Origin of the sequence: Microtetraspora niveoalba (assembly GCF_001570405.1) — a bacterium.
GTDB lineage: Bacteria > Actinomycetota > Actinomycetes > Streptosporangiales > Streptosporangiaceae > Microtetraspora > Microtetraspora niveoalba.
Genome location: NZ_BBYM01000029.1, coordinates 1 through 56,785, shown reverse-complemented (window position 1 = coordinate 56,785; position 56,785 = coordinate 1). Strand labels below are relative to the sequence as shown.

Sequence of the window (56,785 nt, the reverse complement as noted above, 5' to 3'; positions counted from 1 at the left end):
GCGTACGAGGACGTCGGCTGCCTTCCCGCCCGTCCGCGGACCTGGGTTGCTTCGTCTTTTGCCGGAAATAACAGGATTTGTCGGAGTTGAGCGATCGCTCAAAAGTGCTTATCGTCGGGCATCGCCTCATGAAGGAGGGGATCGATGTCCGGACTCGATGTGGTCGTCGTGGGCGGCGGGATCGGCGGCCTGGCCACGGCGGTGGCCCTGCACCGGAGCGGCCTGCGGGTCGCCGTACTGGAGCGGGCGGCGGAGTTCACCGAGGTCGGCGCGGGCCTCTCCCTGTGGCCGAACGCGATGCGCGCGCTCGCGGCGATCGGCCTGGCCGATCGGGTGGTCGCGCTCGGCGAGGTGGAGACGGCGGGCGGCCTGCGGGATCGCGCCGGCCGCTGGTTGTCCCGGGTGGACAACGCCGAGATCGCCCGCCGGTACGGCCACCCCCTGGTGGTGGTGCGGCGGGCGGATCTGGTGCGGACGTTGGTCGCGGCGCTGCCTCCGCGCGCATTGCTGCCCGGCCGCGAGATGCGCGCGGTACGCGAGGACGGCGAGGGCGTGGTGGTCGAGCATCCGGGCGGGAGCCTGCGCGCGGATCTGGTCGTCGGCGCGGACGGCCTGCGCAGTGACCTGAGGAGGCAGCGGTGGCCGGGCTCCGGGGCTCCCCGCTACTCCGGATGCACGGCCTGGCGGATGATCACCGATCCCCTCGCCGCGGCGGAGCCACCGAACGCGCTGCGATCCGGGGGCGGCGTGTTCTGGGGGCGCGGCGAGCGCATCGGGTTCACGGCGCTGAGCGGTGGGCGGTTCTACTGTTTCGCGGCGGCGACGGCGCCCGAAGGGGGCCGCGCGACCGGCGAGGAGATCGACGAGGTACGGCGGCGCTTCGGTGGCTGGCCGGACCCGATCCCCATGCTGCTGGCGGCGGCGCCCGCCGGCGGGGTGCTGCGTCATGACGTGTACGAGCTTCCGCCGCCGCCGTCGTACGCGCGGGGCCGCGCGGCTCTGGTGGGAGACGCGGCGCACGCGATGGATCCGATGCTGGGCCAGGGGGCGTGCCAGGCGCTCGAGGACGCGGTGACGCTCGCCGCCTGCCTCGGCGGGGGCTCCGGCGTCGAGGCGGCACTGGCGCGCTACGACCGGCTGCGGCGTCCGAGGGCGCGGGCCGTGGCGCGTCGTTCCGCGCGGCTCGCCGCGCTCTCCCGGTGGACGTCACCCGGGGCGGTGACGGTCCGGGACCTGGCCGCGCGGCTGATTCCGGCCGCGGTGACGTTGCGGTCGATGGCGCCGATCCTGGACTGGCGTCCGCCGGTGGAAAGAGCGGAGGCATAGTGCCCGACTGGACGTACCAGCCGTTGCGCGGGATCGCGGCGGCGCTGCTCGGGGCGGACCGGTCGCGGCGATGGGCGCTGCGGGCGCTGGCCACGGTGGGGTCGCTGCCCGGCGGCGGGTTCGTGGTCGCGCGGGCGTTCGGGCATCGCCATCCGCCGTCGCTGCTGGCGGGGACGGTGGCCGGCGTGCCGGTGCGGAGCCGCCTGGGTGCGGTGGTCCCGCCGCGGGTGGCGCGGGACGCGGTACGGGCGCTGCCTCCGCTGGGCGCGGGTCTCGTCGAGGTGGCTCCTGTGGGGGAGGCGGACGTCCCCCTGGTCGTGAAGGCGGCGGAGGGGCGGCGTGTGCCGGTGGTGGCGCGGGCCGAGGGACCGGACGTGGCGAGGATGCTGGCACCTTACGTGGACGGGTTCACGACGGGGGCGGATCCGGGCGTGGTGCGCCTGACGTCTCCCAGCGTGGGGCCCGCGGTCGAGGCGCTGGCCGATCCGACGGCGGTGGTGCTGGCCGCGCCTCCGGTGCTGGTCGGCTCGGGGCCGGGCTGGTTCGCGCGGGTGGCCGAGGCGGTGACGCCGACCTCCGCCCCGCCGCCCGTACGGAAGGTGGGCGGCGATCTCCGGCGCTGGCCCGCGTGGTGGTGGGCGTTCCTGGTGGGGGCCGGGCTGGTCGTCGCGGGTGTGGGCGCCGCGCTGATCACGATGGGACCGGTGCTGCTGTGGTACGACCGTGCCTTCCTCGGCATGGGGACGGAACGGTTGCAGGCGATCAACCGTCGCCTGGTGGGGTTCCTGCAGCACGACCGGATCACGATGGCCGGGACGATGGTCGCGGTCGGGGTGCTGTACGCCGGTCTGGCGATGGGGGGAATGCGGCGTGGGTGGCCGTGGGCGCGCGAGGCGTTGACCGTGTCCGGGTGGATCCTGTTTCCGGCGTCGCTGTCCTCGCTGCGCTGGGGATTCGTGGAGCCGTTGCACGCGGCGGTCGTCGTGGTCCTGTTCCCGATGTTCGTCATGGCGGTGCGGCGCCGTACGGCCGGGCCGGGGTGGACGGCGCGGCCGGAGGGGCCGCGGCGCGAGTGGCGTGCGGCGCTGCTCGGCCAGCTTCTGATGGTGGGCACGGGCGCGGGGCTGCTCGTCGGCGGTGTGGCGGTGTCGGCGGTAGGTGTGACCGACGTGTTCGTACGGAGTGATCTGGAGTACCTGGGGACGGGACCGGAGGCGTTGCACGCGGCCGGACCGGGGTTGCTGCCGTTCGTCGCGCACGATCGGGCGGGGTTCGGAGGAGCGCTGACGGCGGCCGCCGTGGCCATCACATTGGTGAGCGCGTGGGGGTGGCGGCGGGGCGAGTCGTGGGTGTGGTGGTCGCTGGCGCTGGCGGCGGCGGCCGGGTTCGTGCCCGCCGTCGTGGTGCACGGGGTGATCGAGTACTCTGACTTCGGTCATCTGGCCCCGGTGTTCGCCGGTGTGGGCCTCACCGTGACCGCCCTGATCCTGTCCCGCCCCTACTTGTGCGCGCGTCCTCGGAAGGTCCGCCGACCTCCGGACCCGCCGTGATGGATGACATGGCCGACACCCGACAACGACTGATCGACGGCGCGATCGACACGATCCGCCGGCAGGGCGTCGCGGGGGCGTCGGCGCGGGTCATCGCGGGGAACGCCGGGGTGAACCAGGCGCTGATCTTCTATCACTTCGGCAGCGTGCAGGAGTTGCTGAGGGCGGCCACCCTGGCGGCGACGGAGGCCAGGGTCGCGCCGTTCGCGGCGCGGCTCGACGAGGTGTCGTCGCTTCGCGAGCTGCTGGATCTGGGCCGCGGTGTGCACGCGGAGGAGCGTTCCCTCGGGAACGTGACGGTGCTGGCGCAGATGCTGGCGGGCGCGCAGGCGGATCCTGAGCTGGCGGAGGTGACGTCGACGGCGCTGAGCCTGTGGATCGGGCCGATCGAGCGGACCCTGGAACGGGTGCTCGCCGGGTCTCCCGTGGCCGAGTTCGTCGACGTCTCCGGGCTGGCGCGCGCGGTGTTCGCCGGGTTCGTCGGGCTGGAGCTGTTCGAGGGAGCGGATCCGGCCGGCGCGGCGGCGGCGTTGGAGGCGCTGGACCGGCTCGGCGTGCTGCTCGAGGTGGTGGACGATCTGGGCCCCGTGGCGCGGCGCGCGTTGCGCCGGAGGCTGCGCGCGGCCGAGGCCTGATGCCGCGCGCGTGATGCCGCGCGCGTGAGGAGAGAGACCCTCGCGGGCCGGAGACCCTACGGCGCCGAACTCGCCCTTGTTCCTGGCCTCGGCCAGCCGGTCCAGGGTGTCGTTCGCGCCCTTGACGTAGGCGGCGTGGTGCTTGGCGTGATGCAGTTCGAGGATCTCGCCGGTGATCGCGGGCTCCAGTGCCACGTAGTCGTAGGGCATGTCCGGAAGCCTGTACCGACCCATCGCTGTCTTCCGCAGTTGAGTACTAGTTGCAAATAATACGCAACAACGATACTTATGCGACAAGCCGCGAGGGAAGCGCCCGCGCCACTTCCGATCACGCCGTCGGCGCCGAGGACGCGTACCGGCGCCGCCGCGACGACGGCCTCCACGCCGGCCTCGGTCGCCGGTGTGCTCGCCACGGAGCCTGGGGTGCCGTCGCGTGGAGGCGCGGCCGGGCGGATCAGCCGAACAGGAGCGGGCGGACGGTGTTCCAGCAGGTCTGATCCGCGGCGTTCAGCAGGCCGGGGCGCGGGTCGGCGGGCCGGTAGGGGCTCCCATCCGGGCGGCGTGCGACGCCGCCCGCCTCGGTCAGCAGCAGGACGCCGGGGGCGTGGTCCCAGGGCAGGGTCCGCTGGAACAGGATGAAGTCCTGGTCGCCGTCCAGCAGCCGTGGATAGTCCACGCCCGCGCAGGTGGTGCCCGGCCCCAGGGCGGCGAATCGGGGCGCCGCCGCCTCGACCCGTTCCCTCGCCCTCGCGTCGAGGAACCTGGTCAGCGCCGCCCCGCGCAGTCGTGCCGGATCGGCGGGAGCCGGTCCACGGCGCACCCGGATCCCGTCGCGCCAGGTCCCCGCCCCTTTCTCGGCGACATATACGCGGCCATCGGCGGGGCGCACGATCCACGCCGCGACGGTCTCCCCGCCCCGCACCAGCGCCACCATCACCGCGTACTCGGGGCGGCCCGCGACGAAGTTCGAGGTCCCGTCCAACGGATCGACCAGCCAGGCCGCCGGCGCCTCCCGCAGCGCCGTGACGAGTCCCGGGTTCTCTGCGGCGGCCTCCTCGCCGACGACCGGGGCATCCACCACCCCGCGCAGCCGGCGGCCGATCAGTTCCTCGGCCTCGCGGTCCGCCACGGTGACCACCTCGCCGGGCGACTTCTCCGCGACCTCTCCCGCGGCCAGCGCCCGGAACCGGGGAAGGATCGCGACCTCCGCTGCCTCGAGAAGGATTCCTGTCACCTCGTCGATCCACATGGACCACGACGTTAGTCCAGGCCCCGCCCCGCCTGATCGGGCAGCGCGTCGTCCTGCGCCGTCGCGGAGCGCGACGCGCACCTGGGGTGCCGCTCCCGGAAGCGCCGGAGCGCGACGGGTACGCCGATCGCGGTCACGGTCGGAATCACCCCGATCGTCAGCCGCACGGTGACGGTGGCGCCATCTATCGCGTTCGCAGATTGATGTGATGACAAGCATGTCTTGGACTCATCGATCGGGTTCCGTGCAAAGTGATGACATGACCGTGAATCTCTCAGCCGCCGCCGTCCCGGTGACGACGTCGCCGCGGGTGGGCGCGACCTTCGCGACCGCCGTCGCCCCCGCGGTGTGGGGCACGACCTATCTCGTCACCACGGAACTGCTCCCCGCCGGGCATCCGATGTTCGCCGGCCTCATGCGGGCGCTGCCGGCGGGTGTGCTCGCGCTCGTCCTGACCAGGACGCTGCCTCGCGGAGCGTGGTGGTGGAAGGCCGCGGTGCTCGGGGTGCTGAACATCGGCGCCTTCTTCCCGCTGCTGTTCCTGGCCGCCGAACGCCTGCCGGGCGGGGTCGCGGCGACGTTCGGGGCGGCGCAGCCGATCATCGTGGCCGTGCTCGCGGCGCTCGTCCTGGGCGAACGTCTCTCACGGTGGCGGCTGGCCTGGGGTGTGGTCGGCGTGATCGGTGTCGGGCTCGTCGTCATCGGCCCGGCCGCCGCGATCGACGGCGTCGGCGTGGTCGCCGGCCTCGCCGGAGCGGGCGTGATGGCGCTGGGAGTCACGCTCACCAAACGCTGGGGACGACCGGAGGGCGTGGGGCCGATGGCGCTCGCGGGATGGCAGCTCACCGCCGGAGGTCTCGCGCTGCTCGCCGTCGTGACCCTCTTCGAGGGTGTCCCCGCCACGATCGACGCGCCGGCGGCCGGCGGGTACCTCTGGCTGGGGCTGGTCGGCGGGCTGCTCGCCTACACGCTCTGGTTCCGGGGCATCGGCGTCCTGAACGTCACCGCCACCGCACTGCTCGGCCTGCTCTCCCCGCTCGTCGCGGCGATCCTCGGCGCGCTCGTCCTCGCGGAACGGTTCACCGTGCCGCAGCTCATCGGGTTCGGCCTCGCCCTGGCCGCGCTCGTGGCGGGGCAGCTCTCGCCCTTCCGATTCCGGAAGGGCGGGCTGCCGTCATGAGGGCCGCGGCCGCCGGGTCGACCGGCGTGTCCGGCACACGCGCCGCCGCCGGAGCCGCCGGACGAGGGTCCGCCCGTCGACGCCGGCGGAGTGCCGGGGCCGCCCGCCGCGGCCGCGGTCAGCGGCGCTCGGCCGACCGCGCCCGCAGCAGCTCGCGGGCCTGGAGGAACGGCGCGCGCAGGAAGGCCATGTGGTCCTCCTGCCCGTGCCTGTGGCAGGCCCGGCCGGGCCACACGCTGCGGCTGCGCTCGTCGATGTAGGCCAGGGAGCCGTCGATGAGGTTGAGCATGTGCCGGACCGTGCCCTCGTCGAACCTGCCGTAGCCCTCTCCCGTGCGCACGTAGACCGGCGACGTGTGCGCCATGATCGGCCGGGCCCACACGTCGTGGTGCCGGGCGACGTCCGCGCCGGGCCCGTAGCAGCGCGCCGCGATCCACGAGTCCTCCGTGACCGGCAGATCGGCGACCAGTTCGAGCGCCCGCGCCGGACGCTCCGAGCGGTGCTCGGCGACGACGCGGCCGTTCATCACGATCTCGATCCGCTCCAGGTCGAAGATCGACTCGACCCGGGCCTCCACCCGTACCGGGCCGCCGCCGGGCGCGCTGACGTCCTGTCCGGGGCGGTGGCCGTTCACGTCCATGTGCAGGAGCGGCCCGCTGGTCACGAACGTCGCCCCGCCTTGTACGGCCCGGCACCAGGCCCAGTAGTCCAGCTCCTCCTCCGGCGGCACCTGGGCGTAGGTGCGGATGAGGCCGATCGGCACCTCGCTGCTCATCTTGTCCGTGCCGCCCACGAGCGGGATCCGATATCCGGCGTTGAGATAGCGGTAGTACTCCTGGATGTTGTACGGGTCGTAGGCGATCATCTCGACGGCGTCGAGCCTGCCGGTGGCGAGCAGGGCGGCCGCCTCGCCGTTCGGCACCGGGAAGTGGGCGAGCACGACCGTGCCGCCCTGCTCGTGGCACTCGTCGGCCCAGTGCGACAACGTCGTCTCCAGGCCGCCTCCGAGCTCCGACTCCTCGGCGCCGCCGGTGCACCACGGCATGATCGGACGGCGCAGCCCGAGCAGGTTGATGTGCCCGAGCATGCCGCTGCGGTTCTCCTGCCCGGCGAAGACGTGGGTGTGGCCGTCGGCCGAGGTGTGGGGCCGTCCGGTGAACTCCTCGGTGTTGGTGAACAGGTGGCCCCACTGGCTGAGCAGGAGGTTGGTGATGCGCACGTCCTCGCCGCGCGCCTCCAGCTCGGCGCCGAGGGTGGACACGAAGTGGACATGGGTGTCGCCGCTGTACCAGCCGGTCGCCGTCATGTCGGTCATCCGGGTCAGGGTCAGTTCGAGCTCGGACTGACCCGGCCGGATGGTGACGGTCGTGCTGATCGGCCGGTACTCGAACCCCCGGGCCGCCTCGACCGTGACCTCGCCCAGCGGCAGCCAGCCCTCGCAGGTGCCGTCGATGTAGGAGTACGTGGTCGCCCCGAGGCGCACGTCGCCGCCGATGTCGAGGTTCCAGGTGTTGCCGTCCGAGTTGATGTGCCCGTGGTGACCGTGCGGCGGGTACGGGACGCCGTCGGCGGACCGGAAGTGGATCCGGCAGGGGACCGGCTCGCCGGTGGCGGCGTCCCTGACCACGGTGCGCACCCACGCGCGACCGGCGTCGGGCACCCGCCAGGTGACGCCGCCGTCGCTCCGCCGACCGGCGTCGAGCAGCTCGTCCCAGCCGCACGCGCCGACGACGGACCCGCCCCGCGAGAGGGTCAGCCGCGCCGACGGGGTGGCGGCGACGCGCACGTACGCGCGGTGCTCCTCCTCGACGGGCGCCCCCCACGCGGGCGTGCCGGACCCGTCGTCCGGGACGTCCGCGACGCGGCGGTAGAGATAGGTGGCGGAGCCGCGGTCGACGGTGACGGACAGGTCCTCCGTGACCGGGCCGAGCGACGGGTCGAGGTCGATCAGGACGTCCCGCCACACCGTGCGCCCGAACGGGTCCTCGTCCAGGTCGCTGGTGGTCACCGCGCCGACGAGGACGCTCGGCCCCAGCGAGCGGATCTCCAGGCCGCTGACCTTCACGCCCGGCCGGGGGTTCTTGAAGGGCCACAGATAGAACCGGTACGGCAGCACGTACGGCGACCTGGCCTGCGGGTCGTCGATGTCGACGAACCGCGCGCCCGCCGCGTCGAAGCGGCCGTGGGTGCGCGGCATCAGCCGGTGCTGCGCGTCGGGCACCGCCAGGAACGGGGTCTGCCCCCAGTCGAGGGGGATCGCCCGGTCGCTCCACAGCCGGGGGGTCGGCCCGATCTCGAACCGCTGGCGCACCGGCAGCCGCTCGGAGCCGCCGTCCTCGTACAGGAGGGTGTAGTGCGCGCAGACGTCGCCGACCGTCTGGCCGTCGAACAGGTCGGGCGACTCCAGCGCGTGCGCGATCACCATCCACTCGAAGGAGCGCTCCACCGGGATGGTGACGGCGTCTCCCTCGACCCGCAGCAGCGCCGCGTCGGCGGCCCGCTCGTCGCCGAACCGGAACGGGATGCCGTACAACGTCCGGGCGCCGAGGGGGTAGGAGTCGCCGTCGTCGAGGATCGAACGGGGCGCGTTGAGCACGCCGGCCAGGTCCACCGGCCGGTAGCCGCGTTCGGCGTGGGAGTGCCGCTCAGCCATGGTGGATCACCTGTTCCTCCCGCCCCGCGGGCGGCTCGTCGACGGACGTCTGGGCCAGCGCGGCGTAGAGCTGGGGAGCGCGTGCGCGCAGCCGCAGCGCGCGGGCGACGCCGAGGACCAGGGCGGCCACGCCGACGCCGATGATGACGACGTTGGTGGCGGTGCCCGCGCCGGTCAGCAGCGGCAGGTTGGTCAGGACCAGGACGAGCACCACGGCCAGCCCCAGGAAGCTGAGACCGGGGGCGATCGTGGTCCGGAACAGCCCGGCCTCGGGCGCCTCGCGGCGCAGGAAGCGGATGATCGCCAGGCAGCACAGCGCCCACAGGCCGATGATCCCGAGGAACCCGAGCGCGCTGCCCCACAGGAGCAGGCCCAGGTACGGGTCGAGCCCGAAGGAGGCGAACGCCGCGACGGCCACCGCCGCCAGGCCGCTCTGCAGGAGGCCCGCCACCCACGGCGCCTTGGTCCTGGGGTGGACCCGGCCGAGGGCGCGCGGCAGGAGACCCTCGCGGCCCATCGCGAAGAAGTAGCGGTTGGCGGCGTTGTGCAGCGCGAGCAGCGCGGCGAACGCGCTGGTCAGCAGCAGGACGTGCATCACCTCGGTGATCGGGGCGGGCACGTACGAGTCGAACACGGCGACGACGAGGTTGACCGGGTCCGCCTCGGCCGCCCCCGCGATCTTGTCCGCGCCGTACGCCATGACGATGACCCACGTGATGAAGGCGTAGAAGACGGCGATGAACCCGACCGCGATGTAGGTGGCCCTCCGGACCGTCCGGATGCCGCCGCGCGCCTCCTCGCTGAAGATCGCGGTGGCCTCGAAGCCCATGAAGGCTCCGGCGACGAGGGCGAACATGGCGCCGTTGCGCGGGTCGAAGACCTTGCCCGGCGCGAACGACTCGGCGGACCAGTGACCGGATCCCCCCTTCGCCAGGACGTACACCGCGAGGACGACCAGGACGGCCGTCTCCAGCACGAGCAGCACACCGAGGATCCGGGAGCTGGTGTGGATGCCGCGGTACCCGAGCCAGGCGACGAGCGCCACGCAGACCAGCGCGAACACGTACCACGGCACGTCGAGGTCGAAGTAGTTCTTGAAGGTCTCGGTGGCGTAGACGCCGAGCGCGCCGTACGTGCTGATCTGCAGCGCGTTGTAGGCCGCGATCGCGAGCATCGCCGCGCCCGAGCCGACCGGCTTGCCGAGGCCCCGGGAGATGGTGGCGTAGAAGGCGCCCGCGTTCCGCACGTAGCGGCTCATCGTCATGAACCCGACAGCGAAGAGCGCCATGACCACGCCGGCGACCAGGTAACCGCCCGGAACGGACGCACCGCCCTTGAGGAAGTGCAGGGGCGCGACGGCGACGATGAGCGTCAGCGGGGCGAGCGCGGCCAGGACCGTGAAGACGAGGTCCTTGGTCCCCATCGCGTCCCCGGCCAGGGCGTTGGGCGCGTTCGGCGCGCTCTCGGTGACGTGACCTGGCATTGGCTCGCTCCTTAACTGCGGGGGGCACACCGGTGTGCGGGAAGAAAGGAAGGAAGGGAAGGGAAGGGCCTGCGGGCGGCTGCGCGCCGGGGCCGACGTAACGCAGGAGCATAGGACGGGCACGTCGGCGCGGACGAGCGACGATCCGTCCAGCTCTCGCGGCCGACGGTGTACGTTCCGCACATTCCGTCGAGGGACGCCGCGAAGAACCCGGGCGGGGGAGCGGCCTCAGAGCTCCTCGAGCGCCCGGAGGGCGAGATGGAGCTCCACTCTCGTGTCCGCGTCGCCGAGCCGGCAGTCGAGGCTCGCCTCCACCTGCCCGATCCGGTGGCGCACGGTGTTGCGGTGGACCCCGAGCTCCTCGGCGGTGCGGTCCCAGTGGCCGTTGTGGCGCAGCCAGACCCGCAGCGTGGCGAGCAGGTCGGCGGCGTCCTGCTGGCGGCGCTCGTGCAGCGGCCGGAACCGGCGGTCGGCGTACCGGCGCAGCCGGTTCATGTCCAGCGCCCCGGCGAGCCCGTCGATCTCCGTGCCGCTCACCACGCAGTCACCCCGGAACAACGCCGTGCGCAGCGCCCCCAGGGCTTCCTCGTGCGCCGCGCGCAGCCCCGTCACGGGATGGGCCGAGCTGATGCCGGCCAGCCAGCCGGCCTGGGCGAGATCATCGGTGATCTTGGAGAGCGGGGCGGACTCGGGCAGCAGCGCGACGCAGACCGCGCCGTCCTGGTCGACGAACGGGGACGCCAGCAGGGAGGCGAGCTCGGCCAGCCGGGTGCCGGCCCGCCGGTCGCCCGCCCGGTCCGTCGCGCGTACGCAGGCGACCCGCCAGAGGGACACCGAGCCCTGCACCCCGAAGACGGCGGCGGCGTGCTGGATCCAGCGGGGCGAGTGCGGGTCGAGCGCCAGCGCCAGCGCCGCCTGGCCCACCTGGTGGGAGGGCCAGTTGTCCGTCGTATCCGGGATGATCAGGCCGAGCAGGGCGGCCGCCGTCAGCACGAGGGTGCGGTCGGTCACCCCGGCCACCATCGGGGCGCCCACCGCCAGCGCGTAGCCGGAGGGCAGCGGCCCGGTCACCGACTGCACCATGACACGCTGGTCGACCGAACTCATCGTGGCGCTCGCCGGGCCCGTGCTCGCGCAGACCCGGTCGATGGCGGCCCGCACGTCGGCGTCGACGCGCGGCACCCCGCCGGACCACTCCCGATCCCGGTCCCGGTCGTACAGCACCGCCCACCCGCCGGTGTGCGCGGCCAGCAGCTCCAGCGTCCTGGTGAGCGGGGACGGGCCGGCGGCGGCCCTGATCAGCGCGCGCTGCGCCTCCGTCAGCCGCCGGATCTCCGACAACTCCGACGAGAGGAGCTGCCCGTAGAGCAGCTCGGCACAGGACTCGAACGCGACCGAGGCGGGGACCTCCAGCAGCGGGAGATCCTGCTCGCGGCAGGCGGCCACGAGCTCGCCGGGCACCCGGTCGAAGACCGGCGTGACGCCGAAACCCAGCGCCGTGATCCCGGCCTCCTTCACCAGGCGCACGTACTCCGCGCTCTGCTCGGGCCGCAGGTTGGTACCCGCGAGGAGCAGCAACTCGTTGCCCTGCAGATACTGCGAGGGGTCGGTCAGCTCGCTGACGTGAACCCAGCGGATCGGCGCGTCGAGCCGGTCCGCGCCCGACAGCACCGTCAAGCCCAACTGGGCGACGAACACGCGAAGCGGGACCATTGGGTAACTTTAGTGTCACCGTCGCGATGCCCTCGCCGCCCGTCCGCTCCCGCGCTCAGCGGCTGACCGCGACGAAGATCTTCTCGCTCGGCTCCACCGTGATCCAGTCGCCGCGGAAACCCTGCGGGATGTGGAACGACTCGCCGGGGCCGAACTCCTTGCGCCGCCCCTCGGCGTCCTGCACGGCGACCCGCCCCTTGAGGATGAAGCAGATCTCGTCGTACGGCCAGGAGTCGAAGCGCACCGCCCCGGGCTCGCCCCGCCAGAAACCGCCGGTGTACGAGGTGGTCGCGCCGCCGAAGACGCGGAACTCCTCCTCGCTCCACTCCGGGGACAGCAGGTGGTAGTCGCTCAGCGGCGGCACGAAACGCTCGCCGTTCCGGGCGTCGATGCTCCGGACCTGGTCGATGCCGGCCTCGGCGGCCGGTACGGGGTTCGTCGGGGTGGTCACGAGGCGGCTCCGAATCGGCGAAGGACGTTGTGGGTGATGCGTTCGACGAACGGGTCGCCGAGGCTGAGCACGTGGGACCACTCCGTGGTGCCGCCGTTGAAGACCTCGCCGTCGCCGCGGGTGAAGGCGGCGATCATGCCGGCGCCGCGCATCTCGCCCTCGTGCACGTAGTCGGGCAGATCGTCGCCGAGGTCCGCGTTGTAGTTGTAGACCTCCTCCTCGGGCCCGCCGATCGGCACGCGGCCGCCGAAACGGTCCTCCTCGCCGCGTACGGCGGGGGCGAGAGCGAGGATCTCCAGGGTCTCCGGTGCGCCGTCCTCGAACGTCGGGTACGGCAGGCCGCGCCGGAACGTGTACTCGACCGAGTCCAGCTCGAAGGCGGCCAGGAACGACGGGGGACCGCCGAGCAGGTCGCCGTAGTAGAGGTCGGTCCCCTCGAACGCCCAATGGTGCGGCCGGTAGACGGTGAAGCCTCCCGACGAGCGGGGCGTGGCGACGCCGTAGCGGTTGTAGATCCCGCCGAGACCGTTGAGGCCGATGGTGGTCGCGCCGGGCCGGTTGACCGACTTCGCCTCCCACACGGTGCTGGCGAGGTGGGGCGTCTCGGCCGCGGCGGGGTCCAGGGACGGCAGCCGGTAGCAGTACTGCGTGTTCCCGTCGTCGCTGAGCCGCACCTGCCACTGGTAGTTGCCGCCGAACCTGGCGAGGTGGCCGCCGCCGTCCACGTAGGCGTCCACGGTGTCACGCATCCGCCAGGACCAGTACTCGTCGTGGCCGACCACGACGACGCAGGAGTATCCGTCCAGCGCCCGCGGGTCGAAGTGGAGGTCGTGCTGGGTCAGGTAGTCCAGCTCGTATCCGTTCCGCTCGGCCCACACCACGAAGTGCCGCTCGTACGTCGCCCAGAAGGCGTCGGCGTGATGGCGGCTGTAGCCGAAGAGGCGCGCCCACTCGTAGGAGGGGTAGCGCGGGGCCCCGCCGATCGGCAGCACACCCGGGTTGGCCTCGCGCGGCGCGCCGGCCGGCTTGCGGATCATGCCGCGCGCGATGGGACGCTGCGTCGAGGCGAGCGGCGACCCGGCGTCGTTGCGCGGGTCGTCTCCCAGGCCGCGGTAGTGGTTGGCGCCGCCCCAGTCGTTGTAGGCCAGCATCGTGCTGGTGGTCAGCACGAGCGCGGTGCGCGCCCGCCGGTGCGCCGGCGCCTTGACGACGAAGAAGTGGTCGCGTTCCCACAACTCGCCCGAGGGAGCGACGGCGCGGACCGTGACGATGTAGAAGCCGCTCCGCCAGTCGTCCGGGATCTCCAGCTCCAGCCCAACCGGCCAGTCGCAGCCGGTGGCGTGCGCGTCGGCCGGCGCCTCGAAGCGGCCCGCCGACAGGCCCTGCCGGGACCACACGCGTTCCGGCTCCAGCCCGTCGCGGACCACCTCCAGGTCGAACGACGGGACGCTCGCGCTGAGGTGGAACCGCACGGTCTCACCCGGAAGGTAGGAGAACCGGTCGGTGTAGCACCACACCTCGGCCGCGTCCGGTGTACTGAACGCGCGTTCTGACGGCCACCCCTTCGGTGACCAGGCGAAAGCGGCCGGGAGCCCGGCCGCTGTGATCTCGTCGCTCACATTTCTCCTCGGCTCGTACGTGACCCACCGAGTTTATGAACGGGCGGGTGCCGAGGAATGGACGAGTCGCACAACGCCCGCCTCGCCCCATGGACGGTCCGCCCAGAGGCGGCGCGGCCGGATCCCGCTAGAGTCGGCCCGCGTCCGCCGACTCTCCGTGAAAGGACCGACCAGCATGACCGAGCCCCGGGGGCCAGTCGACTCCTCCCGCGTCCCGCGCTTCGCCGGCCCGGCGACCTTCGCCCGGTTGCCCCGCCTGGACGAGGTGGGACGCGCGGACGTGGCCGTCGTCGGCGTGCCGTTCGACACCGGTGTCTCCTACCGGCCCGGCGCGCGGTTCGGTCCCTCGGCGGTCCGCGAGGCCAGCCGCCTGCTGCGGCCGTACCACCCGGGTCTGGACGTCTCGCCGTTCGCCGCCCAGCAGGTCGCCGACGCCGGGGACATCGCCTGCAACCCCTTCGACATCAACGAGGCCGTCGAGACCATCGAGGAGGCGGCCTCCGCGCTGGCGGCCGACGGCACCCGGCTGGTCACGATCGGCGGCGACCACACCATCGCGCTGCCGCTGCTGCGCGCCGCCGCCCGCCTCCACGGCCCGGTCGCGCTGCTGCACTTCGACGCCCACCTGGACACCTGGGACACCTACTTCGGCGCCGAGTACACCCACGGCACGCCGTTCCGCCGCGCGGTCGAGGAGGGCATCCTCGACACCGAGGCGGTCAGCCACGTCGGCACCCGCGGCCCGCTGTACGGCAAGAAGGACCTCGAGGACGACCGGCGGATGGGCTTCGGCGTCGTCACCTCCGCCGACGTGATGCGGCGCGGCGTGGACGAGGTCGTGGACGCGCTGCGGCAGCGGATCGGGGAGCGGCCGCTGTACGTGTCGATCGACATCGACGTGCTCGACCCGGCGCACGCGCCCGGCACCGGTACGCCGGAGGCGGGCGGCCTGACCAGCCGGGAGCTGCTGGAGATCCTGCGCGGCCTGGCCGGGGCGAACCTGGTCGGCGCGGACGTCGTGGAGGTCGCCCCGGCCTACGACCACGCCGAGATCACGTCGGTCGCGGCCTCGCACGTCGCGTACGACCTGGTCAGCCTCCTCTCCCTCACCGAGAAGTAGGGCCCGGCCCGCGGCGACGGGTGACGCGGGCCCGCGGAGCGCCGCACGGAACCGGGCGAGGTCCGTCCGATCAGGGCCCGCCCCCGCCGACGGGTCGCGCAGAACTGTGGATACTGCTGACCATGACATCGGACGGCACCGGATCGAGGAGCGGTGGGAGACTCCTCGCCCTCGGCATCATCTGGTTCGTGGGCACGCCCCTCCTGGCCGTGCTGGCGTTCATGTTCGGCTTCGCGCTGGGGGACAACGAGCCCGCGAACGAGAAAGCCGCCACGGTCCTGGTCGTCGCCGCCCTGATCCTCGGCCTGGGGGCGCCGGTCGTCGGCCTGCTCCTCTCCCTGGCCGCCCGCAACAAGATCGGCCTGGTGGGCTACGGCCTGATCACGGCCGCGATCGGCGTCCTTCTCTACACCCAGGTCGCCGCGCCCATGCTGGCGAAACGCACGATCCGCGTCGAGGAACCCCTGGTCTGCACGGCACCGCCGGACAGAGCCTCCGGAGTGCCCGGCTGCTAGCCCGTGCCGTCCTCCCGATCGTGACGGCGGGCGGGCCCGCCACCCTGGGTAGATTGGTGCCCGCGGATAACGATCTTCAGGGAGGAGTCCGCGGAAGCATGAGCAGCGATCAGGTCGGTCTCGACCAGGGGGCCTCGGCGGGCGGCCGGGGACGCGGGACGCGCCGGTGGGTAGGGGCGGCCCTGGCCGTAGCCGCGGCCGTGGCCGTCGCGTCCGGAGTCGCCGCCGTCACGCGCGACGAGCGCCGTACCGACGACCCCGGAGCGGGCGCGGCGTCCGCGACCCCGGAGCCCAAGTGGGACGGCGAGGGCGCGCGCACGGTGTGGCCGGAGGCGGTCGCGTCGCTGCCCAAGAAGTCCGCGGACGGACTCCTCTACCGCGCGGTCACCGCGCTCGGCCCCACCGAGATCCTGCTCACCGCGGAGTCGTCGTCCGAGAAGCGCGAGCGGTTCGAGGTCTACGACATGAAGACGGGCCGCAGCCGCGTCCTCGCCCGGATCCCGTCAGGAGGCGAGGGGTACGTCGAGCAGAACGCGGAGGTGGGCGAGGACTACATCGTCTGGTACGGCCGCAGGCCGAGCAGACCGGAGAGATGGGCCGACTTCTGGGTGGCGCCCCGGCAGGGCGGGGACCCGATCCGGGTCGGCGAGGTGACCGGCGACCTCGCCGGGATCGATCGCTTCGGGGTGACCGGGGACCACGTCGTCTGGTCGGCCGGGAACGGCGGCGTCTACCGCATGCCGATCGGCGGCGGCGAGCCCGAGAAGATCCCGGGAACGGACGGGCTGTGGCTGGCGTCCTGGCCCTGGGCCCGCAACGTGCCCGCGGAGAGCGACATCGAGACCGGGGAGATGTACGCCAACCAGAACGTTCTGGTCGACCTGCGCACCGGCGTGCGGCGGACCATCACCCCGCCGCCGGGCACCATCGGGCTGCGCTGCTCGGCGCAGTGGTGCGTCGGCCGCGAGGGCGGGGAGCCCCTCGTGATGCGCGTCGACGGTTCGGGCCGCACGCGCCTGCCGTGGAACGTGGCCGAGCTGGAGATCCACGGCGACCGCTTCGTCGAGGCGAACCGCGACAACACCACCCTGATGTACGACCTCGTCACCGGTAAGGCGGGCGCGGTCACGGCGGTCAGCCCGGACGGGAGCCTGGGCTCGTACCGGCAGGGCGCCTCGTCGTCGCCCACCCAGGTCTACCTCTGGAACGCGGGTGGCCTCGAGATCGAGGAGACCTGCACGCCGGCGGCGGGAGCCGGCGGGAAGGGAACACCCGGCCCGTCTCCGACGTGTACGACGAAGACGGTCGAGCCGGGCGACACGTACGACGCTCTCAACCTGGCCGCGATCCCCGGGAAGGGATGAGCGCGCCGCCGGCCGGATGACCGTCCCGTGCGAAAGGCCGGCCGCGCGCTTGCGGGCTCCGGCGGTCCGTTGAGTCACGCATGGGGCGATCCAGGTAGGCGCCACGGGCCCACTGGCATCCGGCTCCCGAGCCTTCCTCACGACCGGTCGTTGCGCACCGACCGCCGTCGTCGCCGTGGCCGGAGGCTGAGGCTCAGCGGTCCGCGACTTCGCGTACGGCGCCCTTGTCGGCGGACTGGGCCGAGGCGGCGTAGGCGCGCAGCGCAGTGGAGAGAGGGCGGTCGCGGTGGCGTGGCCGGTAGCCGATGCCCTGTTCCAGGTCGGCGCGCCGGGCTGCGAGAGCCTGCTCTCCTACCTCGAGGCGGAGCAGCCGGGCGGCGATGTCGACGGTGATGGTGTCGCCGTCCTGGACGAGAGCCAGAGGGCCGCCGGCGGCCGCCTCGGGCGAGACGTGGCCGATCGACAGGCCGGAACTGCCGCCGGAGAAACGGCCGTCGGTGACCACCGCGCACGAGGTGGCCAGGCCCCGCCCTTTGAGGTAGGCGGTCGGATACAGCAACTCCTGCATGCCGGGGCCTCCGCGTGGCCCCTCGTAGCGGATGACCAGGACAGTGCCCGGCGTGACGCGTCCGGACAGGATCGCTTCGGCGGCCTCCTCCTGCGACTCGGTCACCACCGCCCGGCCGGTGAAGACCCGCATGCCTTCCGGGACCCCGGCGGACTTGACCACAGCGCCGTCGGGGGCGAGGTTGCCGCGCAGGACGGCCAGGCCCGCATCCCGCGAGTAGGCGTGGACGGCGTCGCGGATGCAGCCGGCCGCGGCGTCCCGGTCGAGGGACTCCCAGCGGGCCGACTGGGAGAACGCGGTCGACGAGCGGGTGCCGCCCGGGGCGGCGTGGAACAGGTCGATCGCCTCACGGGAGGGGGAAGGGCCGCGGACGTCCCAGGTGGCCAGCCACTCATCGAGGGAGTCGGCGTGGACGGCGTGCACGTCTTTGTGGAGAAGTCCGGCGCGGTCCAGTTCGCCGAGGATGGCGGGGACGCCGCCGGCGCGGTGGACGTCCTCCATCAGGAGCGGGCCGTTGGGGGCGACCTTGCACAGGTACGGCACCTGGCGGGAGCGGGCCTCGATGTCGGCCAGGGTGTAGTCGAGGTCGGCCTCGCGGGCGGCGGCGAGCAGGTGCAGCACGGTGTTGGTGGAGCCGCCCATGGCCAGGTCCAGGGCCATGGCGTTGTCGAACGCGGCACGGGAGGCGATGGATCTCGGCAGGACGCGGACGTCGTCCTCGCCGTAGTAGCGGGCGGCCAGTTCCATCACGGCGCGGCCGGCCCGCTCGTACAGGCCACGGCGGGCGGTGTGGGTGGCCAGAGTGGAGCCGTTGCCCGGCAGGGCCAGGCCGAGCGCTTCCAGCAGGCAGTTCATGGAGTTGGCGGTGAACATGCCCGCGCAGGATCCGCAGGTGGGGCAGGCCGCCTCCTCGATCCGGGCCAGGTCGTCGTCCGGCACGAAGGGGTTGACGGCCTCGGAGACCGCGGTGATCAGTTCCAGGCGGGTGCGGACCGTACCGTCGGTCAACACCGCCCGTCCCCCTTCCATGGGGCCGCCGGAGACGAACACCGTGGGGATGTCGAGCCGCAGCGCGGCCATCAGCATCCCGGGTGTGATCTTGTCGCAGTTGGAGACGCACACCAGGGCGTCGGCGCAGTGCGCCTGGACCATGTACTCGATGGAGTCGGCGATCAGGTCCCGCGACGGCAGCGAGTACAGCATCCCGGCGTGGCCCATGGCGATGCCGTCGTCGATGGCGATGGTGTTGAACTCCCGCGCGATCCCGCCCGCCGCCGTGACGGCCTCGCAGACGATGCGGCCGACCGGTTGCAGGTGGGTGTGGCCCGGGACGAACTCGGTGAAGCTGTTGGCCACCGCGACGACCGGCTTGGCGCCGATGTCGGATGCCGGGATACCGGAGGCGCGCATCAGGGCGCGGGCGCCGGCCATGTTCCGCCCATGGGTGACCGTACGCCGCCGAACCGGTCGACCAGGTGGCGCCCGGCCACGTGCGGCGACTGCTGGACGCGCTCGCCGGCTTCCCCGCCTACGCCATCGCCCCCGACTGGACGATCACCGGCTGGAATGCCGCCTACGCCGCGCTGTACCCGAACGTGGACACCGTCGCCCCGCCCGAGCGCAACCTGTTGTGGCTGGTGTTCACCGATCCCTACGTCCGCGACCTGCTGCCCGACTGGGAGACCACCAGTCGCCGCTTCCTCGCCGAATTCCGCGCCGAGGCCGGACCCCGCCTCGGCGACCTGGCCCGCTCCCCGATCATCCAGCGCCTCCTCGGGGCGAGCAAGCCGTTCCGTGACGCCTGGCAAGACCACCGCATCGAGGGCTTCGCGTCCCGCCTGCGCGTCTTCCATCACCCCGCTCAAGGCGTCCTGCGCTACGAACACCACCGCCTGGCCCCCGCCGACCACCCCGACCTGCATGTGGTGATCTACACCCCCGCCGCGCCCACCGGCACCGAGATCCCGCCCGGGTGAGTCCTCGGCGCGTACGCCGCCGCGCTGGAACACGCGCGGCCCCACCCCGGGCCGCCGGGCATGGCGCGGTGTGCGGGGCCGGGACGCCAAGATCCGGAGTATTGACGGGTTCGTCGCGGCCGTGTGAGTCTCTCGCCAGTTCCCGTGCACGCAAACGCGGCACCCGCGGCCGTCGCCTGCGCGGCCTCGTGACCGGATGAGGAGCCTCGCCGCGGAGGAGTCCGTTTCGCCCGGAAGGGCGAGGTTGGCGGTTCCGTGGCTGTCTATCCTGTGTGTCAGGGGGTGACCGGGTGGCGATAACCGAGAACGCGCTGAGCGGCGGCGACGAGAGCGGCGGCGATGTGCCGGCGTCCATCGCGCAGCCGTCCGAACGGCAGGCGGCCGAGCAGGGGAGCTGGCTCGATCGGGTACGCGCCCGCCCCGGCGGCCGCCTCACCTTGAAGATCATCGTCGGCGTGCTCGGCGCGGCGCTCGTCGTCACCGGTCTGATCATGGTGCCGTTCCCGGGGCCCGGCTGGCTCGTCGTCTTCGCCGGGCTCGCCGTACTGGCCACGGAGTTCGCGTGGGCGCACCGGCTGCTCGGCTTCGCCAAGCGCACGGTCACCGTCGCGACCGACTGGCTCGGGCGTCAGAACTGGTTCGTCCGCGTCGTGGCCGCCCTGCTCACCGCCGCGCTCGCGGCCGCGATCGTCTGGCTCTCCCTCAAGCTCACCCTGGGCATCGACCTGGTGGAGCAGGCGAGGCTCTTCCTCGGCTGATCGGCGTGGGCCGCCGCCCGCGTGCACACACCGCACGCGGGCGACGGCGGGCGGGCATCCCGTACGGCGCCGGGCGCGTCAGGACAGGACGACCGGGCCGGCGTCCAGCGAGGGGCCGTCCACCGCGAACGGCCGGTGGGCCGGCTCCAGCACGATGTTCCGGCTCGGCGCGGGCACGTGCCGCAGATCATGCGTGATCAGGATGGTCGTCCGCCCGTCCATGAGCCGCCGGAGGAGCTCCATGATCCGCGCCGCCGTCTCCGGGTCCAGCCCGGTCATCGGTTCGTCGAGGATCAGCACGGGGGCGTCGCGCAGCACGGCGCGGGCGATCGCGATCCGCTGGCGCTGCCCTCCCGAGAGAAGCCGCCCCCGCTGGCCGATCGGGGTGTCGTACCCCTCGGGCAGCGTCCGGATGAAGTCGTCCGCCTCGGCGGTGACGGCGGCCCGGACGATCTCGTCCAGGGTGGCGTCCGGACGCCCGTACGCGATGTTGTCCCGTACGGTCCCCGAGAACAGCAGGTTCTCCTGCTGGAGGATGGTGATGTTCTCGCGCAGGGATCTGCGCGGCATGTCGCGGATGTCCGCGCCGTCGAGGAGGACGCGTCCCTCGGTGGGGTCGTAGAACCGGAGCAGCAGTTTGGCGATGGTCGTCTTGCCCGCGCCGCTCGGTCCCGTGCACACGAGGAGCTCGCCCGGGGCGGCGGTGAAGGTGAGACCGGTCAGCGTCGGCGTGGTCCGGCCCGGATAGGTGAACGCGACGTCGTCGAACTCGATCCGGGCGCGCCCGTGCGGGCCGAGGACGACGACGTCACCGGTCGCCGTACCGGCTCCGGCCGTCATCCGGGACGTCCCCGCCGGTGCGGGGCCGTCGTTCGCCTCTTCGCCGGGAGCGGGGCCGGAGGTGCCGGGATCCGGGTCGGTCACCGCGGGCCTCGCGCGCAGCACCTCGATCACCCGGTCCGACCCCGCCGCCGCCGAGGACACGTTGAGCGCCAGCTCCCCGAGCCCCTGGAACGTCGGATACAGATAGGCCAGGTACGCGGCGAAGGCGAGCAGGCCGCCGATGGTGAGCCGGCCGGAGGCGATCTCCCACGCGCCCACACCGATGATCACAAGCAGGCAGAGCGTCTCCACGATCTGGGCGGCCGGGCCGTAAAGGGCGGACAGCCGGGCCTGCGCCACGTTGGCGAGGAGCCACCTGCGGCCCTCCTCGTGCAGTCGCGCCGCCTCGGCCTCCTGGCGGTTGTACGCCTGGACCAGGGACTGGTTGGCCAGGCTCTCCTCGATGACGCTGTTCATCGCGCCGTTGCTCGACCGCTCGCGGGCGGAGGCGTTGCGCAGCCTCGCCGTGAACCCCTTGGAGACCAGCAGGAACAGCGGGACCATCGCGAAGGTCACCAGCGCGAGATCCCAGCGGATGAAGAACGCCGCTCCGGAGAAGAGCACCGCCCCCGCGGCGGTGGTGATGATCCGCACCAGGCCGGAGCCGACGAGCTCCTCGATCGCCTCGATGTCGTCGGTGAGGCGGGCCATCAGGTCGCCCAGGCGGCGGTTCTCGAAGTAGTCGGGGGTGAGCGTCTGGAGGTGGGAGAACACCCTGTCGCGCAGCCGCAGCAGGAACCGTTCCCCCGCGAGCGCCGTCGCGTACGCGCTGGAGAAGGACAGCAGACCGGCCAGCGCGGCGACGCCGATCCACGCGCCCGCCGGGGCCCAGAAGGAGCCGAGTTTCCCGCTGGCCAGGACCTCGTCGGTGATGAGCCCGAACAGGCCGATCACCCCGACCTCGCAGACGGAGGCGAGGACGGCGGCCACCACGCCCGCGGCGAACAACCAGCGGACGCCGCGGGTCTGCGGCCAGAACTCCCGCAGCGTGGTGCGGATCGAGACGATCGGCGCGGTGATCGTGGGTGCGTCCTCCACGGCGTCCGTTGACGCGGCGTCCGGCGGTGTGGCGTCGGCCGTTCCGGTCGTGTCCCTGTCAGGTGTGGTGATCGCCGCACGCCGTCCCGTCGCCGCCCGGGATCGTGAGGCCGGCGCCGGTGTGGGGGAGGCCGAAGGCTCGGAGTCGGCGTGCGGCGCGTATTCCTCGTCGGAGGATGGGTTCGGTTCCACGTGAGATACCTGCCTCTGCGATGGCCGAGAGCCGGCGGGAAAAACCCGCCGGCTCTCTTTCTTCAGATCAGCCAGGGCCTACCAGCAGCATCTGCGCCAGCAGCACCTGCGGCGGCAGCAGCAGCGGCGGCGACGACGGCAACCACCGCCTCCGCAGCCCCCGCCCCAACCCCAGGAGCTGAACTGCCCTGTCGGAAAGACTTTGGTAAGGCTCATTTGGTGCCTCCCTCAGACGGCTTCCGTGATCTTTCAAAAGCGACACTATCACCCCTAGCGCCGCAAATCATTTAAAATGCGCTCGAATTGAACAGCTTTTAATTGGCGGCCGAAAGCGAATTCTTCCGATTTAGGGTGAGCAAAGAGTCCTGCCGGGCCGGTTTGGGATCACGGGTGCGTTGCCGCTGCTTGACGTGCCTGACGGCCCTGTTGCCCGGCGTGTCACGACGAATGCGGAACCCGCCCCCGGGATCCACGGCGGGGAAAGGGGGGAGGGGATGATGTGCGGGAGTGGCCGCGACCGTTCGCCGACCTTTCGATGGCGAGTGGAATAGCCTGTCACGCGCGTTAACTCGGAAAGTCAGTCATCGCCCGGTAAAGGCGGTGATCGATCTCTAAAGGGGACGGGCTTTCGGAGGCTTCACGGCGATGCCTGTACCACCCCCACTGCCGTCACTAAGATCACGAATGGCCTGATATAGGGGCATTCGCGGAGGCGGAGATGTCGGAGCTGGAGCGTGTTCCGGATGGGATCGACACCTCCGCGCCGAGTTCGGCGCGGGTGTACGACTACCTCCTCGGCGGCAAGGACAACTACGCCCTCGGCCGGATGGTCACGGAGAAGCTGCTCCCGGTCGCCCCGGACGCGCGTGCCGTCGCCCGGGCGAACCGCGCGGGGGCTACGTCAGAGCGTCGCCGGACCCCACGTCCGCGGTCACGGGTGAGCGTCGCCGGACACCGCGTCAGCGGTCGCGGGTGAGCGTCGCGTGCATGAAGAACGGCTGGTCCTTCGTGTACTCGTTCTCGCCGTGCCCTGAGTATTCGAAGCCGAGCGTGCCGTCCTCGTTGAGCGTGAGATAGATCTCGCCGTTGCGTACGCAGTTGCCGCGCATGCTCACCCGCTTGAGGCGGACGGAGGCGTCGGTGATCTCGGCGAGCCGGGACGTCCCCGTGCAGCGGTAGTCCAGGAACTGCTCGGTGACCGTCCTTCCGCCCTTCTCGATGGTGACCACCAGCCGGTCGTGCGCGCCGGGGTCGTAGTCGACGCGACCGCGCCACACTCCCGCGTACCCCGCCGGGAATCGGGTCGCGGAACCGGACCCGGGCGTGGGGGAGGCCACCGGGGACGGGGACGCCGCGGTGGACGCGGACGGCTCCGCCGAGGTGGTCGCGACGAGTACCTCCGGCCCGGTGGTCCCGAGTGCGGCCGTTCCCCGCGCGCCGCCCGTGGGATCGCCGGACTCCCCACTCCCGGAGCCCTGCCACAGCAGCACGCCCGCCGCCACCGCGACGGCCAGGGTCGCCGCTCCCGTTCCGGCGAGCAGGGCGCTCCGGTGGCGTGAGCCGTACCGGCCGGGCTGGGTCGGCGCCCCGACGCGCGCCGCGGTGTCGCGGACGCCGGGGGGAGGGGCGGTGGCACTGCCCTCACCGCGTTCCCCGTGACCCGCGCCGGGCTCCGGCGGGGCATCGGCCCGTGCGGCGGGCGGCCCCGCCGGCGGCACCGGTGATCGCGGGGACGGCGGCGCCGGGGCGGGTTCGCCGGCGGCGGCCGATCGGCCGAGCAACCGCATCTGGACGTCGAGGATCGACGGCCGTAGCGCGGGGTCCTTGCACAGCGCGTCCGCGACGACCGACCGGAGCGGCTCGGCGAGGTCACCGAGGTCGGGCTCGCGGCTCATGACGCGGTTGATCACCGCGGGCACGCTGTCGTCGCCGAACGGCGGCCGCCCGGTGGCGGCGAACACGATCACGCAGCCCCACGCGAACACGTCGCTCGCCGGCGTGGCCCGCGCTCCGGAGATCTGCTCCGGGGACATGTACGCGGGGGTGCCCACCAGGCCGCCGCTCTTCGTGGTCGCGTCCATGTGCCGGGCGATCCCGAAGTCGATGACCCGGGGGCCGTCCGACCCGAGCAGGACGTTGGCGGGCTTGAAATCACGATGCACGACCCCGGCCTCGTGGACGGCCGCCAGGGCGGTCGCGGTCGCGACCGCCAGCCTGTGCAGCGCCGACCCCGACCGGGGCCCGGCCTGCTGGAGCGAGGGCCCCTCGACGTACTCGCTGACGATGTAGGGAAGGTCGGCGTCCACGTCGGCGTCGAGGACCTGCGCGACGCAGAAGGGCGCCACCCGTCGCGCGGCGCTGATCTCGCGGACGAGTCGTCCGCGGGTCTCGCCGTCGGCCCACTCCCGGTGCAGGACCTTGACCGCGACCTCCGTGCCGTCGGACGCCCGGCCCAGGTAGACGACTCCCTGGCCCCCCGCGCCGAGTCGTGCCTCCAGTACGTATCCGCCTATCTCGCGCGGATCGTCCGGAAGTAGCGGCTTCTCCACCGGTCCCCTCCCCTTTTTGCCCCGGCTTTACCTTAGATCGGCCCTGCCGCACGGGCGAAGGGCGCGCGGGACGAGCACCCGAGGCCGGGCGGGGTGTGCGCGCCACGGCAGCCGGGGGTTCGGGTCCCGGGAGATGGCCCGGGGGCGAAGGGGGCCCGGGAACGCGGGGGCCGGGAGATGGCGCGGGGGCGTAGGGGTGCCGGTGCCGGGAGATGGGGCCGGGGGCACGCATCGGGACACCGGCGCCGGGAACGCGGAAGGCGGGGCGGCAGGCGCCCCGCCTTCCGGTGAACGTCACGTCCGCCGACGGTGGACGGGCCGGTGCGAGAAAGATCCGGGGGATGCCCGGAGGGGGAGGGAGCCGGGCGACGCCCGGACGAGGTCAGAGGTAGAGACCGGTGCCGTGGTCGGTCTGCGGGGTCGCCACGGCGTGCAGGTCCCGCTCGCGCATCACCAGATAGATCTGTCCCTGGACGTCGACCTCGGACTGCTCCTCGGGGTTGAACAGCACCTTGTCGCCGACCTTGACCGCCCGGGCGTTGGCTCCGACACCGCACACCTCGCCCCAGACGAGCCGGTTGGCCATCTTGACGGTGGCCGGGATGACGATGCCCGCGCTGCTCCTCCGCTCCTCGGCATCGGGATCAGCCTTGACCATGACGCGGTCGTGGAGCATCTGAATCTCGAATTTGGGGTCAGCCACTCTCGCAGTTTACGCGGGCCCGAGCATCCGGGGTGAAGTGCGGCTATCGGCCCATCGCCAGGTTGTAGCCGGTGCCGGAGGTGCGGTACACCCGCCCGGTGCCCCACTTCAGTACTTCGAAGTCGACGTGGACGCTGTTGGAACGCACGCCGGTCAGGTCGGCCATCATCTTCTCGGACAGGTCGATGATCGCGGGGAGGTCGTGCTGCGCGACGGCCCACTCGGCGGGGCCGAAGTCCTCCACCACGCCGATGGCGCTCTTGCCCTTGTAGGTGACCTTGACCTTCGTGCCGAGAGGCCAGTACGGGCTGGCGATGGTCTGGTAGCGCATCGGCTTGCCCGAGGCGGTCTGGGCGTCCCAGAAAGAGGTGGCGGTCGCCCTGCCGGTGGGCAGCTTCGGCTTCGCCTTGGTGGTCTTGGTGGCCGTGGCGGCGCTCGTCTCGTTCGCCTTCGTGGGGCTGAACTTCTCGGGAGCGGCGGCCTGGGCGGCGGTGGCGGCGCCGGTCCCGGTGCGGGTCTCCGTGCTTGTGGCGGCGCCGGGTCCGCTGCCGGTGTCGGTGGCGGTGCTCGTCTCGGTGCCGGACTCGCTGGTGCTGGTGCTGGTGCTGGTGCTGGTGCTGGTGCTCTGGCTCTCGGCGGACGGGGCGGCCTGGGGGGCGGACGAGGTCTCGGCGGCGGACGGCGACTGCGCGAGACGCGCGACGTCACCGCCCTGGCCCGGCGACATCATCACTGCGGCGGCGGCCGACGCGCTTCCGATGAGCGTGAGACCTGCGGTCACGGTGATGATCGCCCGGCGGGCTCGTTTCTGCATGAGCATCCTTTCGCTGGCTCGCACATCGCCCCGGAGGGGGACCGGGGTGAGCGCCGTCGCGAGAGGGGCGTACGGCCGCAGCCGGGGGATCGGCGGCGGACCTGATTCCGGGCAGGGCGGAGCACGGCCCGGCGGGGTGTGAACTGGGGGGCTCCCGGGGAGGGGGAGGGACACGTCCTCTCAGGAGGTTTGCGACGACATTGCGATATTTGGGGATTTAGTTCGCAAGAGCGCTTTGCGTGGCACGAGTATAGGCAATCTGCCGGTAAAGCGGACAAATGGGCACAAATGGGAGGTAGATCTTCTTTGTGACGACTGGCCCGGAGAGCGCTCTCATAGCATGATCGAGTCCCTCATCCGAGCGAAGGAGACGCCATGCCGTACACGGACTGGGAATGGATCAACGAGCCCCGCGAGTGGGAGTCGGGCGAGATCCTGCGCGTCGTGGCCGACCCCGGCACCGATCTCTGGCAGAAGACCCACTACGGCTACTCGTACGACACCGGCCACATGTTCGGGCGGGTCGTGCCCGGCGACCTGCGGATCACCGCGACCTTCGAGATCGGCTGGGCCGAGCAGTACGACCAGGCGGGCGTCGTCCTCCGGATCGACGAGGAGAACTGGATCAAGGCGGGGGCGGAGCTCGTGGACGGCGTGCCGCACCTCAGCGTCGTCGTCACGCGCGGCTGGTCGGACTGGTCCGTCACGGTGCCCGGCGACGCGTTCGGCTCGGTCACCGTCGACTGCGAGCGCACCGGCGACACCGCCACGGTGCGCTACGGCCTCGACGGCGCGCCGCCGGAGCGGATGTTGCGCCTCGCCTACTTCCCCCCGGACGTCCCCGCGTTCGCGGGCGTGATGTGCGCCGCTCCGGTCGGGAAGGGGTTCGAGACCAGGTTCGGGCAGGTCTCCCTCACCTGACCGCGCCCGGCGGCGGCGCCTGACCTCGCCGAACTCCGGACGGCGTGACCGTTCGGGGACCGCCGAAAGGTCGGCGCCCTACGTTGGCGCGCATGACGACCGACCACCTGACGATCACGCCGAGCATCCTGTACTTCGGGACGCCGGTGGCGCTGCTGTCCACCGAGAACGAGGACGGCTCCTTCAACCTCGCCCCGATGTCCTCCGCCTGGGCGCTGGGGCAGGTGGTCGTGCTCGGGCTGGGCGGGGAGAGCCAGACCGCGCACAACCTCGCCGCCCGGCCCGACCTGGTGATCAACCTCCCCGAGCCGGGGCAGTGGACGGCGGTGGAGCGCCTCGCGCCGCTCACCGGCCGCGACCCCGTCCCGGAGCGCAAGCGGGGCGCCTTCCGGCACGAGCCGGCCAAGTTCGAAGCGGCGGGACTGCGCCCCGAGCCGTCGGAGACGGTACGGCCGCCCCGGGCGGCGGGCTGCCCCCTGCAACTGGAGGCCCGCGCCGCGCGGATCCGGCCGGACCTGACGGGCATGTTCCAGGTGATCGAGGCCCACGTGCTGCGGGTGCACGCGGACCCGCGCATCGTCGTACCGGGCACGCAGCACGTCGACCCCTCGGCCTGGAGCCCGCTGATCTACAACTTCCGGCACTATTTCGGACTCGGGGAGGAGCTCGGCCACACCTTCCGCTCCGAGACGGCGCCCGGCCGGCTCACAGCGCGGGGAGCGTGAGTGCGGGCACATCTTGCGCCCGGCCGGCTCACGGCGCGGGGAGCGTGAGTGCGGGCACATCTTGCGCCCGGCCGGCTCACGGCGCGGGGAGCGTGAGTGCGGGCACATCTTGCGCCCGGCCCGCTCACGGCGCGGGGAGCGTGAGTGCGGGCACATCTTGCGCCCGGCCCGCTCACGGCGCGGGGAGCGTGAGTGCGGGCACATCTTGCGCCCGGCCGGCTCACAGCCCGGGGAGCGTGAGCTCGGCGAACACCGCCCGGTGATCGGTGCGGGCGAGCCCGCGGACGTCGAAGGACCGGGCCGCCACACCCGGATCGACCAGGATGTGGTCCAGCGTGACCGGGGGGATGCCCCACCCGTTGAAGTGCCACGGCTCGTACGGCCAGGTGGCGGTGAGACCGTTCCCGGTCGTGGCCGCGGCGTCCCGATATCCGGCGTCGAGCAGCCGTCGCATCCGCGCGTGATCCAGCGTCGCGTTGAAGTCGCCGGCGAGGATCCGGACCGGGCCGCCGCCGGGCAGGGGCAGCGCGGCCAGCCCCTCCGCCCAGCAGCCCGCGCGTTCGGCGTACCGCGGCGCGCACGGATGCACCGAGACGACGGAGACCGGCGGCGCGCCCGGCACGCTGACCGTCGCCGCCCCCTGCCGGAACATCCCGGAGGGGATGGGCGGTTCGGGAGCGACCGGGTGGCGGCTGTATATCCCCGACCCGTGCGCGCCCGGCTCCGCCAGGTCCACCTCGTACGGCAGCAGCGTGCCGAGCCCGGCCGCGCGCAGCCCCTTGACTGCCGAGGGGGTGAGCTCCTGCAGGGTCAGCACGTCGGGACGCAGCTCCCGTACGAGGGCGACCAGCTCGCCCGGCGGCACCGCTCCCATCTTGAGGTTGGCGGACAGGACCCGCAGCCGTGGGCCGCCGGCCGGAGGGTTGCCCCCCTCCACCGCGCGGGGCAGCACGCAGGCGGCGAGGGTCGCGGCGACGACCATGCTCACGGCGAGGGCGGTCCACCTGCGGGACAGCAGCGCGAGCAGCGGGACGGCCGCCGCGGTGAGCGCGACGTAGGGAGTGAAGGCCACCGCGCGGATCCACTCGAAGTGCACGTCTCGGGGGACCAGCCGGAGCGCGGCCCACGCCGCGAAGGGCACGACCGACGCCCACACCAGGACGCCGACCCACCGCCGCCGTGCCTTCCGGCGTGGCGCCCCCGCCGCCTCACGCCGGGGAGCGGCCGCGTCCGCGACAGCCGCATCAACGGGGGCCGCCCCCGTCGGCCCGGAAGCGTGCGCACTTGGGGGCTCTTCGGTGTTCACCTGGTCTCCGGGGGCGGCCTCACCGGACGAACGCGGATCGATCATGTGAGGCACTCTCGCGTACGCGCCCGGCTCCCGCCACGGGAATCCGCGACCTGCCACCCGGCACCCTGCCGGGGAGATCCGCGGCCTGTGGTCCGGTGTCCCGGCGGGCCACCGATCGGAGGTCCGGGGCTTCGGGTGACGGCGGGGATTGATCTTATGTGCCGGACCTTCATACTGTGATGCGCGTTCCAGAGGAAAGGTCGGTCGATGGTCAGGTTCGCCCCCTATGCTCGTTTCCCTTGGCCGATCCGGTGGCTGCTCCGCGTCTTGACCGTCCTGCTGGTGCTCGCGCTCGTCCTCGCGGGCGTGGTCACCTGGACCGTCCGCAGGTCGTTCCCGCAGGTGGACGGTGAGATCAGGCTGCCCGGGCTGGCGGCCGACGTCACCGTGATCCGCGACCGGTACGGCATCCCGCAAATCTACGCGGACACCTCGGCCGACCTGTTCAGGGCGCAGGGGTACGTCCACGCCCAGGACCGTTTCTGGGAGATGGACTTCCGCCGCAAGACCACGGCGGGCCGCCTGTCCGAGCTGTTCGGCACATCGACCCTCGACATCGACAAGGTCGTGCGCACGCTCGGCTGGCGCCGTACGGCGGAGAAGGAGTTCGACCTCCTCGGCCCCGAGGCGCGCACGGCGCTGGAGGACTACGCGGCGGGGGTGAACGCGTGGATGGAGCAGAACCAGGGCTTCGCGGCACGCAGCCTGGAGTACGGCGTGCTCGCCCTGACCAACGGGGCGTACGAACCGGAGCCGTGGACCCCGGCCGACTCCCTCTCCTGGCTCAAGGCCCTGGCCTGGGACCTGCGCTCGAACATGGGCGCGGAGATCGAGCGCGCCATCGACGCGTCGGCGCTTCCGCTTGAGCGGGTGGAGGAGCTCTTCCCCGGCTACCCCTTCGACCGGCACCAGCCGATCGTGACCAGGGGAGCGGTCCGGGACGGCGAGTTCGACCCCAAGGAGAAGAGCGCCGCCTCGTCGGCGGCCGGGTCCCCGGCCGCGCCCGTCGCCCGCCCCGTTTCCGCGCCCGCCGCCCGCCCCGTTTCCGCGCCCACCGCGCCCGCCGATCCCGCCGTACGCCCGGCGGCCTCGGACGCGGCCGGGCGGGCGAAGGGGGCCGAGGCCGGCTCCTCCCCGTCCGGCGTTTCCGGTGCGCCCGCGACCGACGCGCTCGCCCGGGTGGCCAAGGTGCTCGACGCCGTCCCCAGCCTGCTCGGCACGTCCGGGGCCGACCGGGCGGGCATCGGCTCGAACTCGTGGGTGGTCGCGGGCGCGCACACGGAGAGCGGCAAACCCCTGCTGGCGAACGACCCCCACCTCGGGCCGCGGATGCCGTCGATCTGGTACCAGGCCGGGCTGCACTGCCGTTCGGTCGGGTCGGCCTGCCCCTTCGACGTCACCGGCTACACCTTCTCCGGCGTGCCGGGCGTGATCATCGGACACAACCACAAGATCGCCTGGGGGTTCACCAACCTCGGGCCGGACGTCACCGACCTGTACGTCGAGCGGGTCCAGGGCGACACCTACGAGGTCAAGGGGTCATGGGTCCCGCTGCAGACCCGGGTCGAGCAGATCAAGGTCGCGGGCGGGAAGCCGGTCGAGCTGACCGTGCGTTCGACCGCGCACGGGCCGATCATCTCGGAGGTCCTCGGCAACGCCGGGGAGGCGTTGCCGGGCGCCGCCGCCAAGCTCGGCAAGATCGACAAGGGGATGGCGGTCGCGCTGCGCTGGACGGCGCTCGACCCCGGCAGAACCGGTGACTCCATCTTCCTGCTGAACAAGGCGGAGAACTGGGAGCAGTTCCGCGATGCCGCCGCGAAGTTCGAAGCCCCCGCCCAGAACCTGATCTACGCCGACCTGGAGGGCAACATCGGCTACCAGGCGCCGGGCAAGATCCCGATCCGCGCGGACGGCGACGGCCAGTGGCCCGCCGCGGGCTGGACGGGCGCGCAGGAGTGGACCGGATACATCCCGTTCGAGCAGCTTCCGCACGCGTACAACCCGCCCGAGGGGTTCATCGTCACCGCGAACAACGCCGCGATCCGGCCCGACTACGGCCCGTTCCTCACGTCCGACTGGTCGTACGGCTACCGCTCGCAGCGCATCGTGGAGCGGATCACCCAGGCCGTCGGCGCGGGCAAGATCACGGCCGACACGATGCGGGACATCCAGATGGACTCCCGCAACGGCTTCGCCGAGACTCTCGTCCCCCACCTGCTGCGGATCGGGGGAGGCGACACCCCGCTCCTGAAGGGGTGGGACCTCGCACAGACCCGGGACTCGTCCGGGGCCGCGTACTACAACGCGGTCTGGCGGCACCTGCTCAAGCGGACGTTCGACGACGAGCTGCCGGAAAGCGCGCGGCCGGGCGGCGGCGACAGATGGTTCGAGGTCGTCGGGAAGCTGCTCGACCAGCCGGACTCGCCCTGGTGGGACGACGTCCGTACGGACGACGTGACCGAGACCCGCGACGACATCCTCGCGACGGCGATCAAGGACGCGGGGGCCGACCTGCGGGAGCGGCTCGGCGACGACCCCGACGGGTGGCGCTGGGGCGACCTGCACACGCTCGACCTGACCAACGAGACGTTCGGCACCTCGGGCATCGCCCCCGTCGAGTGGCTGTTCAACCGCGGCCCGCTCCACCTCGGCGGCGGCAAGGACGCGGTCGACGCGACCGGATGGGACAGCGACCTGGGCTACGAGGTCGACTGGGTCCCCTCGATGCGGATGGTCGTCGACCTCGCCGACTTCGACCGATCGCGCTGGATCAACCTGACCGGGGCGTCGGGGCACGCCTTCCACGCCCACTACGACGACCAGGCGGAGCTGTGGGCCGACGGCCGCCTGACCGCCTGGCCCTTCTCGGAGCAGGGCGTACGCCGGGAGGCGGTGGACACCCTCACGCTGACCCCCTGAACCGGCGCCGCGGCCCCCGGGGCCTCGCCGGGCGGCGACGGAGACGCCCCGCTAGCGGGCGGCGACGACCGAGGTGATCTCGCACAGCGGGAAGTCGAGGTAGTCGCCCGCCTCCTCGCACCAGGCGTCGAGGACGCCGCCGCGCAGCTCGCCGTGGCTCACCGTGGCGGTCACCCCGTCCGCCAGGGTGATCAGCGCGCGTACGCCCCGGTCGACGACGAAGCCGAGCAGCGTCTGCTGCGCGGCCGGCAGCCGGGTCGCGCGGCGTCCGACGACCGCCCAGGTCCGGCCCGGCGCGCGGTCCGGCGTGTCCCCCGGACGGTCGGGGCCGCGGGAGGCGAGCAGCCTCCGCGCGTGCTCGCGCGGGTCCGGCACGTCCACCGGGAGGTCCGCGAGGCCGTCCACCAGCGCGTACGGGTGGGTGGGGACGTCGGCCTCGGCGGTACGCCCGCCGGGGAACAGGATCAACCGGCCGTCGCCCGGCTCCGGCTCGCGCTTCGCGTCCCGGTCGTCGATCCGGCCCGGGGTGTCGTGGCTCGGGGTGTCGTGGCTCGGGCGCGGGCCGCGCCGGACGGCGACCCCTCCTGAGCCGTCGGGGACCGGGGCGTACCCGGCCTCCCGCAGCGCGGCGAGCGTGCGGTCGGCGGTCGCCTCACCGGCCAGGACGGTCGGCGCCAGCAGGCGAAGGCCGAGCCTGGCGAGCTTGCGGTGCGCGTGGATCTCGGCCAGCAACGCCGGTTCAGTGCCGAGGACGACGCAGCCCACGGTGGCCACGGCGACCTCGCCGTGCCTGCGCGCCACGTCGCGTACGAGGTACACGAGGGGCTGGGGCAGCGTTCCCACCTCGGCGAGCCCGTCGAGCAGGCCGTCGGCGGTCTCTCCCTCGTCCAGAGCACGCCGTACGCTGGCGGGGCCGAAGCGCCAGACGGACGCCGCGCCCTGTGACTCGCGGTCGGCGGCGCGGTCCAGCAGGGACGCCAGCTCGGCGGACGGCGGGCCGGTGACGACGGCCGTCAGGTCCGCTCCGAAGAGCGCCGTCCGCTGGGCGCTCGCCAGCGACTTGGCCGCCCGCTCCGCCAGGGCGGGGTCGTGCTCGACCTCGGGGGCGGCGCCGTCGTTCTCGGTGCCGGCGACCGAGCCGAGGGCGGCCAGCGCCCGGCCCAGCGAGGTCGTCGCGCCGCCGGCGAACAGCCCGAGCAGCCGCGCCTCCTCCAGGACGGCCGGCGCGCATTCGGCGAGCAGCTCCCTGTCGAGCAGCGGCGCCCGCCAGTGGACGGCCTGCACGAGTTCCGGGAACGTGGCGAACCCCCGCCCCTCGGGGATCTCGGCGAGCGCGGCGAGCAGGGCCCGGCGGATGCGGGCGACGATCTCCCCCTCGGGGTCGTCGCCCAGCACGGTCGCGTACCGTTCCTGGACCCGGCGCAGCGAGGACCGCTCCATCCGCCACCACGCCGCCAGGAGCACGCGCAGCCGGGCCGGGCCCTCGGACATCCGCCAGGCGTCGAACCCGTCGGTGGGGACGAGGCCGCCCGCGTCCTCGTCCAGGCCGATCAGCCGGGCCACGGCGGACACCTCGATCAGGAGGCGGGTCTCCTCCTCGGCGCAGCCGGTCTCCTTCGCGACGCGCTTCACCTCGCGCACGCCGACGCCTCCGCCCTTCAGCAGGGGGAGCGGCGTCTTGTCGACGTTCTCCAGCAGGGCGGTCGCCCGGTCGAGCAGGCGCGGCGCGGCCAGGCACATCTCGTGCTCGACCGCCTCCACGTCCACGGGCACGGTAGCGAGGTCGGGCGGGCAGGGCGTGAACGGCGGATGGTAGTCGGGGCCGCGCAGGGCGAGCGCCACGTCCCGGGGCATTCCCGCCACCCCCCACTGGGTACGGAACAGCAGGCCCCGCTCCACGGCCCACTTCTCGGGCGTCCCCGGTGTGATGAACAGGTCGCCGTTCACGCTGCGGATCGGCCCGTCCCAGGCGAAGTCGTCGAGCATGCCGATCGTCCCCTCCGGCGCGTCGGCGACCAGGGAGGACAGCAGCTCCGCGTCGCCGAGCGCCGCCGTCACCCGGGCCGTCATCTGGCGCTTCGTCCCCTGCGCCGGGATCCCGAGGTTGCGGCACATCCGCCGCAGGCCCTCGGTGTTCAACGTCCACGACTCGAGGTACGCGGCGAGCGGCTCGCCGAGGCCGCACGGAGCCGTCCACCAGCGGGCGAGCCCGCCGGCCAGCCCGATGCCGCCGTCCGGCTCCGGCCAGGCCAGCGCGTGGTCGTACAGGCGGTCCAGCCAGGGGATCGTCTCTGAGACGCTCACGCCGAGGAAGCGGGCGAGCCGTTCCTCGGTGGGCCGGTCGCCGAGCGCGAGGCAGGCCTGCACGATCTCCAGGGCCGGGAGGGGGAGGGTGCGCATGACCTCCATGACGGCGAAGTCGCCGGCCAGCCGCTCGGCGAGGGCGTCGAGCCTGCGCGGCCACGGCGGGGCGAGGGCGTCCGGCCGGTTGGCCAGCACGCGCGCGAGTCGTTCTTCGTCGAGAGTGGCCAGCCAGCCGGTCAGGTGATCGTTCATCAAATCTCCTGGAGCGTGGAGACCCCTGCGTCCAAGCGGGAGAGGAAACGCGGCACGATGCCACGCGAGCCGTGTGGTGACATGTCTCGGGGAGTCTCGGAAGGGCCACCGTAATCCAGATCGCGCGCCCCGGGGGCCGGGCGGCAGAAATATGAGCCCGCGTTTGGTTCCCGTCGAGGTCGCCGCGGGCGCGCGGCACGCTGAGGCGGCGGCGGGCGGGGCGGACGGCCGGGCGCGGGCTCGGCGGTCCCGGGCCGGTCGCCGGGGAAGCCGGGTCCACGCGGTTTCCCCGGAGGAGGAAGCACGCCCGGACGGGGACACGGCCCGGGCCGGCGGAGGGGCAGGCCCGGTGACGGCTCCTCAGCGGGGGCCGTCCGGTGAACTCACGCCGGGGCGCGTCAGGCGGACAGGACGGCCCAGACGGCCTTGCCCTGGGGCGCGAGCGGGGACCAGCCCCAGCACACGCTCATGGACTCGACGATGTGCAGTCCGAGCCCGCCCGGCTCGAACGGGGACGGGTCGCGCAGCACCGGTACGGCCGAGCCGGGGTCGGTGATCGCGCAGGTGACCAGGGAGCCGCGGCGGATCAGCGACAGCCGTACGACCTCGCGTTCGCGGCGGAGCGGCGTGGCGCCGAGCATGAGACCGTGCCGCAGGGCGTTGGTGGCGAGCTCGGAGACGATCAGCTCCATGCCCTCGGCCAGCTCGCCCATGTTCCAGCCGGCCAGCGTGCCCGCGGCGAAACTGCGGGCCGAGTGGATGGACTCCGCTCGCGGGAGCAGGACGAATGTGGCGCTGGCGGCGGGGGATCCGGGGGCGAGGAGATCGCGCGCGGGCTCCGGCCACCAGCCGAGGGGAGGCCACCAATCGAGCGCCGACCACTGGGTTTGGCCACGAGTCAGGTTCGCGGACTGCACGAGATCATGATGGTGGAAGGTCCCGTGCATGTGCAAGAGCGGATGCACGTGCATTTGAAGGATGCACGCGCTACGGTTACCCCCAAACACCTCTGGGACGAAGGGGGCGATCTTTGACAGACTGTGAACCAGTCCACATACCGGAGGAATAGCACGTGTCGATCGATCCGCCTGGATCCGGCTCCACCGTTCGGCGAATCATGCTTGGTGCGAGCCTTCGCAAGCTGCGCGAGGACCGGGGGCTGACCCGGGAGGTCGCCGGATTCCATATCCGCGCCTCAGAATCCAAGATCAGCCGAATGGAGCTCGGCCGGGTCGGATTCAAGACACGTGACGTCGAAGACCTGCTCACGTTGTACGGCGTGCACGACGACGCCGAACGCCGTGGCCTGCTGGAGATGGTCCGCGAGGCCAACACGCCCGGCTGGTGGCACAAGTACGGTGACGTGCTGCCCGGCTGGTTCGTCACCTTCATCGGGCTCGAGGAGGCGGCGAGCGTGATCCGCACCTATGAGGTGCAGTTCGTGCCCGGCCTGCTCCAGACGGCGGCGTACGCCCGCGCGGTGATCCGGCTCGGCTACCCGGACGATCCGGAGGAGTCGATCGAGCACCGCGTGCATCTGCGCATGCAGCGCCAGGAGCGACTGCGGCAGAAGAACGGGCCGAGGCTCTGGGCGGTCATCGACGAGGCCGCGCTCAAGCGCCCCATCGGTGGTGAGGGGATCATGCGGGAGCAGCTCCAGCACCTGCTGGAGGTGTCGATGCTGCCCAACATCACCGTGCAGGTGATGCCGTTCAAGTTCGGCATGCATGCGGCCGAGGGAGGGGCGTTCACGATCTTGCGTTTTCCCGAGTCCGATCTTTCGGACGTGGTCTACGTCGAGCAGCTGTGGGGTGCCCTGTACCTCGACAAGCGTGAGGACATCGATCCCTACCTCACGGCCATGGAGCAGTTGTGCGTGGAGAGCACCACGCCCGGGGGTACCGCCGAGATCATCGGCGATCTTCTCAGAGAGATGTAAATGCAGACATATAACGGGATGCCGGCAAACGACCTGACCGGGGTCACCTGGCGGAAGAGCGTCCGGAGCAACTCGACCGGCAACTGCGTGGAGCTCGCCGAGCTCCCCGACGGCGGTGTGGCGGTCCGCAACTCGCGGTTCCCCGAAGGGCCCGCGCTCATCTACACGCGGGACGAGATCCGGGCGCTGGTGCTCGGAGTCAAAGACGGGGAGTTCGACGGTCTTCTGGTGTGACGCCGTTTTTACGGGACCACGTACGGCCTTAACCCGTTCGTGCGAAGCCGTGTAACACGCGTCCGGCAGATTGGGTCCCACACCATCGTGAGATCAGGGGGCTCGCAATGCCGGACCGGATGACTCTCTATCCCGTGGCCGACGACGTGCTTCTCGCACCCGGAGGCCGCGTCGTGATCCGCACGTACGGCGTCGCCTCGGCGGCCGGGCCCGACGACGGCCGGCCCCGGCCGGTGACCTACCGGACGTGGGTCACCGGGGTCCGGGACCAGCCCAGGTACTGGCACTGGTGCCACTTCGAGGAGGCGCGGACCGGACACCGCAGGGTCCTCGACTGGCTGACCGGACGAGGCCCGAAGCCCCAGCCGGTCACGGGCGGCTGAGACCGCACCGGACCAGGGCGTCGCCCAGAGGCACGCCCCCGCGGTACGCCCTGAGACGCGTCAACGGCGACGCGTCGAAGGCGGCGCCGCCTCCGGCCCGGCGAGCGCGCCGGGACCCGCCCGCCCCTTCCCTCAGCGAACCGGGGCGTTCCAGTGCAGGATCACGGGCTCGCCGTGCTCGAAGCCGAGCGCCGAGTACGTCCCGGTGTCCAGACGGAAGAACCGCCCGTTGTCGGCGGGCAGGCCCAGCCAGCGGGCGGCGAGCACACGCAGGAAGTGGCCGTGCGACACCACCGCCACGTCCCCGCCCGCCGCGCGGATCCGCGCGATCACCTTGTCCGCCCGGTCGCCCACGTGCTCGATGCTCTCGCCGGGATGGGCGGCGTCGCCGGGGACGATCCCGTCGCGCCAGACGTACCAGCCGGGGCGTGTCCTGCGGATCTCCTCGGTGGTGATCCCCTCGTAGCCGCCGTAGTCCCACTCCCACAGGTTGGGGTCGGTCTCGGGGGACGGCAGCCCGGCGAGGCGCGCCGTCACCCGCGCGCGCTGGGCGGGGCTGGACAGGGTGAGCGCGAACGCCCGCCCACGCACCACTCCGCCGAGCGCGCGCGCCTGCTCCTCGCCCCGCTCGGTGAGCGGCAGGTCCGTCAGACCCGTGTGCCGCCCGTTCCTGCTCCATTCCGTCTCGCCGTGCCGCAGCAGAATCACGTCCATATCCGGCATCATGCCGCCCCGGCACCGCGGGCGAGGGCCGCGGGGCGGAACCACTGGGGGAGATCCCCGGACCTCCGCGATACTCCTTTCGGAGACGCCGACGCGGACCGCCTCGGCGCTGACCGAAAGGATCCCCCCGTGGAAGCTGTGCCGGTCGGACTCGTCGGAGCCGGGCCGTGGGCCGGGATGGTCCACGCCCCCGCACTCGCCGCAGGGCCGGGCACCCGGCTCGCCGGGATCTGGGCCCGGCGGCCCGAGGCGGCGGCCCAACTGGCCGCCGCGCACGGCGTCCCCTCCTTCGAGCGGCTGGAGGACCTGTTCGAGGTGTGCGCGGCGGTGGCCTTCTCGGTGCCGCCCGCCGTACAGGCCGAGCTGGGGGTGCGCGCGGCCAGGGCGGGCAAGGCGCTCCTCCTGGAGAAGCCGCTCGCGGCCGACCTGGACGGGGCCAAGCGGCTGGCGGACGCGGTCGGCGAGGCCGGCGTGGCGTCCCAGATGGTCTTCACGTTCCGCTATTCACCGGCCACCAGGGCGTTCCTGGAGCGGGCCCGCTCGATCGAACCGTTCGGCGGCCACGCCGCCAACATCTCCGGCGTGCTGCACGGGGGGCCGTTCGCCACGCCGTGGCGGCTGGAGCGGGGCGCGCTGCTGGACGTCGGGCCGCACATGATCGACCTGTTGGACGCCGCACTCGGGCCGGTCACGGCCGTACGGGCGCACGGCGACCCCCTGAGGTGGGTCGGGTTGCTCCTTGAGCACGAGAGCGGCGCGGTGAGCGAGGCGTCGCTCTCCATGGCCGCGATCGGCGACGCCCCTCCGCCCCGGATCGACGTCTACGGCCGGAAGGGCAACGCGTCCCTTCCGGTCACGGAGTTCGGCGAGGGCGTCTTCGCCGCGATGGCCGCCGAGTTCGCCGAGACCGTACGCCGCGGCGGCGGACACCCGCTGGACGCCCGCCACGGCCTTCGGCTCCAGGCGGTCATCGACGAGGCGGAACGGCAGCTACGCCGGATCGGGACGGCACGGCCGCGGTTCCCGAACGGCTGAGCACGAGCAGGCCGGCGATGAGCACGCAGGTGGCGAGCGGCGGGAGCACCCCCACGGCGAAGCCGGTGATCATCAGGGTGGTCAGAGCCGCGCCGATCATGAGGGTGCCGACGACCACCAGGCGGGCCGAGGCCGCGCCGCGCGGCTCCTCCAGGCGGCCGAACAGGCCGACCAGCGCCAGCAGCACGACCGTCAGCGCCGCCAGCCAGAGCGGGAGCCGCGCCCACCACGAGGAGGTGCCCGCGTCGGGCATGTCCGCCCCGAACCCGACCAGGACGATCCCCGCCACGGTGACGAGCGCCGTCATGTGCCACAGATAGAGCGTCATCATCCTGGGGGCGAGGACGGTGAGCAGGGAGTCCGTCAACGGGGTGCGGCAGAGCCGGTTGAGCGCCGGCCGCAGCAGCATCGCCAGTCCGAGCTGCCCGGCGAACAGCGCGAGCATGCAGGCGCTCGGCGGCGCCATGTTCGAGACCGCGCCGGGCATCCCGATCATGCTCGCCGGGTACGGCCCGGCGGCCACCAGACCGGCGACCATGCCGAACCCGGCGGCGGCCAGCGCCAGGGCGCGCCGCCCGGACAGCCACTCCAGGCGGCCCTCGGCGTACAGGAAGCCGACCTGGTGGACGGCGAGCCAGACGAACAGCACGTTCAGGTAGCCGGCCTGCTCCAGGCCGGAGAACCTGACCACGTCCACCAGCACCGCGCCGGCCGCCATCACCGGGAGCACCAGCCCGGCCCGCATCCGGGTCAGGTACGGCGTGGCCACCACCGCGAGCAGGTAGACCGCGAGGAACCACAGGAGCTGTCCCACGGTCCGCGCCGCCACCTCGACCGGCTGGGCGGGCACGCCCACGGCGGCCAGGACGTAGGGGAGGGGCAGCCAGACGAACGCCAGCGGCAGCACCGGCCAGGCGAGCCGCCGCAGCCGCCGCGCCACCCAGAGCCCGGGAGCCTGCCCCTTGCGGTCGGCGGACCGCCAGCTGATCGCGTTCGCGGCGCCTCCGGCGAAGAACACCAGCGGCATGACCTGGCTGATCCAGGTGACCAGCGGCACGGCGGCCAGCGCGTTCCCCGTGGACAGCCGACCGTCCGCGTAGGCCAGGACCGGCATGGTCCAGTGCTGGACGACCACCAGCACCATCCCGAAGACGCGCAGGATGTCGACGAACCTGTCCCTGTGCGCGGGACTCGGCGGAACGCCGGTACGGGACGGGGGGAGCATGGTCAGTGACATGGGGGATTCGCCTCCGCTGGGGATCAACTCCACAAGCATGGCGAGAAACCCCAGTTCAGCGCAGCGGTGCAGTCCCCCGTTCGATCGTTCGGCCAGGACTACCTCCGAGGGTGTAGCCAGCTACACCATGACCCTCCGGTTCACCGGCTTGTCCGTGTCTCCGGCCGTGTCTCCGGCCGTGCCCGCGGCCGCGTCCCGGGCGGCTTCGCGTGCCCTCCGGTCCGGCGGCGGGGGACCCGGCTCCCCGGTTCTCCGCGCGGCCGGTCCGGTGGTGGGGATCAGGCTCCCGCGTTCTCTCGCGCGGCCCGCCGGGGTCAGTGCGACAGGTAGCTCAGCACGGCCAGCACCCGGCGGTGCCCGCCGTCGCTCGGCGGCAGCCCGAGCTTGAGGAAGATGTTCCCGACGTGCTTGTGCACGGAGCGCTCCGTGACGGACAGGTGCCCGGCGATGTCGCCGTTGGACCTGCCCTCGGCCATCAGGGCGAGCACCTCGCGCTCGCGCGGGCTCAGCGCGTCCACGGGATGCCCGACCTGGCGCACCAGCAGCTGGGAGATCACCTCGGGGTCCATCGCCGTGCCGCCGCCCGCCACCCGGCCCAGCGCGTCCACGAACTCCGAGACCCTGCCGACCCGGTCCTTCAGCAGGTAGCCGATGCCGCCCTCGCCGCTCGCGAGCAGCTCCGCGGCGTACGTCCGCTCGACGTACTGCGAGAGCACGAGGATCGGCTGGCCCGGGTGCCTGCGCCGCACCTCGACGGCCGCGCGCACCCCCTCGTCCCTGAAACTGGGCGGCAGCCGTACGTCGACGACGGCGATGTCCGGCCGCTGCTCGCCGACCGCGCGCAGGAACGCCTCGGCGGTGTCGACCGTCCCGGTCACCTCGTGCCCCTCGGTCCGGAGCAGCAGCGCCAGGCCCTCGGCCAGCAGCACGTTGTCCTCGACGATCAGCACCCTCAATGGCACGGCAACTCCACGATCAGCGTCGTCGGCCCGCCCGGAGGGCTGGCCAAGTCGGTTCGTCCGTCGAAGGCCGCCACCCTGCGCCTGATCCCCGACAGACCGGTGCCCCCGGTCTCGTCCGCCGCGCCCCGGCCGTTGTCGCCGACGACGACGGTCAGCCGGCCGTCCGCCTCGCTCAGCCGTACGGACGCGGACGACGCGCCGCTGTGCTTGGCGACGTTGGTCAGCGCCTCGGCCACGACGAAGTAGGCCGCCGCCTCCACGGCGGCGGGCAGCCGGCCGACGCCGTCCGTCGTGGTCGTCACCGGTACGGGACAGGCCGCCGCGAGAGCGGCCACCGCGCCGGGCAGCCCCCGGTCGGAGAGGATGGGCGGGTACATGCCGCGGATGATGCCGCGCAGCTCGGTCATCGTCTCCTCGGTGCTGCGCCGTGCCTCGGCGACCAGCTCGGCCGCCTTTCCGGGGTCGGCCGCCATCATCCGCTCGGCGATGCCGAGGCGCATCGCGATCGACACCAGCCGGGCCTGAGCGCCGTCGTGCAGGTCGCGTTCGATGCGGCGCAGCTCGGCGCCGTGCGCGTCGAGGGCCGCCGCCCGCGTCTCGGTCAGCTCCGCGACCCGTTCGGCCAGCCGTACGCGTTCGGGGGTGGTGAGGATCAGCCGGGTCAGGTGGGCGTCGGCGGCGGCCAGCAACGGGATCGCCCACAGCGCGAGGGCGGCGACGGCCGCGAAGTGCACCGGGACGACGGTGACCACGCGGAACCAGCTGTCGACGGCGATGCCGGTCAGCTCGACGGAGTGCTCGGGAAACGGCCTCCACCACCAGAACGGCAGGGACAGGTCGAACCCGAGCCCCGCCCACAGACCGAGCGCCAGAGCGAGCAGCACCGGGCCGGCGACGAGGTGGAGGGCCAGCCAGCCGGCGTCCCGCCAGGTCATCGGGTCGTTCAGGGTCAGCCGGGCCCGATTGAGTATGCCCGTCCGCGGGCCGTACCGCGCGGTGACCGGCCGGCCGAGCCAGCGCGACGCCAGCCGTCTGGCGAGCCCGGCGACGGCGCGGTTCACACGCGCCGTGTACGGCACCAGCAGCAGGCCGACGAACGTCACGCTGAGCACCAGCGACACGAGGAACTGCAGGAGGGCGAGCACGCAGAGGGGGACGAGCAGCAGGCCGAGGACCAGGTGGCCGGTCGCGCGCGCGGCCCGTTTCGCGCGCCGAACGATGCCTCCCACGGGGGCAAGACTATTTGGTGACAGACCCGGTTGATACCGTTCATCCCGACGCACGGCGTAGCGAAGTCCGGTGGGATCCCGGCGCTGTCCCGCAACTGTGAAACCCCGTCCCCCGGGGGTGAGCCAGGTCGCCTGCACCGTGCGCCGACGCCATCGACCCTCGTGGAAAAGGGTGATCCGTCAATTGTCACGGGTCTCTCCAATTCCCGGTGATCCCCCTGGAGGACCTCGTGTCGCCCCTACGCACGACCTTCGCGGGCGCGTTGCTGGGTGTCGTCGCCCTGGCCGGTTGCGGCCAGACGGACGGCACGTCGGCCGCCCCCTCAGCGAGCGCCACACCCGCCGCCCCCGCCGCGGGTTCTTCCGCCTTCCCGGTCACGGTGCAGGCGGGCAACGGCGCGGTGACCATCGCCAAGCGCCCCGAGCGCATCGTGTCGCTCTCGCCGACCGCCACCGAGACCCTGTACGCCCTGGGAGCCGGAAGCCAGGTCGCGGCCGTGGACGACCAGTCCAACTATCCGGCCGACGCGCCGAAGACCGCGCTGTCCGGGTTCAAGCCCAACGTCGAGGCCATCGTCGAGGCCAAGCCGGACCTGGTCGTGCTCTCCAACGACATCGACAACGTCGTGGCCGGGCTGACCAAGGTGGGCGTGCCCGTCATCGTGGAGCCCGCCGCCAACACGCTCGACGAGGCGTACGACGAGATCACCGATCTCGGCGCGGCCACCGGCAACGCCGACAAGGCCGCCGAGGTCGTGGCGGGCATGAAGCAGGAGCTCGACCGGCTCGCCGCCGCCGCGCCCAAGGACGGGAAGCTGACCTACTACCACGAGCTGGACACCACGCCCTACGCGGCGACGTCCTCGACCTTCCTGGGACAGGTCTACGGCCTGTTCGGCCTGGTCAACGTGGCGGACGAGGCGCCCGACGCGGCGGGCGGCTATCCCAAGCTCTCGTCGGAGTTCGTCGCCAAGGCGGACCCGGCGCTGATCTTCCTGGGTGACACCAAGTGCTGCGGGCAGAACAAGGAGGCGCTCGCCAAGCGCCCCGGCTGGTCCGGGCTGTCCGCCGTCAAGAACGACCGCGTGATCGAGCTCGACGACGACATCGCCTCCCGCTGGGGGCCGCGCGTCGTGGACCTCGCCAAGGCCATCGGCGAGGCCGTCCAGAAGGCCGCGAGCTGATCACCGCATGAGCGCAGAGCCGCCCCGCGCCGATCCGCTTTGTGCGGAACCGCCCCGATCAGGCCTGGTCCACTCCGATCAGGAGCATGCCGACGCGCTCCGTGCGGATCCGCCCGCCGAGCCGTCCGGGGCCGATCGTGTACGGGCCGACCGGGCGGACGCGGGCCGCGCGGAGGTCGTGGAGCGGGAGGGCGACGGGTCCGGCGCCCACTCTGCCGGCTCCGGCCGTACCGACATCGGACGGTCGGAGGCGGCCCGGCCGAGGGCGGGGCGGTTGCGCGCGGCGACGCTGCTGGTCGCGGTGGCCCTCCTGCTCGCGAGCATGGCCTTCGGGCTGCTCGCGGGCGCGGCCGGGATCTCCCCGAAGGGGATCCTGCTCGCCCTCCTCGACCGGCTGCCGTTCGTCCACCTGGACTCGGGGCTCACCCCGGTCGAGGAGGGGCTGCTGTTCCAGCTCCGGCTGCCGCGGGTGCTGCTCGCGGCCGTCGTCGGCGGGCTGCTCGCCATCGCCGGCGCGGGATACCAGGGTGTGTTCCGCAACCCGCTGGCCGACCCCTACCTGCTCGGCGCGGCGGCGGGAGCCGGGCTCTGCGTGACCCTGGTCGTCGTGTTCGTCGGCGGCGACACCGGAACGACGATCCTCCCCGTCGCCGCGTTCGCGGGCGCGGTCGGCGGCGTCGTCCTCGCGTACGCCGTGGGGAACACCGCCGGACGCGGCGGCGGGACCGCCACGCTGGTGCTCGCCGGGGTGGCGGTCACGTCGTTCCTGACCGCGATCCAGACCTTCGCGCAGCAGCTCAAGGTGGAGGAGCTCCAGCGGATCTACTCGTGGATCCTCGGCGACGTCGGCGGCGGCTGGGAGCAGGTGCGGATGATCGCCCCGTACGCGGTGGTCTCGACGGTCGCGCTCCTGCTGCACGGGCGGCTGCTCGACGTGCTGTCCGTCGGCGACGACGAGGCCACCGGCCTGGGACTGCGCGCGGGCCGGGTACGGTTCGTCGTGCTGCTCGCCGCCTCGCTCGCCACCGCGTCCGCCGTGGCGGTCGGCGGTCTGATCGCCTTCGTCGGGATCGTGGTCCCGCACGTGGTGCGGCGGCTGGCGGGCTGGTCCTACCGGGTCGTGCTGCCGATCTCCTTCCTCGGCGGCGGGGCCTTCCTGGTGCTCGCCGACATGGTCGCCCGCACGGTGCTCGCCCCGGCGGAGCTGCCGATCGGCGTCGTCACGGCCTTCGTGGGCGCGCCGTTCTTCGTCGCTGTCCTGCGCCTGACCAGGAAGGTGGGCACATGAGCGGCCGCCGTACGCACCCGGTCGAGGTCAGCGACCTCGGCGTGGCGCTCGACGGGCGCCGGGTCCTCGAAGGCGCGCGGGTCTCGGTCGGCGGCGGGGAGTGGCTGGCCGTCGTCGGACCGAACGGCGCGGGCAAGTCCACCCTGCTCAAGGCCATGATGGGCCTCCTGCCGCACACCGGCGAGGTCCTCGTCGGCGGCGTCCGCGTGCGGGACCTGAAACCCCGCGACCGGGCCAGGCTCATCGCGTACGCGCCGCAGAGCCCGTCGCTGCCGCCCGACATGACGGTGTTCGACTACGTCCTGCTCGGGCGCACGCCGTACATCCCGTATCTGGGGCGGGAGAGCGCCGCGGACCGGGAGATCGCCGGCGCGGTGCTCGAGCGCCTGGACCTCGCGGGGTTCGCCGCCCGCCCGCTGGCGCACATGTCCGGAGGCGAGCGCCAGCGTGTCGTCCTCGCCCGGGCGCTGGCCCAGCAGGCGCCCGTGCTGCTGCTGGACGAGCCGACCACCGCCCTCGACCTGGGGCACCAGCAGCAGGTGCTCGAACTCGTGGACCGGCTGCGCGCGGGCGACGGCCTCACCGTGGTGACCACGCTGCACGACCTCAGCCTGGCCGGGCAGTACGCGGACGCGCTGCTGCTGCTGGCGGGCGGCCGGGTGGTCGCGGCGGGGCCTCCCGGGCGGGTGCTGACCGAGCCGCTGCTGGCCCGGCACTTCGGCGCCCGGGTACGCGTGGAGCCCGGAGAGGACGGACGCCCGCTCGTGCGGCTGCTCCGTCCCGCCGATCGATAGGTTTCCGGGCATGAGGATGACCTTGGGATACCGGGACGAGGACGGGGCGCGGCTCGCGTCGCTGCTGTGGGAGTTCGGGCCGGGCTGGCGGATGATCTCCTCGGCGATGCTCGGCGGCGGCATCGGTCCCCGGGAGTGGGTGCTGAACGCCCAGGTCATCGCCGCGTACGCGCGGATGGACCCGCTGGACCACCTGGCCGAGCTCGGCCCGGAGGGCGCGGGCCCCGGCGTCGGCATGCTGACCGCCGCCTCCGTCGACCGGTACGTCCAGGCGTCGGACGGGGGAGTGGACGCGGTGGCCACGGTGGGCCTGCGCGTCCCCACCTGGGCGGCGTCCCCCGAGGGCCGGCCCGACCCCGAACTGCGTCCCGCGTTCCTCGCCCCGGCCTCGCCCGGCCGCGCGGCGCATGATCCGGAGCGACTCACGGACCGGGGGAGGCCCGACCCAGTGCCGCCGGGGCTCCCGGCGCCGGGGACGATCAACATCGTCGTCGCGGTGCCGGTGCCGTTCACCGACGCGGCCCTGGTCAACGCGGTCATGACCGTGACCGAGGCCAAGACCCAGGCGTTGATCGAGGCCGGGTTCCCGTGCACCGGCACCGCCTCCGACGCCGTCTGCGTCGCCGTACCGGAGGCCGTGCGGGAGCCCGTGCGCGAGGCCGGGGCGGGGCACGGGGCGGAGGACGCCGCGGGGCGGGCGGCGGCTGACGGCGGGCCCGAGCTCTTCGGCGGCCCGAGATCGACCTGGGGCGCCCGCATCGCCCGCGCCGTCCACCAGGCCGTCCTCGCCGGAGCCGAGCAATGGAGGGCCGTCCACCTGGGATAGCGACCCGGCCCGGGGTCCATGGACGGGGTGGTTCGGGGTGGACTTCGCGGGGGTCGCGCCCGCCGTCAGCCTGCCGTGCCGCGCTCGCCCTCGGCGGGATCGCGGTCCTGTCGACGGCACCGCGTTGTGGCTGACGCCGGTCTCGCCCTGCGGCTCTCCCTGAGGCGCCCGATCGACCGGACGTGAACGGCCGGCGGCCCCGGCGACCGGGCAGCCGCGCTTCAGAGGGTGGCGCAGCCGACGGTGACCGCGAGGCGCGGCGACCAGCGGCCGGACTTCAGGTCGTACGCCTGGACGTAGCCGTTGGGCTTCCCGGAGCAGTAGAGGAGGTCCAGCTTCTTGCCGAAGCTGCCGCCGGCGAATCCGGCGTTGGCGGCGGCCTTGACGTACCCGGTCCTGTAGGTCTGTCCGTTGTTGTAGCGGAAGACGATCCGGACCGTGCCGACGTTGTAGTGGTCGCCGTTGACCTGGATGCGCGGGAGGGTGCCCGGCCCGTTCGGGGTGTACTTGCTGACCCAGAGGCGGGCCAGGACCTTGCGGTCGGACGAGCTCTTGTTGTCGGCCAGCGTCTGGGTGCGGACCTCAGGCGCGACGCAGACGTCGTCACCGGTGAACGCCTCACGCCAGACGAAACCGGTCACGCAGGTGTGCGGGCCGTACGCGCCGTCGGTCCAGCGGGCGGCCTTGGTGCGGTTCTCCTCCGCGGTCCGGGTGCGGACCTCGGGCGTGACGCAGACCAGGTCCGACGGGCGCGCCACTCGCCACACGTAGCCCTGAAGGCAGGTCTCGGGGCCGGGGTCGGGGGTGGCGGCAGACGCGGGCGCGGCGCCGATCGTGGCGGGGACGGCGAGGGAGAGGCCGGCGATCGCGGCGGCGGCCAGGCCGAGTGCGGTGCGCTTCATGGTGGTCTCCTGACGGGGGTGCCTCCCGGCCTGGCGCCTGCCTTCCGGGCTCGTGCACACAGGAAAGGGCCGGGCGGTTGCATCTCCCTTGATCACCGCATGCAGAAGTCCTGCAAGTGAGGAAAGCGCGGCCGGCGCCGCCGCTCAGGCGCTCTCGCGGCTCCGCCGCCCGCGGCCGGGGTGCTCGCGCGGCACGAGGGTGGGATTGACGTTGCCGAGCACGGTCTCCCGATCGATCACGACACGGGCGACGTCGTCCCGGCCGGGCACCTCGTACATCACGTTGAGCAGGACCTCTTCGAGGACCGCGCGGGCTCCCCGCGCGCCGGTGCGGCGCAGCAGCGCCTGGTCGGCGACCGCGCCGACCGCCTCGTCGGTGAACTCCAGCTCGACGCCGTCCAGCTCGAAGAGCCTGCGGTACTGCTTGAGCAGCGCGTCGCGCGGCTCGGTGAGGATGCGGGCCAGCGCCGTCCGGTCCAGCGGGTGCAGGGCCGACACGACCGGGAGCCGGCCGACGATCTCGGGGATCAGCCCGAACTTCAGCAGGTCCTCGGGCGTGACCTCGGCCAGGGCGCCCGCCCCGTCCGGAGCGTACGGGGTGGAGAGCTGGGCGCCGAACCCGGCGGCCCCGCTGCCGGTCCGCCGTTCGACGATCTGTTCCAGGCCGGCGAAGGCGCCGCCGACGATGAACAGCACGTTGGTGGTGTCGATCTGGACGAACTCCTGCTGCGGCTGCCTGCGCCCGCCCTGCGGCGACACTCTCGCGACGGTGCCCTCCAGGATCTTCAGCAGGGCCTGCTGGACGTCCTCGCCGGACACGTCGCGGGTGGCCGACGGGTTCTCGCCCCTGCGGGCGATCTTGTCGAACTCGTCGATGTAGACGATGCCGGTCTCGGCCCTCCTCACGTCGTGGTCGGCCGCCTGGAGCAGCTTGAGCAGGATGTTCTCGACGTCCTCGCCGACGTAGCCCGCCGCGGTGAGCGCGGTGGCGTCGACGATCGCGAACGGGACGCCCATCGTCCGGGCGAGGCGCCGTACGAGGTAGGTCTTGCCGGATCCGGTCGGGCCGATCAGCAGGATGTTGGACTTGCCCAGCTCGACCGGCTCCTCGCCCGCGCCGGCTCCTCCCCTCATCGCCCGTACGCGCTTGTAGTGGTTGTAGACCGCCACCGAGAGGGCCTTCTTGGTGTCCTCCTGGCCGATGACGTACCCGTCGAGGAACGCGTGGATCTCCCGCGGCTTGGGCAGGCCCGCCAGGGCCGGGCCGGACGACTCGGCGTCCTCCTCCTCCTGGAGGAGCTCCTTGCAGAGCCGGACGCATTCGTCGCAGATGCACAGCGGGCTCGGTCCTGCGATCAGCCTGCCGACCTGATGCTGGCCTTTCCCGCAGAACGTGCATTTCAACAGACTGTCGTCGTCGCCGGTGCGGGCCATTCCGGAGCGTCTCCTCAGCGGTCGTTGGGTCCACGGCCGAAGGCGTCCGGACCGGGAGTCGGGGCAAGGGGGCGAAGGGGCCGCGGGGCGCGTCACCCCCTGGGACACGCGCTTTCAGATGATGTCAGCACATGATCTCATTATCTGAATGCGCCGCGCCCGCCTTCGTCGAGCCGTTCGACGCCGTCAGCGTCTGCGAATAACTGGCGGGCCTCGGGCTGCACCGGCTCGAAGCCGTGGAGGAGGCCGTGCGCGCCGCGCCGCCCGGCGCCGAGGTCACCGCCGTACGTGTCGCGGCGGGCCGGATCGTCGCCAGGGCCGACGGCCGGGGCGCCTGCCACGCCGTCGCCGCCGCGGGCGGTACCGGGCACGGCGCCGGGTCTGCTACCCAGGAGCGGTGACTGTTTCCGGGCTGACGGTGGGCGACGTGGTCTCCGACGCGGCGCTGCGGCTGACGCTGGTCGCCGGTTCGGCGGGGCTCGACCGGGCGATCACCTCCGCGCATGTCAGCGAGGTCCCCGACCCGCGGCGATGGCTGCGCGGCGGCGAACTGCTGATGACCACGGGCATGAGGGTCCCCGCTGACGGCGGGCACGAGGAGTTCTTCCGGCTGCTGGCCGGGGCCGGGGTGGCGGCCGTCGCGCTCGGGCTCGGCTCGACGCTGGCCCACCAGCGGACGCCCGCCGAGTGGGCCGGCGCCGCCGAGCGGTGGGGCGTGCCGCTGATCGAGGTGCCGGAGGAGACGCCGTTCATCGCGATCACGGACGCCGTCTACCGCAGGCTGGCCGAGATCCGGTACGCGGAGGTCGAGCGGGCCGCCCGCGCCCAGCGGGTGTTGACCGGCCTCGCCGTACGGCCCGGCGGGGTCGAGGCGATCGCGCGCGGGCTGGCCGCCGAGGCGGGGCTGTGGGTGATCGTGACCGACCGCCTCGGCGCGCCGCTCGCGGCGGTGCCGGAGGAGGCCGCGGCGCGGCTGGAGGGGCTCGGCGGCGAGCTGGACCGGGTCGCGGGCCGGGGCCTGCACGCGGCGGCGCGCCACACGGACGAGGGCGGCGACCTGCTCGTCCAGCCGCTGGGGGCGGAACGGCTGCGAGGGTTCCTGATCTGCGGGGCCGGGAGCGAGCTGGGCTCCTTCCAGCGGATGCTCGTGGGGTCGGCCGTCTCGCTGATGTCCATCGAGCTGGAGCACCGGCAGGCGCTGGCCGGGGCCGAACGGCGCCGCAGGGCCGGGATCGTCCGCGAGCTGGTGACCGGCCGGTACGGTCCGGAGACGGCGGCGTCGCTGCTGGACTCCATCGGCCTCGGCGGCACCCGGGTCCGGGTGGTGGTGACGCAGGACGCGACGGACGCCGCGGCCCGGCTGGAGGCGCTCGGCGAGGCGTTCCCCGAGGCCGCGGGCGCGGCGCACGGCGGTGAGATCGTCCTGATCGTTCCGCAGGACGAGGGGCTGGCCGCGCGGCTGGCGGCCGAGCTGCCGGGCCTGGCCGTGGGGATGGGCGGCCCGGTGGAGCCGGGGTCCCTGGAGCTGAGCCTGCGCCAGGCGCGGCAGGCGCTGACGCTGGCCCGCCGCAGCGGCCCGGGCGTCCATGACGCGCTCGCCCGGCCGAACTTCCAGATGTTGCTCGGCCTCGGGCCGCCGGAGGTGCTCAGGGCGTACGCCGACGCGGTGCTCGGGCCGATCGACCGGCTGCCCGCCGGGCGCGGCGAGGAACTGATCAGGACACTGTGGGCCTGGATCGAGGTCGACTGCTCCTACGAGCGCGCCGCCGCCCAGCTCGGCATCCACCGGCACACGCTGCGCGAGCGGCTGCAGCGGGCGGAACAGCTCACCGGGAAGCGGCTGGCCGCCCGGGAGCTGGGCGACGTGTGGATGGCGCTGGCCGCCCGGGAGGCGGCCGAGAGCATCGACGGGCAGGCCTGACCGCCTCGTCGCACTCGCTGAGCGGGCGGGGCCTCGCCACCTCAAGCGGGCAACCCGCCGATCGGGCGGATATCGCCGCCCGGACCCGCCCGATCGTCGGGGGTACGCCGCTGACCTGCCGATTTAGTGTGTCTCCGACCTCGCGAAGGAGACTCCATGACTGTGGCACCCCCTGGTTCGGACACCCCGTCCTCCACGCTCAGATCCGGCGCCGTCGGCACCAGGGATCTGGTTTTCTTCGTCGTCGCGGCCGCCGCGCCCCTCACCGTGATGGCCGGGTTCGGGCCGCTGGCCTTCCTGTACGGCGGCGAGGGCACGCCTTCCGGCTACCTGATCGCGGGCGTCGTCTACCTGCTGTTCACGGTCGGGTTCGCCGCGATGAGCAGGCACGTCTCCGGCAGCGGAGCGTTCTCCGCGTACATCGGCCGGGGCCTGGGCCGGGTGGCCGGCGCGGGAGCGGCCGTGCTGGCCTACGCCTCCTACGCGCTGGGCCAGATCGGCTTCGCCGCGGCGGCCGGGCTGTTCGCGTCCACGGCGATCGAGGACCTCTTCGGGGTCCGCGTCCCCTGGGGAGTGACGGCGGTGGCGCTGTCACTGCTCGTCGGCGCGATGGCCTACCGCCGGGTCGACATCGGCGCGAAGGTGATGGCCGTCCTGCTGACCGGCGAGATCGGCGTCCTGGTCGTGCTGGCCGTGGCGGTCCTGGCCCGGGGCGGCCACGAGGGGTTGTCGTTCGGCAGCTTCGCGCCGGGCGCCGTCCTCACCCCGCACCTGGGCGCGATGCTGGTGATCCCGCTGGTGGTGTACATCGGGTTCGAGCAGACCGCCATCTACAGCGAGGAGGTCCGGGACCCGAGGCGGACCGTGGCCCGCGCCACCTACATCGCGGTCGGCTTCCTCACACTCTTCTACTCCTTCGCGAGCTGGACGCTCTACATGGCGATCGGCCCGAACGCGCTCGGCGCCGCCCTGTCGGGCGACCTCTCCACCCTCGTGTACCGCCTCAACGACACCTACGTCGGCGGGGCGATGACGACGGTGATGGAGGTGCTCATGGTCACCAGCTACCTCGCCGGCGTCCTGGCCCTGCAGAACGCGTGCGCCCGGTACCTGTTCGCCCAGGGGCGCGAGGGGCTGCTCCCCGCCGCGTTCAGCCGGGTCGGTGCCTCCACCGGCACGCCGAGCGTCGCCTGCCTCGCGCAGACGGCGATCGTCACGGTCGCCCTGACGGTGTTCGGCGTGTCCGGCCTGGACCCGTACACGCAGGTCGTCATCTGGACGAACACGCCGACGCTGGCCGGGGTCATGGCCCTGCAGATCCTCACCTCGATCGCGGTCGTCCGCCACCTGGGCCGGCTGCGGGCGGGCGAGTCGCTGTGGCAGCGGCTCGTCGCGCCCGGCCTCTCGGCCCTGCTGCTCACCGGTGTGATGGCGCTCCTGCTGGTCAAGCTGCCGGTGCTCACCGGCATGGGCCCGCTCGGCAACGCCCTCATGTTGTCGCCGCTGCCGGTCGCGTTCGCCGCGGGCTGCCTGCGCGCCCTGCGGCTCCGCTCGGCGCGGCCCGACGTTTACGACCGCGTCGGCTCCGTCGACCCGTTCGCCTCCTGATCTGGAAAGGACGACATGACCCTCCCGCCGCGATACGCCTGGTCGATCCCCGGCTGGCAGCCGGAACGGCCCAGGAACGACCCCGACATCAAGGAGATCTGGTGCTACACCGACCGGTTCGGCTACGACCCCGGTGACGAGGTCGCCGTCCACGTCCACACCACCGCCGAGTCGTACGACGTCGCGGTGGTCCGGGACGGCGCCGAGCCGGAGACGGTGTTCCGCCGCGCCGGCCTGCCGGGCGCCGCGCACCCCACGCCGGACGACGCGTACACGACCGGCTGCGGGTGGCCCGTCGCGTTCACCGTCCCGGTGGGGGAGGACTGGCCGTCGGGCTTCTACCTGGTCGTCGTCGGCATCACCGACGAGCACGGGCGGCGGCACGAGCGCGAGCACTTCTTCGTCGTACGGCCCGGCGCCCGCGGCGGGCGGGCACGCATGGCGCTGGTCCTCACCACCAGCACGATGCTCGCGTACAACGACTGGGGCGGCGCCAACGCCTACCGGGGGCTCGGCGACGATCCGTACACCGACGTCCCGACCCCACGGCAGTCGGCGCTGCGGCCGATCGCGCGGGGGATGTTGCGCAAGCCCGAGGGCGCGGCGCGCAACCGGCACACCGACGTGCCGCCGATCGGGTGGGAGCCGCGGCACCCGGCGTACGAGTGGGCGTACGCCAACGGCTACTCCCGGCACCACGCCGACGCCCTCTGGGCGACGTACGAGCGGCCGTTCGTGGTCTGGGCGGAGCGGAACGGCTACCGCCTGGACTACCTGACCCAGCACGACCTGCACTTCCGGCCCGAGTCGGTGGACGGCTACGACTGCCTGGTCGTCGTCGGGCACGACGAGTACTGGACCGCCGAGATGCGCGACACGGTCGACGCGTTCGTGGACCGGGGCGGGAACCTGGCCAGGTTCGGCGCCAACTTCGTCTGGCAGGTGCGGCTGGAGGACGACGGCGCCACCCAGGTCTGCCACAAGATGCCCGGCGAGGACCCGGTCGGCGCGACCGACCCGGCGCGGGACACGACCGCCTGGGACCATCCCAAGACCGGGCGTCCGGGCGCCGCGACCATGGGACTCACCGGCCTCGGCGGGGCGTACGCCCGTTACGGCTCCACGACCCCCCGCTCCAGCGGCGGCTACACCGTCTACCGGCCCGACCACTGGGCGTTCGAGGGCACCGACCTCTACTACGGGGACGTCTTCGGCGGCCCGGCGCGCATCGTCTCCTTCGAGGTGGACGGGGTCGACTACACGTTCCGCAAGGGTCTCCCCTATCCGACGCACGAGGACGGCGCGCCGGAGAACCTGGAGATCCTGGCCATGGCCCCGGCCGTCATGGGCGAGATCGACCGCTGGGGCGGCCGGGTCCCGCTCGGCGCGCCCGAGGGCGAGGCGCTGGGGCTCGTCGCGGCCATGTACGACGGGCAGCCGCCCGAGTTCCGCCGCGAGGCCAGGTACGGCGCCGCGATGGTCGGCGTGTTCGAACGCGGCGGCACCGTCTTCAACGCGGGGACCTGCGAGTGGGTCAGCGGACTGATCGAGGGCGACCCGTTAGCGGATCACCCACAACGTCCTCCGCCGTCTCAGCCGCATGTCGTAGGAGGACCGGTGGAGCGGTCGACCCGGTTCGCCGGGTCGGGCGGGGCGTACAGCCTCCCCTCGGGATCGCGCCGGGTCGGTGCCCGCTCCCGCACGTCCCGCGGGCCGCGCTATACGACGGCTCGGGATGGCTCGGCCCGACGGTTCGGATGTCCCGGTCAGAGGCTGTCGAGGAACTCCACGAGCAGGCGGTTGACGTCGTCGGGGCGTTCCTGCTGGATCCAGTGGCCGCAGTCCAGGAGGTGACTGCCAGTGAGGTTGGGGAGCGTTTGCGGATAGGCGGCTATGGCGTCGGAGAGCCACATGGTGGAGGCGTCACGGGTGCCGCCAAGGAAGAGGGACGGCTGCTTGATCGGGGAGTCCGCGTACGTAGCCAGGTCCTCCCAGTCGCGGTCCATGTTGCGGTAGCGGTTGAGGGCACCGGTGAAGCCCGTGCGCTCGAACTCGGCGGCGTAGAAGTCGAGGTCGTCTTGCGTCAGCCAGGACGGCAGCGCGCCGGTAGGGAAACGCTCGCGCAGTGTGCCGCCCTGGGCGATGAAGTGCGGGTCTGGGGAGTCCGCCGCAGCCATCGTGTCCGCCGACAGGGCGCTGTAAAACCCAGCGAGCCAGCCGCGCACGTTGGGCTCGATCTCGGCCTCGGCTCGTCCGGGGCGCTGGAAGTAGGAGACATAGAACTCTTGCCCGCCGCCCATTCCCGCGAACACTTCGCTTGGCCGAGGCCCGCCGGGCGGGGTGTAAGGGACGCTCAACAATCCGACCGCACGAAACACCTCGGGCTCGACGAGTGCGGACTGCGCTGCGATCGTCGCCCCCCAGTCGTGGCCGATGATCACAGCGGAGCTTTCACCGAGTGCCCGGACCACCGACACGTTGTCACTGATCAAGTCGAGCATCCGGTACGCGGCGGGGTCCTGCGGCTTGGACGAACGCCCGTAGCCCCGTACGTCGAGCGCGACGGCCCGGTAACCGGCTGCCGCCAGCACGGGAAGCTGCCGCCGCCAGGAATACCACGACTCGGGGAAACCATGGACGAGCAGCACCAGCGGGCCGCTGCCCTGCTCTACGACGTGAATCCGCTCCGCGCCCGCTTCCAAGATCCGGTGCTTCGCCGTCATCGTCCCTCCTCGGCCAGGACTCGTTGGTCGTCCTGACTGTAGAGTCGAGGGAGGTCAGGGCCTGAGTTCTGTTGCCATTCCAGCAAAAGGACACATCAACCCGATCTTCGGCGGCTGCATGCTCACGGGGATCACGTCCCGCCGGATCCGCGTCTGGCACACGGGCCTGACCAAGCACGGTCTCGGCGCATCGACGACTGCGAAGGCGTACCACCTCCTTCGCGGCATCCTCAACACCGCCGTTGACGACGAGCTGATCAAGAAGAACCGTGCAAGATCAAGAAGGCGGGATGTCGGAGTGCAGCGGCAGCACACCGGCACAGCCGGGCGCATCGAGAACAGCCAGATCGCCGTCTACCTGGCCTACGCGACCACCGGCGGGCATGCATTCATCGATCGTGAGCTGTACCTGCCGAAGACCTGGACGGCCGATCCCGTCAGGTGCCACGCCGCCGGCGTACCCCAGGCGCGAGTGTTCACGACCAAGGGTGAGCTGGCGGCGCGGATGGTGGTCCGGGCGTTGGAGTCCGGCCTGTGCCCGGACTGGGTGACAGGGGATGAGGTCTACGGGCAGAGCCCGCATCTGCGCACGGAGCTGGAGGAACGTCAGGTCGGTTACGTGTTCGCGGTCGCCTCCAGCCACCGCGTGACCACGCGCGCGGGCACCTATCGCGCCGATGAGATGACCTTTGCCCTGCCGCAGCGGGCCTGGCAGCGGCTCTCGGCTGGAGCGGGAGCCAAGGACCACCGCTTCTACGACTGGGCGTTCGTCGACGTGATCAAGAACTACGGCTGGAGTACTAGGAGGTGAACCGCACGGTGTTGACCATGTGGTCGATCAGGTCCGGGTCGCACTTCGCGCAGAAGAACGTGATCAGCACCGACGACTCCCCGGAGCCCTGCCGTACGACGTAGGCGGAGAAGTCGAGGCGGCCGCCCTGCCGGGGGTCGCCCGCGACGCCGGCCAGCTTGACGGCGGGGCGGGCGCCCACGGTGACCGCCATCGGAGCGCCGGTGAACGCGACGGTGCCCGGCAGCGCGGACTGCAGGCTCTGCTGGAGCTCCACGGGGGAGTCCGACGTGCTCAGCGCGTTGTTGACCTGGGCGAAGATCCCGGTCGCCCGGTCCGGCTGCCCGTTGATGACCGGGTTGACCTTGGACCAGTCGGTGTTGCCCGGGATCGCGAACAGGGCGTTGAACTCGTCGGTCGCGGGAGCGGCGATCATCCACTGGTCGCCGTTGGTCCGCGCGGTCCCCCAGGTGGAGGGGTAGGCGATCGTGAAGGGCGCCGCGACGGATCCGGGGTAGGTGTTCCAGCTCGCCGCGGTGTCGCCGCCTCTGGTGACGATCAGCGCGGCGGCCACCACGATGGAGACCAGCACCGCGCAGCCGCCGATCAGCGGCCCCAGCGGCAGCCGCCGGCGCCGCCCGGGGGCCGGGCCGGTCTCGCCGGGCGGGCCGGCGGGCCGGGCGGCGGCGGGCCCGGAGTCCGGAGGATACGAGGTGGGTCCGGACGCGGCGCCGTATCCCGGGGGATACGAGGTGGGTCCGGG

48 protein-coding genes, 3 pseudogenes and 1 riboswitch are annotated in these 56,785 nt (G+C 72.8%); of the genes and pseudogenes, 26 read left to right on the top strand and 25 right to left on the bottom strand.

What is annotated here, in order from left to right:
• Window positions 1-144 precede the first annotated feature (144 nt).
• Genes AWQ70_RS26665 through AWQ70_RS26655 form a run of 3 tightly spaced genes read left to right on the top strand, consistent with a single transcriptional unit; the run spans window position 145 to window position 3,511 of the window.
• The gene (locus tag AWQ70_RS26665) at window positions 145-1,326 is read left to right on the top strand and encodes an FAD-dependent monooxygenase (RefSeq protein ID WP_067181450.1); all 1,182 of its coding nucleotides are present in this window, start codon (window positions 145-147) and stop codon (window positions 1,324-1,326) included.
• A complete protein-coding gene (locus AWQ70_RS26660; protein ID WP_067181446.1) occupies window positions 1,326-2,876 on the top strand; it encodes a serine/threonine-protein kinase in 1,551 nt (516 codons plus the stop codon). The genes AWQ70_RS26665 and AWQ70_RS26660 overlap by 1 nt, the downstream gene beginning before the upstream one ends.
• Before the next feature lie 8 nt (window positions 2,877-2,884).
• Entirely contained in the window at window positions 2,885-3,511 is a 627-nt protein-coding gene (locus tag AWQ70_RS26655; RefSeq protein WP_067181627.1) for a TetR/AcrR family transcriptional regulator, read from the top strand.
• Window positions 3,512-3,568: 57 nt separating this feature from the next.
• Here the strand turns inward: AWQ70_RS26655 and AWQ70_RS37995 are convergent.
• The 3 genes and pseudogenes from AWQ70_RS37995 to AWQ70_RS39280 form a co-directional block, all read right to left on the bottom strand.
• Window positions 3,569-3,745, bottom strand: a pseudogene (locus AWQ70_RS37995) (superoxide dismutase); the annotation flags it as partial.
• 220 nt (window positions 3,746-3,965) lie between these two features.
• Window positions 3,966-4,760 carry an inositol monophosphatase family protein gene (locus AWQ70_RS26650; RefSeq protein WP_067181443.1) on the bottom strand — a complete coding sequence of 265 codons (795 nt, stop codon included), beginning with the start codon at window positions 4,758-4,760 and terminating at the stop codon, window positions 3,966-3,968.
• Between the two features lie 11 nt (window positions 4,761-4,771).
• Window positions 4,772-4,927, bottom strand: a complete 156-nt coding sequence (locus AWQ70_RS39280) for a type 2 periplasmic-binding domain-containing protein (RefSeq protein WP_157530426.1) — start codon at window positions 4,925-4,927, stop codon at window positions 4,772-4,774.
• A gap of 92 nt (window positions 4,928-5,019) precedes the next feature.
• On the opposite strand from AWQ70_RS39280, the gene AWQ70_RS26645 reads away from it, so the two are divergent.
• On the top strand, window positions 5,020-5,940 hold the full coding sequence (locus tag AWQ70_RS26645; protein WP_067181438.1) for an EamA family transporter: 921 nt from the start codon (window positions 5,020-5,022) through the stop codon (window positions 5,938-5,940).
• Window positions 5,941-6,058: 118 nt separating this feature from the next.
• On the opposite strand, the gene AWQ70_RS26640 is transcribed toward AWQ70_RS26645, so the two are convergent.
• The 5 genes from AWQ70_RS26640 to AWQ70_RS26620 all read right to left on the bottom strand — a co-directional run bounded on the left by AWQ70_RS26640 (window position 6,059) and on the right by AWQ70_RS26620 (window position 13,859).
• Window positions 6,059-8,593: a CehA/McbA family metallohydrolase gene (locus tag AWQ70_RS26640; protein WP_067181435.1), complete on the bottom strand. Its 2,535-nt coding sequence runs from the start codon at window positions 8,591-8,593 to the stop codon at window positions 6,059-6,061.
• Window positions 8,586-10,076 carry an APC family permease gene (locus AWQ70_RS26635; protein WP_067181432.1) on the bottom strand — a complete coding sequence of 497 codons (1,491 nt, stop codon included), beginning with the start codon at window positions 10,074-10,076 and terminating at the stop codon, window positions 8,586-8,588. The genes AWQ70_RS26640 and AWQ70_RS26635 overlap by 8 nt, the downstream gene beginning before the upstream one ends.
• A 228-nt stretch (window positions 10,077-10,304) precedes the next feature.
• Window positions 10,305-11,789, bottom strand: coding sequence for a PucR family transcriptional regulator (locus tag AWQ70_RS26630; protein ID WP_067181429.1), 1,485 nt, complete (start codon window positions 11,787-11,789; stop codon window positions 10,305-10,307).
• Between the two features lie 55 nt (window positions 11,790-11,844).
• The gene (locus AWQ70_RS26625; RefSeq protein ID WP_218004669.1) at window positions 11,845-12,240 is read right to left on the bottom strand and encodes a cupin domain-containing protein; all 396 of its coding nucleotides are present in this window, start codon (window positions 12,238-12,240) and stop codon (window positions 11,845-11,847) included.
• Window positions 12,237-13,859, bottom strand: coding sequence for a N,N-dimethylformamidase beta subunit family domain-containing protein (locus AWQ70_RS26620; RefSeq protein WP_067181425.1), 1,623 nt, complete (start codon window positions 13,857-13,859; stop codon window positions 12,237-12,239). The genes AWQ70_RS26625 and AWQ70_RS26620 overlap by 4 nt, the downstream gene beginning before the upstream one ends.
• 175 nt (window positions 13,860-14,034) lie before the next feature.
• On the opposite strand from AWQ70_RS26620, the gene speB reads away from it, so the two are divergent.
• The 3 genes from speB to AWQ70_RS26605 all read left to right on the top strand — a co-directional run bounded on the left by speB (window position 14,035) and on the right by AWQ70_RS26605 (window position 16,858).
• Window positions 14,035-14,979, top strand: coding sequence for an agmatinase (speB, locus tag AWQ70_RS26615; RefSeq protein ID WP_067181422.1), 945 nt, complete (start codon window positions 14,035-14,037; stop codon window positions 14,977-14,979).
• A 122-nt stretch (window positions 14,980-15,101) separates the two neighbouring features.
• Window positions 15,102-15,494, top strand: a complete 393-nt coding sequence (locus AWQ70_RS26610; protein ID WP_067181418.1) for a hypothetical protein — start codon at window positions 15,102-15,104, stop codon at window positions 15,492-15,494.
• A 98-nt stretch (window positions 15,495-15,592) separates the two neighbouring features.
• Complete coding sequence (locus AWQ70_RS26605; protein WP_067181414.1) at window positions 15,593-16,858, top strand: hypothetical protein; 1,266 nt, start codon at window positions 15,593-15,595, stop codon at window positions 16,856-16,858.
• A gap of 193 nt (window positions 16,859-17,051) precedes the next feature.
• On the opposite strand, the gene ilvD is transcribed toward AWQ70_RS26605, so the two are convergent.
• The gene (gene ilvD, locus AWQ70_RS26600; RefSeq protein ID WP_067181411.1) at window positions 17,052-18,857 is read right to left on the bottom strand and encodes a dihydroxy-acid dehydratase; all 1,806 of its coding nucleotides are present in this window, start codon (window positions 18,855-18,857) and stop codon (window positions 17,052-17,054) included.
• A 59-nt stretch (window positions 18,858-18,916) separates the two neighbouring features.
• Here ilvD and AWQ70_RS26595 point away from each other — a divergent pair, with 59 nt between their 5' ends.
• Window positions 18,917-19,402 (top strand): MmyB family transcriptional regulator, encoded by a 486-nt coding sequence (locus AWQ70_RS26595; protein ID WP_218004668.1) that lies wholly within the window; start codon window positions 18,917-18,919, stop codon window positions 19,400-19,402.
• Window positions 19,403-19,692: 290 nt separating this feature from the next.
• Window positions 19,693-20,160 (top strand): TIGR02611 family protein, encoded by a 468-nt coding sequence (locus tag AWQ70_RS26590; RefSeq protein WP_245647164.1) that lies wholly within the window; start codon window positions 19,693-19,695, stop codon window positions 20,158-20,160.
• A gap of 78 nt (window positions 20,161-20,238) precedes the next feature.
• Here the strand turns inward: AWQ70_RS26590 and AWQ70_RS37990 are convergent, their stop codons facing one another.
• Window positions 20,239-22,272: an ABC transporter ATP-binding protein gene (locus tag AWQ70_RS37990; RefSeq protein WP_245647163.1), complete on the bottom strand. Its 2,034-nt coding sequence runs from the start codon at window positions 22,270-22,272 to the stop codon at window positions 20,239-20,241.
• Window positions 22,273-22,990: 718 nt separating this feature from the next.
• Here AWQ70_RS37990 and AWQ70_RS26575 point away from each other — a divergent pair.
• Window positions 22,991-23,248 carry an SAM-dependent methyltransferase gene (locus tag AWQ70_RS26575; RefSeq protein ID WP_067181408.1) on the top strand — a complete coding sequence of 86 codons (258 nt, stop codon included), beginning with the start codon at window positions 22,991-22,993 and terminating at the stop codon, window positions 23,246-23,248.
• On the opposite strand, the gene AWQ70_RS40670 is transcribed toward AWQ70_RS26575, so the two are convergent.
• From AWQ70_RS40670 to AWQ70_RS40000, 3 genes are all read right to left on the bottom strand, one after another.
• Window positions 23,232-24,821 carry a serine/threonine-protein kinase gene (locus tag AWQ70_RS40670; RefSeq protein WP_067181405.1) on the bottom strand — a complete coding sequence of 530 codons (1,590 nt, stop codon included), beginning with the start codon at window positions 24,819-24,821 and terminating at the stop codon, window positions 23,232-23,234. The two genes, AWQ70_RS26575 and AWQ70_RS40670, sit on opposite strands and share 17 nt — an antisense overlap.
• Window positions 24,822-25,203: 382 nt before the next feature.
• On the bottom strand, window positions 25,204-25,524 hold the full coding sequence (locus AWQ70_RS26565; protein ID WP_067181402.1) for a GroES family chaperonin: 321 nt from the start codon (window positions 25,522-25,524) through the stop codon (window positions 25,204-25,206).
• A gap of 43 nt (window positions 25,525-25,567) precedes the next feature.
• Window positions 25,568-26,338: an RlpA-like double-psi beta-barrel domain-containing protein gene (locus tag AWQ70_RS40000; protein ID WP_067181398.1), complete on the bottom strand. Its 771-nt coding sequence runs from the start codon at window positions 26,336-26,338 to the stop codon at window positions 25,568-25,570.
• A 375-nt stretch (window positions 26,339-26,713) separates the two neighbouring features.
• Here AWQ70_RS40000 and AWQ70_RS26555 point away from each other — a divergent pair, with 375 nt between their 5' ends.
• Window positions 26,714-27,259, top strand: a complete 546-nt coding sequence (locus AWQ70_RS26555) for a DUF1349 domain-containing protein (RefSeq protein WP_067181395.1) — start codon at window positions 26,714-26,716, stop codon at window positions 27,257-27,259.
• Between the two features lie 92 nt (window positions 27,260-27,351).
• Window positions 27,352-27,984, top strand: a complete 633-nt coding sequence (locus AWQ70_RS26550; protein WP_067181391.1) for a flavin reductase family protein — start codon at window positions 27,352-27,354, stop codon at window positions 27,982-27,984.
• Window positions 27,985-28,204: 220 nt separating this feature from the next.
• Here AWQ70_RS26550 and AWQ70_RS26545 read toward each other — a convergent pair whose 3' ends face one another.
• On the bottom strand, window positions 28,205-29,335 hold the full coding sequence (locus tag AWQ70_RS26545) for an endonuclease/exonuclease/phosphatase family protein (RefSeq protein WP_157530425.1): 1,131 nt from the start codon (window positions 29,333-29,335) through the stop codon (window positions 28,205-28,207).
• 207 nt (window positions 29,336-29,542) lie between these two features.
• On the opposite strand from AWQ70_RS26545, the gene AWQ70_RS26540 reads away from it, so the two are divergent.
• The gene (locus AWQ70_RS26540; protein WP_067181387.1) at window positions 29,543-32,254 is read left to right on the top strand and encodes a penicillin acylase family protein; all 2,712 of its coding nucleotides are present in this window, start codon (window positions 29,543-29,545) and stop codon (window positions 32,252-32,254) included.
• 51 nt (window positions 32,255-32,305) lie between these two features.
• Here the strand turns inward: AWQ70_RS26540 and AWQ70_RS26535 are convergent, their stop codons facing one another.
• On the bottom strand, window positions 32,306-34,810 hold the full coding sequence (locus AWQ70_RS26535) for a helicase-associated domain-containing protein (RefSeq protein ID WP_067181384.1): 2,505 nt from the start codon (window positions 34,808-34,810) through the stop codon (window positions 32,306-32,308).
• 398 nt (window positions 34,811-35,208) lie between these two features.
• Complete coding sequence (locus tag AWQ70_RS26530) at window positions 35,209-35,727, bottom strand: ATP-binding protein (protein WP_084517852.1); 519 nt, start codon at window positions 35,725-35,727, stop codon at window positions 35,209-35,211.
• A gap of 155 nt (window positions 35,728-35,882) precedes the next feature.
• On the opposite strand from AWQ70_RS26530, the gene AWQ70_RS26525 reads away from it, so the two are divergent.
• The 3 genes from AWQ70_RS26525 (at window position 35,883) to AWQ70_RS26515 (ending at window position 37,366) form a co-directional block, all read left to right on the top strand.
• Window positions 35,883-36,749 (top strand): Sco1979 family transcriptional regulator, encoded by an 867-nt coding sequence (locus AWQ70_RS26525; RefSeq protein ID WP_084517840.1) that lies wholly within the window; start codon window positions 35,883-35,885, stop codon window positions 36,747-36,749.
• Window positions 36,750-36,983 carry a DUF397 domain-containing protein gene (locus AWQ70_RS26520; RefSeq protein ID WP_061256322.1) on the top strand — a complete coding sequence of 78 codons (234 nt, stop codon included), beginning with the start codon at window positions 36,750-36,752 and terminating at the stop codon, window positions 36,981-36,983.
• Between the two features lie 119 nt (window positions 36,984-37,102).
• Window positions 37,103-37,366 (top strand): hypothetical protein, encoded by a 264-nt coding sequence (locus tag AWQ70_RS26515; protein ID WP_245647162.1) that lies wholly within the window; start codon window positions 37,103-37,105, stop codon window positions 37,364-37,366.
• Between the two features lie 132 nt (window positions 37,367-37,498).
• Here AWQ70_RS26515 and AWQ70_RS26510 read toward each other — a convergent pair whose 3' ends face one another.
• Window positions 37,499-38,080 carry a histidine phosphatase family protein gene (locus tag AWQ70_RS26510; protein WP_373282381.1) on the bottom strand — a complete coding sequence of 194 codons (582 nt, stop codon included), beginning with the start codon at window positions 38,078-38,080 and terminating at the stop codon, window positions 37,499-37,501.
• A 138-nt stretch (window positions 38,081-38,218) separates the two neighbouring features.
• On the opposite strand from AWQ70_RS26510, the gene AWQ70_RS26505 reads away from it, so the two are divergent.
• Window positions 38,219-39,124: a Gfo/Idh/MocA family protein gene (locus tag AWQ70_RS26505; protein WP_067181374.1), complete on the top strand. Its 906-nt coding sequence runs from the start codon at window positions 38,219-38,221 to the stop codon at window positions 39,122-39,124.
• Here the strand turns inward: AWQ70_RS26505 and AWQ70_RS26500 are convergent.
• The 3 genes from AWQ70_RS26500 to AWQ70_RS26490 all read right to left on the bottom strand — a co-directional run bounded on the left by AWQ70_RS26500 (window position 39,057) and on the right by AWQ70_RS26490 (window position 42,552).
• Window positions 39,057-40,361 (bottom strand): acyltransferase family protein, encoded by a 1,305-nt coding sequence (locus AWQ70_RS26500; RefSeq protein ID WP_157530424.1) that lies wholly within the window; start codon window positions 40,359-40,361, stop codon window positions 39,057-39,059. The genes AWQ70_RS26505 and AWQ70_RS26500 overlap by 68 nt on opposite strands.
• Before the next feature lie 314 nt (window positions 40,362-40,675).
• Window positions 40,676-41,317 carry a response regulator gene (locus AWQ70_RS26495; protein WP_067181370.1) on the bottom strand — a complete coding sequence of 214 codons (642 nt, stop codon included), beginning with the start codon at window positions 41,315-41,317 and terminating at the stop codon, window positions 40,676-40,678.
• Complete coding sequence (locus AWQ70_RS26490; protein WP_245647161.1) at window positions 41,314-42,552, bottom strand: sensor histidine kinase; 1,239 nt, start codon at window positions 42,550-42,552, stop codon at window positions 41,314-41,316. Before AWQ70_RS26490 ends, AWQ70_RS26495 begins: the two co-directional genes overlap by 4 nt.
• A gap of 38 nt (window positions 42,553-42,590) precedes the next feature.
• A riboswitch (cobalamin riboswitch) is annotated at window positions 42,591-42,706 on the top strand.
• A 76-nt stretch (window positions 42,707-42,782) separates the two neighbouring features.
• Here AWQ70_RS26490 and AWQ70_RS26485 point away from each other — a divergent pair.
• Window positions 42,783-43,736, top strand: a complete 954-nt coding sequence (locus AWQ70_RS26485) for an ABC transporter substrate-binding protein (protein WP_067181603.1) — start codon at window positions 42,783-42,785, stop codon at window positions 43,734-43,736.
• Between the two features lie 58 nt (window positions 43,737-43,794).
• Here AWQ70_RS26485 and AWQ70_RS39265 read toward each other — a convergent pair whose 3' ends face one another.
• On the bottom strand, window positions 43,795-43,947 hold the full coding sequence (locus tag AWQ70_RS39265; RefSeq protein WP_157530423.1) for a hypothetical protein: 153 nt from the start codon (window positions 43,945-43,947) through the stop codon (window positions 43,795-43,797).
• Window positions 43,948-44,010: 63 nt separating this feature from the next.
• Between AWQ70_RS39265 and AWQ70_RS26480 the strand changes: the two genes are divergently transcribed.
• Genes AWQ70_RS26480 through AWQ70_RS26470 form a run of 3 tightly spaced genes read left to right on the top strand, consistent with a single transcriptional unit; the run spans window position 44,011 to window position 46,644 of the window.
• Window positions 44,011-45,024: a FecCD family ABC transporter permease gene (locus AWQ70_RS26480; RefSeq protein WP_067181365.1), complete on the top strand. Its 1,014-nt coding sequence runs from the start codon at window positions 44,011-44,013 to the stop codon at window positions 45,022-45,024.
• A complete protein-coding gene (locus AWQ70_RS26475; RefSeq protein ID WP_067181362.1) occupies window positions 45,021-45,818 on the top strand; it encodes an ABC transporter ATP-binding protein in 798 nt (265 codons plus the stop codon). The genes AWQ70_RS26480 and AWQ70_RS26475 overlap by 4 nt, the downstream gene beginning before the upstream one ends.
• Before the next feature lie 16 nt (window positions 45,819-45,834).
• The gene (locus tag AWQ70_RS26470; RefSeq protein WP_084517838.1) at window positions 45,835-46,644 is read left to right on the top strand and encodes an adenosylcobinamide amidohydrolase; all 810 of its coding nucleotides are present in this window, start codon (window positions 45,835-45,837) and stop codon (window positions 46,642-46,644) included.
• Between the two features lie 221 nt (window positions 46,645-46,865).
• Here the strand turns inward: AWQ70_RS26470 and AWQ70_RS26465 are convergent, their stop codons facing one another.
• Window positions 46,866-47,546 (bottom strand): hypothetical protein, encoded by a 681-nt coding sequence (locus AWQ70_RS26465; protein WP_067181357.1) that lies wholly within the window; start codon window positions 47,544-47,546, stop codon window positions 46,866-46,868.
• A gap of 144 nt (window positions 47,547-47,690) precedes the next feature.
• Complete coding sequence (gene clpX / locus AWQ70_RS26460; RefSeq protein WP_067181353.1) at window positions 47,691-48,980, bottom strand: ATP-dependent Clp protease ATP-binding subunit ClpX; 1,290 nt, start codon at window positions 48,978-48,980, stop codon at window positions 47,691-47,693.
• A gap of 248 nt (window positions 48,981-49,228) precedes the next feature.
• Between clpX and AWQ70_RS41510 the strand changes: the two genes are divergently transcribed.
• The 4 genes from AWQ70_RS41510 (at window position 49,229) to AWQ70_RS26440 (ending at window position 54,363) form a co-directional block, all read left to right on the top strand.
• Window positions 49,229-49,381 (top strand): hypothetical protein, encoded by a 153-nt coding sequence (locus AWQ70_RS41510; RefSeq protein ID WP_245647160.1) that lies wholly within the window; start codon window positions 49,229-49,231, stop codon window positions 49,379-49,381.
• Window positions 49,378-50,901 carry a PucR family transcriptional regulator gene (locus AWQ70_RS26450; protein WP_169808749.1) on the top strand — a complete coding sequence of 508 codons (1,524 nt, stop codon included), beginning with the start codon at window positions 49,378-49,380 and terminating at the stop codon, window positions 50,899-50,901. Before AWQ70_RS41510 ends, AWQ70_RS26450 begins: the two co-directional genes overlap by 4 nt.
• A gap of 156 nt (window positions 50,902-51,057) precedes the next feature.
• A complete protein-coding gene (locus AWQ70_RS26445; RefSeq protein ID WP_067181344.1) occupies window positions 51,058-52,509 on the top strand; it encodes an APC family permease in 1,452 nt (483 codons plus the stop codon).
• A gap of 15 nt (window positions 52,510-52,524) precedes the next feature.
• Complete coding sequence (locus AWQ70_RS26440; RefSeq protein ID WP_218004666.1) at window positions 52,525-54,363, top strand: N,N-dimethylformamidase beta subunit family domain-containing protein; 1,839 nt, start codon at window positions 52,525-52,527, stop codon at window positions 54,361-54,363.
• On the opposite strand, the gene AWQ70_RS26435 is transcribed toward AWQ70_RS26440, so the two are convergent.
• Window positions 54,276-55,232: an alpha/beta fold hydrolase gene (locus AWQ70_RS26435; protein ID WP_067181341.1), complete on the bottom strand. Its 957-nt coding sequence runs from the start codon at window positions 55,230-55,232 to the stop codon at window positions 54,276-54,278. The genes AWQ70_RS26440 and AWQ70_RS26435 overlap by 88 nt on opposite strands.
• Window positions 55,233-55,350: 118 nt before the next feature.
• On the opposite strand from AWQ70_RS26435, the pseudogene AWQ70_RS26430 reads away from it, so the two are divergent.
• Window positions 55,351-56,010, top strand: a pseudogene (locus tag AWQ70_RS26430) (IS701 family transposase); the annotation flags it as partial.
• A 22-nt stretch (window positions 56,011-56,032) separates the two neighbouring features.
• Here the strand turns inward: AWQ70_RS26430 and AWQ70_RS39990 are convergent.
• Window positions 56,033-56,785, bottom strand: a pseudogene (locus AWQ70_RS39990) (hypothetical protein); the annotation flags it as partial.

Coding starts and splice junctions, on each gene's coding strand:
- AWQ70_RS26540 (WP_067181387.1), top strand. CDS start 29,543: ATGGTCAGGTTCGCCCCCTATGCTCGTTTCCCTTGGCCGATCCGGTGG.
- AWQ70_RS26500 (WP_157530424.1), bottom strand. CDS start 40,361: ATGTCACTGACCATGCTCCCCCCGTCCCGTACCGGCGTTCCGCCGAGT.
- AWQ70_RS26555 (WP_067181395.1), top strand. CDS start 26,714: ATGCCGTACACGGACTGGGAATGGATCAACGAGCCCCGCGAGTGGGAG.
- AWQ70_RS26445 (WP_067181344.1), top strand. CDS start 51,058: ATGACTGTGGCACCCCCTGGTTCGGACACCCCGTCCTCCACGCTCAGA.
- speB (WP_067181422.1), top strand. CDS start 14,035: ATGACCGAGCCCCGGGGGCCAGTCGACTCCTCCCGCGTCCCGCGCTTC.
- AWQ70_RS26465 (WP_067181357.1), bottom strand. CDS start 47,546: ATGAAGCGCACCGCACTCGGCCTGGCCGCCGCCGCGATCGCCGGCCTC.
- AWQ70_RS26510 (WP_373282381.1), bottom strand. CDS start 38,080: ATGGACGTGATTCTGCTGCGGCACGGCGAGACGGAATGGAGCAGGAAC.
- AWQ70_RS26640 (WP_067181435.1), bottom strand. CDS start 8,593: ATGGCTGAGCGGCACTCCCACGCCGAACGCGGCTACCGGCCGGTGGAC.
- AWQ70_RS26665 (WP_067181450.1), top strand. CDS start 145: ATGTCCGGACTCGATGTGGTCGTCGTGGGCGGCGGGATCGGCGGCCTG.
- AWQ70_RS26645 (WP_067181438.1), top strand. CDS start 5,020: ATGACCGTGAATCTCTCAGCCGCCGCCGTCCCGGTGACGACGTCGCCG.
- AWQ70_RS26545 (WP_157530425.1), bottom strand. CDS start 29,335: ATGATCGATCCGCGTTCGTCCGGTGAGGCCGCCCCCGGAGACCAGGTG.
- AWQ70_RS26575 (WP_067181408.1), top strand. CDS start 22,991: ATGTCGGAGCTGGAGCGTGTTCCGGATGGGATCGACACCTCCGCGCCG.
- AWQ70_RS26470 (WP_084517838.1), top strand. CDS start 45,835: ATGACCTTGGGATACCGGGACGAGGACGGGGCGCGGCTCGCGTCGCTG.
- AWQ70_RS26630 (WP_067181429.1), bottom strand. CDS start 11,789: ATGGTCCCGCTTCGCGTGTTCGTCGCCCAGTTGGGCTTGACGGTGCTG.
- AWQ70_RS26475 (WP_067181362.1), top strand. CDS start 45,021: ATGAGCGGCCGCCGTACGCACCCGGTCGAGGTCAGCGACCTCGGCGTG.
- clpX (WP_067181353.1), bottom strand. CDS start 48,980: ATGGCCCGCACCGGCGACGACGACAGTCTGTTGAAATGCACGTTCTGC.
- AWQ70_RS26520 (WP_061256322.1), top strand. CDS start 36,750: ATGCAGACATATAACGGGATGCCGGCAAACGACCTGACCGGGGTCACC.
- AWQ70_RS26610 (WP_067181418.1), top strand. CDS start 15,102: ATGACATCGGACGGCACCGGATCGAGGAGCGGTGGGAGACTCCTCGCC.
- AWQ70_RS26440 (WP_218004666.1), top strand. CDS start 52,525: ATGACCCTCCCGCCGCGATACGCCTGGTCGATCCCCGGCTGGCAGCCG.
- AWQ70_RS26435 (WP_067181341.1), bottom strand. CDS start 55,232: ATGACGGCGAAGCACCGGATCTTGGAAGCGGGCGCGGAGCGGATTCAC.
- AWQ70_RS26650 (WP_067181443.1), bottom strand. CDS start 4,760: ATGTGGATCGACGAGGTGACAGGAATCCTTCTCGAGGCAGCGGAGGTC.
- AWQ70_RS26635 (WP_067181432.1), bottom strand. CDS start 10,076: ATGCCAGGTCACGTCACCGAGAGCGCGCCGAACGCGCCCAACGCCCTG.
- AWQ70_RS26605 (WP_067181414.1), top strand. CDS start 15,593: ATGAGCAGCGATCAGGTCGGTCTCGACCAGGGGGCCTCGGCGGGCGGC.
- AWQ70_RS26655 (WP_067181627.1), top strand. CDS start 2,885: ATGGCCGACACCCGACAACGACTGATCGACGGCGCGATCGACACGATC.
- AWQ70_RS26535 (WP_067181384.1), bottom strand. CDS start 34,810: ATGAACGATCACCTGACCGGCTGGCTGGCCACTCTCGACGAAGAACGA.
- AWQ70_RS40000 (WP_067181398.1), bottom strand. CDS start 26,338: ATGCAGAAACGAGCCCGCCGGGCGATCATCACCGTGACCGCAGGTCTC.
- ilvD (WP_067181411.1), bottom strand. CDS start 18,857: ATGGCCGGCGCCCGCGCCCTGATGCGCGCCTCCGGTATCCCGGCATCC.
- AWQ70_RS26550 (WP_067181391.1), top strand. CDS start 27,352: ATGACGACCGACCACCTGACGATCACGCCGAGCATCCTGTACTTCGGG.
- AWQ70_RS26515 (WP_245647162.1), top strand. CDS start 37,103: ATGACTCTCTATCCCGTGGCCGACGACGTGCTTCTCGCACCCGGAGGC.